41 protein-coding genes and 1 riboswitch are annotated in these 57,041 nt (G+C 73.3%); of the genes, 33 read left to right on the forward strand and 8 right to left on the reverse strand.

Annotated elements, in window-relative coordinates; all coding sequences use genetic code 11:
• Positions 1-306: 306 nt before the first annotated feature.
• Positions 307-1,203 carry a DMT family transporter gene (locus tag ACIQI7_RS18575; protein WP_401110951.1) on the forward strand — a complete coding sequence of 299 codons (897 nt, stop codon included), beginning with the start codon at positions 307-309 and terminating at the stop codon, positions 1,201-1,203.
• Positions 1,204-2,791: 1,588 nt separating this feature from the next.
• Here the strand turns inward: ACIQI7_RS18575 and ACIQI7_RS18580 are convergent.
• Positions 2,792-3,532: a TetR/AcrR family transcriptional regulator gene (locus ACIQI7_RS18580; protein WP_401110953.1), complete on the reverse strand. Its 741-nt coding sequence runs from the start codon at positions 3,530-3,532 to the stop codon at positions 2,792-2,794.
• A gap of 142 nt (positions 3,533-3,674) precedes the next feature.
• On the opposite strand from ACIQI7_RS18580, the gene ACIQI7_RS18585 reads away from it, so the two are divergent.
• Complete coding sequence (locus ACIQI7_RS18585) at positions 3,675-4,268, forward strand: NADPH-dependent FMN reductase (RefSeq protein WP_401110956.1); 594 nt, start codon at positions 3,675-3,677, stop codon at positions 4,266-4,268.
• Positions 4,269-4,379: 111 nt separating this feature from the next.
• Here the strand turns inward: ACIQI7_RS18585 and ACIQI7_RS18590 are convergent, their stop codons facing one another.
• The 4 genes from ACIQI7_RS18590 to gcvT all read right to left on the reverse strand — a co-directional run bounded on the left by ACIQI7_RS18590 (position 4,380) and on the right by gcvT (position 8,860).
• Complete coding sequence (locus ACIQI7_RS18590; protein ID WP_401110959.1) at positions 4,380-5,747, reverse strand: L-serine ammonia-lyase; 1,368 nt, start codon at positions 5,745-5,747, stop codon at positions 4,380-4,382.
• A gap of 162 nt (positions 5,748-5,909) precedes the next feature.
• Positions 5,910-7,178: a serine hydroxymethyltransferase gene (gene glyA, locus ACIQI7_RS18595; protein WP_401110961.1), complete on the reverse strand. Its 1,269-nt coding sequence runs from the start codon at positions 7,176-7,178 to the stop codon at positions 5,910-5,912.
• A 77-nt stretch (positions 7,179-7,255) separates the two neighbouring features.
• A complete protein-coding gene (gcvH, locus tag ACIQI7_RS18600) occupies positions 7,256-7,639 on the reverse strand; it encodes a glycine cleavage system protein GcvH (RefSeq protein WP_401110962.1) in 384 nt (127 codons plus the stop codon).
• Positions 7,640-7,738: 99 nt separating this feature from the next.
• Entirely contained in the window at positions 7,739-8,860 is a 1,122-nt protein-coding gene (gene gcvT, locus ACIQI7_RS18605; RefSeq protein WP_401110964.1) for a glycine cleavage system aminomethyltransferase GcvT, read from the reverse strand.
• Positions 8,861-9,090: 230 nt separating this feature from the next.
• Positions 9,091-9,192, reverse strand: a riboswitch (glycine riboswitch).
• Between the two features lie 209 nt (positions 9,193-9,401).
• Here gcvT and ACIQI7_RS18610 point away from each other — a divergent pair.
• The 8 genes from ACIQI7_RS18610 to ACIQI7_RS18645 all read left to right on the forward strand — a co-directional run bounded on the left by ACIQI7_RS18610 (position 9,402) and on the right by ACIQI7_RS18645 (position 18,652).
• Positions 9,402-10,202, forward strand: coding sequence for an enhanced serine sensitivity protein SseB C-terminal domain-containing protein (locus ACIQI7_RS18610; protein ID WP_401110967.1), 801 nt, complete (start codon positions 9,402-9,404; stop codon positions 10,200-10,202).
• Positions 10,203-10,318: 116 nt separating this feature from the next.
• Positions 10,319-11,248 carry an enhanced serine sensitivity protein SseB C-terminal domain-containing protein gene (locus tag ACIQI7_RS18615; RefSeq protein WP_401110970.1) on the forward strand — a complete coding sequence of 310 codons (930 nt, stop codon included), beginning with the start codon at positions 10,319-10,321 and terminating at the stop codon, positions 11,246-11,248.
• Between the two features lie 446 nt (positions 11,249-11,694).
• Positions 11,695-12,684 (forward strand): ABC transporter permease, encoded by a 990-nt coding sequence (locus tag ACIQI7_RS18620; protein ID WP_401110971.1) that lies wholly within the window; start codon positions 11,695-11,697, stop codon positions 12,682-12,684.
• Between the two features lie 91 nt (positions 12,685-12,775).
• The gene (locus ACIQI7_RS18625; protein WP_401110974.1) at positions 12,776-14,539 is read left to right on the forward strand and encodes an ABC transporter substrate-binding protein; all 1,764 of its coding nucleotides are present in this window, start codon (positions 12,776-12,778) and stop codon (positions 14,537-14,539) included.
• 97 nt (positions 14,540-14,636) lie between these two features.
• Positions 14,637-15,647 (forward strand): ABC transporter permease, encoded by a 1,011-nt coding sequence (locus ACIQI7_RS18630; RefSeq protein ID WP_387750497.1) that lies wholly within the window; start codon positions 14,637-14,639, stop codon positions 15,645-15,647.
• Positions 15,644-16,714: an ABC transporter ATP-binding protein gene (locus tag ACIQI7_RS18635; RefSeq protein ID WP_401110978.1), complete on the forward strand. Its 1,071-nt coding sequence runs from the start codon at positions 15,644-15,646 to the stop codon at positions 16,712-16,714. The genes ACIQI7_RS18630 and ACIQI7_RS18635 overlap by 4 nt, the downstream gene beginning before the upstream one ends.
• Positions 16,715-16,748: 34 nt before the next feature.
• Positions 16,749-17,813 (forward strand): ABC transporter ATP-binding protein, encoded by a 1,065-nt coding sequence (locus ACIQI7_RS18640; RefSeq protein WP_401110981.1) that lies wholly within the window; start codon positions 16,749-16,751, stop codon positions 17,811-17,813.
• A gap of 179 nt (positions 17,814-17,992) precedes the next feature.
• Positions 17,993-18,652 (forward strand): trimeric intracellular cation channel family protein, encoded by a 660-nt coding sequence (locus ACIQI7_RS18645; RefSeq protein WP_387750506.1) that lies wholly within the window; start codon positions 17,993-17,995, stop codon positions 18,650-18,652.
• On the opposite strand, the gene ACIQI7_RS18650 is transcribed toward ACIQI7_RS18645, so the two are convergent.
• Positions 18,558-19,334: an IclR family transcriptional regulator gene (locus ACIQI7_RS18650; RefSeq protein ID WP_401110985.1), complete on the reverse strand. Its 777-nt coding sequence runs from the start codon at positions 19,332-19,334 to the stop codon at positions 18,558-18,560. The two genes, ACIQI7_RS18645 and ACIQI7_RS18650, sit on opposite strands and share 95 nt — an antisense overlap.
• A gap of 183 nt (positions 19,335-19,517) precedes the next feature.
• Here ACIQI7_RS18650 and ACIQI7_RS18655 point away from each other — a divergent pair, with 183 nt between their 5' ends.
• From ACIQI7_RS18655 to ACIQI7_RS18750, 20 genes are all read left to right on the forward strand, one after another.
• Positions 19,518-20,699 carry a cysteine desulfurase family protein gene (locus tag ACIQI7_RS18655; protein ID WP_401110987.1) on the forward strand — a complete coding sequence of 394 codons (1,182 nt, stop codon included), beginning with the start codon at positions 19,518-19,520 and terminating at the stop codon, positions 20,697-20,699.
• A 49-nt stretch (positions 20,700-20,748) separates the two neighbouring features.
• Positions 20,749-21,885, forward strand: coding sequence for a tRNA 2-thiouridine(34) synthase MnmA (gene mnmA / locus ACIQI7_RS18660; RefSeq protein ID WP_401110991.1), 1,137 nt, complete (start codon positions 20,749-20,751; stop codon positions 21,883-21,885).
• Between the two features lie 107 nt (positions 21,886-21,992).
• The gene (locus ACIQI7_RS18665) at positions 21,993-22,517 is read left to right on the forward strand and encodes a TIGR00730 family Rossman fold protein (RefSeq protein ID WP_401110992.1); all 525 of its coding nucleotides are present in this window, start codon (positions 21,993-21,995) and stop codon (positions 22,515-22,517) included.
• A 13-nt stretch (positions 22,518-22,530) separates the two neighbouring features.
• A complete protein-coding gene (locus ACIQI7_RS18670; RefSeq protein ID WP_387750521.1) occupies positions 22,531-23,220 on the forward strand; it encodes an SDR family oxidoreductase in 690 nt (229 codons plus the stop codon).
• Between the two features lie 96 nt (positions 23,221-23,316).
• Positions 23,317-24,327, forward strand: a complete 1,011-nt coding sequence (locus tag ACIQI7_RS18675; protein ID WP_401110996.1) for a methionine synthase — start codon at positions 23,317-23,319, stop codon at positions 24,325-24,327.
• 19 nt (positions 24,328-24,346) lie between these two features.
• On the forward strand, positions 24,347-26,635 hold the full coding sequence (gene ligA, locus ACIQI7_RS18680; RefSeq protein WP_401110998.1) for an NAD-dependent DNA ligase LigA: 2,289 nt from the start codon (positions 24,347-24,349) through the stop codon (positions 26,633-26,635).
• A gap of 322 nt (positions 26,636-26,957) precedes the next feature.
• The gene (locus ACIQI7_RS18685; RefSeq protein ID WP_401111000.1) at positions 26,958-28,763 is read left to right on the forward strand and encodes a putative bifunctional diguanylate cyclase/phosphodiesterase; all 1,806 of its coding nucleotides are present in this window, start codon (positions 26,958-26,960) and stop codon (positions 28,761-28,763) included.
• A 255-nt stretch (positions 28,764-29,018) separates the two neighbouring features.
• The gene (gene gatC / locus ACIQI7_RS18690; RefSeq protein ID WP_030057414.1) at positions 29,019-29,315 is read left to right on the forward strand and encodes an Asp-tRNA(Asn)/Glu-tRNA(Gln) amidotransferase subunit GatC; all 297 of its coding nucleotides are present in this window, start codon (positions 29,019-29,021) and stop codon (positions 29,313-29,315) included.
• A gap of 5 nt (positions 29,316-29,320) precedes the next feature.
• The gene (gene gatA / locus ACIQI7_RS18695; RefSeq protein ID WP_401111003.1) at positions 29,321-30,814 is read left to right on the forward strand and encodes an Asp-tRNA(Asn)/Glu-tRNA(Gln) amidotransferase subunit GatA; all 1,494 of its coding nucleotides are present in this window, start codon (positions 29,321-29,323) and stop codon (positions 30,812-30,814) included.
• Positions 30,811-31,071: a hypothetical protein gene (locus tag ACIQI7_RS18700; RefSeq protein ID WP_387750533.1), complete on the forward strand. Its 261-nt coding sequence runs from the start codon at positions 30,811-30,813 to the stop codon at positions 31,069-31,071. Before gatA ends, ACIQI7_RS18700 begins: the two co-directional genes overlap by 4 nt.
• A gap of 82 nt (positions 31,072-31,153) precedes the next feature.
• Complete coding sequence (gene gatB, locus ACIQI7_RS18705) at positions 31,154-32,647, forward strand: Asp-tRNA(Asn)/Glu-tRNA(Gln) amidotransferase subunit GatB (protein ID WP_401111076.1); 1,494 nt, start codon at positions 31,154-31,156, stop codon at positions 32,645-32,647.
• Positions 32,648-32,863: 216 nt separating this feature from the next.
• Positions 32,864-33,022, forward strand: coding sequence for a hypothetical protein (locus ACIQI7_RS18710; RefSeq protein ID WP_387750535.1), 159 nt, complete (start codon positions 32,864-32,866; stop codon positions 33,020-33,022).
• A gap of 152 nt (positions 33,023-33,174) precedes the next feature.
• Complete coding sequence (locus tag ACIQI7_RS18715; protein WP_401111006.1) at positions 33,175-36,216, forward strand: AAA family ATPase; 3,042 nt, start codon at positions 33,175-33,177, stop codon at positions 36,214-36,216.
• 540 nt (positions 36,217-36,756) lie between these two features.
• Positions 36,757-39,693 (forward strand): putative bifunctional diguanylate cyclase/phosphodiesterase, encoded by a 2,937-nt coding sequence (locus tag ACIQI7_RS18720; RefSeq protein ID WP_401111079.1) that lies wholly within the window; start codon positions 36,757-36,759, stop codon positions 39,691-39,693.
• A gap of 331 nt (positions 39,694-40,024) precedes the next feature.
• Positions 40,025-41,878: an acetolactate synthase large subunit gene (locus ACIQI7_RS18725; protein ID WP_387750540.1), complete on the forward strand. Its 1,854-nt coding sequence runs from the start codon at positions 40,025-40,027 to the stop codon at positions 41,876-41,878.
• A gap of 38 nt (positions 41,879-41,916) precedes the next feature.
• Entirely contained in the window at positions 41,917-42,441 is a 525-nt protein-coding gene (gene ilvN / locus ACIQI7_RS18730; protein WP_049657946.1) for an acetolactate synthase small subunit, read from the forward strand.
• Positions 42,442-42,550: 109 nt separating this feature from the next.
• The gene (gene ilvC / locus ACIQI7_RS18735) at positions 42,551-43,549 is read left to right on the forward strand and encodes a ketol-acid reductoisomerase (RefSeq protein ID WP_387750543.1); all 999 of its coding nucleotides are present in this window, start codon (positions 42,551-42,553) and stop codon (positions 43,547-43,549) included.
• A 250-nt stretch (positions 43,550-43,799) separates the two neighbouring features.
• On the forward strand, positions 43,800-45,380 hold the full coding sequence (gene serA, locus ACIQI7_RS18740) for a phosphoglycerate dehydrogenase (protein ID WP_401111082.1): 1,581 nt from the start codon (positions 43,800-43,802) through the stop codon (positions 45,378-45,380).
• A gap of 291 nt (positions 45,381-45,671) precedes the next feature.
• On the forward strand, positions 45,672-45,833 hold the full coding sequence (locus ACIQI7_RS18745; RefSeq protein ID WP_401111009.1) for a hypothetical protein: 162 nt from the start codon (positions 45,672-45,674) through the stop codon (positions 45,831-45,833).
• Between the two features lie 298 nt (positions 45,834-46,131).
• Positions 46,132-49,500 (forward strand): S8 family serine peptidase, encoded by a 3,369-nt coding sequence (locus ACIQI7_RS18750; protein ID WP_401111012.1) that lies wholly within the window; start codon positions 46,132-46,134, stop codon positions 49,498-49,500.
• Between the two features lie 72 nt (positions 49,501-49,572).
• Here the strand turns inward: ACIQI7_RS18750 and ACIQI7_RS18755 are convergent, their stop codons facing one another.
• Positions 49,573-52,086 (reverse strand): YfhO family protein, encoded by a 2,514-nt coding sequence (locus tag ACIQI7_RS18755; RefSeq protein WP_401111014.1) that lies wholly within the window; start codon positions 52,084-52,086, stop codon positions 49,573-49,575.
• Positions 52,087-52,313: 227 nt separating this feature from the next.
• Between ACIQI7_RS18755 and ACIQI7_RS18760 the strand changes: the two genes are divergently transcribed.
• From ACIQI7_RS18760 to cimA, 3 genes are all read left to right on the forward strand, one after another.
• Entirely contained in the window at positions 52,314-53,351 is a 1,038-nt protein-coding gene (locus ACIQI7_RS18760) for a 3-isopropylmalate dehydrogenase (RefSeq protein ID WP_401111017.1), read from the forward strand.
• Between the two features lie 217 nt (positions 53,352-53,568).
• Complete coding sequence (locus ACIQI7_RS18765; protein WP_401111020.1) at positions 53,569-54,681, forward strand: branched-chain amino acid aminotransferase; 1,113 nt, start codon at positions 53,569-53,571, stop codon at positions 54,679-54,681.
• A gap of 377 nt (positions 54,682-55,058) precedes the next feature.
• Positions 55,059-56,663 carry a citramalate synthase gene (cimA, locus tag ACIQI7_RS18770; RefSeq protein WP_401111023.1) on the forward strand — a complete coding sequence of 535 codons (1,605 nt, stop codon included), beginning with the start codon at positions 55,059-55,061 and terminating at the stop codon, positions 56,661-56,663.
• A gap of 114 nt (positions 56,664-56,777) precedes the next feature.
• Here cimA and ACIQI7_RS18775 read toward each other — a convergent pair.
• Positions 56,778-57,041 (reverse strand): ATP/GTP-binding protein (locus ACIQI7_RS18775; protein ID WP_401111026.1); only part of this gene is annotated, 264 nt, incomplete at its 5' end.

A 57,041-nucleotide genomic window follows, 5' to 3' on the forward strand; every position in this document is an offset into this window, starting at 1 on the left:
CACCCCCGCGGCGTGGGCGGGGGGGCGGGGCTTTACGGGGCGGCCGCCCCCCCCCCCCCCCCGGGGCCGGTCGGTACCATCGAGGCGTGAACCTGTACTGGCACGTCGTGCTGCCACCGCTCAACGCCTGATCGGGCGCGCGCTTCGGTGGCTTGATCCCTGCGACCCCGGCTCGGCCTGATGGTGGCCGCCGTGGGCCGACGGCGTGCGCCCGTTCTCGAAACCAGTTGCCTTGACGGTCTTCGACGACGGAAGTTCACCACTGTGCCGAATCGTTTGTCCTCGCCTGCCCGTTCCACCGTCCCCGTGGCGCCGCGCCGCGCCCGTCCGCGCGGCGGCGCGGTGCCGATCCTTATCGCCTCCGTGCTCTGGGGCACCACCGGGACGACCAGCTCGCTCGCGCCCGCCGGCGCCCCGGCGGCCGGGATCGGGGCCGCCGGGCTGGTGCTCGGCGGGCTGCTGCTGTTCCTCACCGACCGCTCGGCCCGGGCGCTGCCCCGGGCCTGCGGGCCGCGCGAGCGGTGGCTGCTCGCGGCCGGCGCGGTCGCGGTGGCCGGGTACCCGCTGACCTTCTACCCGGCGGTGGGCCGCACCGGGGTGGCGGTCACGACGGTGATCGCACTCGGCAGCGCGCCGGTGTTCACCGGGCTGCTCGGATGGCTGTCCCGGCAGGGGCGGCCGGGCGGGCGGTGGACCGGGGCCACGGCGCTGGCCGTGCTCGGCTGCGCGCTCCTGGTGCTGGGCCCCGAACTCGCCGGTGGCGGCGGGTCGGTGGACCCGCTGGGCGTGCTGCTGGCGGCGCTCTCCGGGCTCTCGTACGCCGTGTACTCGCTGATCGGCGGGCGGCTGATCGCGCACGGGCGCCCCTCGGGCGGGGTGATGGGGGCGATGTTCGGCGGCGGGGCGTTGATCGTGCTGCCGGTGCTGCTCGCCGGGGACGTGGCGTGGCTCGGCTCGGTGCGCGGCGCGGCCGTCGTGCTGCACCTCGCGGTGGTCACCACCTTCCTCGCGTACTGGCTGTTCGGCCGGGGCCTGCGCCACACCACCGCCCAGACCGCCACCACCCTGACCCTCGCCGAGCCGGCCGTCGCGGCGGTGCTCGGCGTGGCGGCCCTGGGGGAGCGCCTGCCCGCCGTCTCCTGGTGCGGCCTCGCCGTCCTGGCCGGCGGCCTGGCCGTCCTGGCCCTTCCAGTGCGCAGGTAGCGCCGACCACCACTGCACGAGAAGTCGGCCAGCCCGACTTTTCGTGCGGTGTGGCCGGACCCGTGTGATTGGGAGGGCTGGCTACTCGTACCCGGTAGTGCATGCACGTGGTGAGCCGCCGGGCAGCCGGGACACGGGCGCCTGCACAGGAAGTCGGCCGGGCCGACTTCTCGTGCGGGGACCCGTGGTGGGCCGCACCGAGGACCTGTGCCCGGCAGTGCATGCGCGCGCCGAGTGGTGGGCTGCCCGGCAGCTGGGGCGGGGGCGCTTGCATAGGAAGTCGGCTGGGCCGACTTTTCGTGCGGTGTGGCTGGACCCGTGGTGGGCCGCACCGAGGGCCTGTGCCTGGTGATTGTGCCTGGCGGTGCGTGCGCGCGCCGAGTGGTGGGCTTCCGGGTGGCGGGGGCAGGGGCGCCTGCATAGGAAGTCGGCCGGGCCGACTTTTCGTGCGGTGTGGCTGGACCTGTGGTGGGCCGCACTGAGGACCTGTGCCTGGTGATTGTGCCTGGCGGTGCGTGCGCGCGCCGAGTGGTGGGCTGCCCGGCAGCTGGGGCGGGGGCGCTTGCATAGGAAGTCGGCTGGGCCGACTTTTCGTGCGGTGTGGCTGGACCTGTGGTGGGCCGCACCGAGGACCTGTGCCTGGTGATTGTGCCTGGCGGTGCGTGCGCGCGCCGAGTGGTGAGCTGCCCGGCAGCTGGGACAGGGGCGCCTGCATAGGAAGTCGGCCGGGTCGACTTCTCGTGCCGCTGGACTGGTCGTTGGCGGTGGCCTGTCGGGCTGTGCCGGGGAGACAGCGATGCCGTCCCGTGCCCGGCTCTTGCGAGAGCCTTTCGCTCGGGCCTAGCGCTGCGCGCGTGGGGCGAGCGGTGAGCGGCTGCTGCAGTCGGGGTCGCGGTGCCCGCACAGGAAGTCGGCCGGCCCGACTTCCTGTGCGGTGCGGTGGCCTGGGGTGCGGTTGTGGGGCGTGCGGTCGGGGCGGCAAAGGTACGGGGGTCTGCGCAGAAAGTCGGCCGGGCCGACTTTCTGCGCGGTGTGGTGCGCGCCCGCGTGGCCCGGGGTGCGGTTACGAGGGGTGTGGTTGGGGGCAGAGGCTGGGGCCTGTACAGGAAGTCGTTCTGGTCGACTTTTCGCGCGCCAGGGGTGGGCGGCTATGTCTGGTTGCGGGGCGGCGTCATCGGGAGGGTTTCCTCGCCCGTTTCCGGTGTCGCGCGGGCCGAGTGGGCTGCTGCGATGCGGCTGGGTCGTAGGTGCGTGCGCAGGAAGTCGGCCGGGCCGACTTTCTGTGCGGTGGGGGCGGCGGTGGTGGCCTGGGGTTGCGGCTGGGGGTGTGCGGTCGGGTCGACAGGGGGGCAGGGGTCTGCGTAGGAAGTCGGCCTGGTCGACTTTTCGCGCGCCGGGGTCGATCGGTGCCGGTGGCCTCGGCGGGAGTTGGGGGGCTACGCCTGGTTGTGGGGTGGTGCCATCGGGAGGGTTTCCTCGCCCGTTTCCGGTGTCGCGCGGGGCGAGCGAGCTGCTGCGAGGCGGCTGGGGCGCAGGTGCGTGCGCAGGAAGTCGGCCCGGCCGACTTCCCGCGCAGCGGGGCCAGGCCTCAGAGGGCGAAGTGGGTGGCGATGCCGTCGAGGACGCAGTCGAGGCCGGTCTCGAACTGCCAGTCGGGGTCGTCCTTGCGGGTGGCCTCGTGGAGGTAGCGCTCGTAGCCGGGGTAGCGGCCGGTGGCCATCAGCCAGCTCATCCGGGGGGCGAGGCCGGCCCGGATCTGGTCGCCGTCGGACCAGCCGCGCTCGCGGCGCAGGGCCTCCAGGGCGATCTCGGTGGAGACCGAGCCGTGGACGTAGCCGGTGACGGTGCGGAACACCGCCATGGTGGTGTCGGCGTCCAGGCCGTGGTCGGCCAGGGCGGTGAACGCGTGCTCGGGGACGGCGAGCTGGTGGGGGCTGAGGGCGAACGGGGTGGCCGCCCGGACGGTCCACGGGTGGGCCAGGTGCATGGCCCGCAGATGGACGGCCAGCGCGCGCATGGTCTCCCGCCAGCCCTCCGCGGGGGCGTCCAGCGGGAGCCGGCCGTAGACGGAGTCGACCATCAGCTCGATGAGCTCGTCCTTGCCGGAGACGTACCGGTAGGCGGCCATCGGGGCGACGCCGAGCTCGGCGGCCAGCCGGCGCATGGTGACGGCGTCCAGGCCCTCGGCGTCGGCGACGGCGACCGCGGCCTCGGCGATCCGGTGCGGGGTCAGGGTGGTGCGCGGCGCGGGGGCCGGGCGCGCCAGGCGCTCCCAGAGCGAGGCCGGGGGCTTGTCGTCGCCTGCGGCGGGGGCCTGCTGGGCCGGCATGGGGCGGGCTCCTTCCGACGGGGGGCGGGCCTACCGTAGCACCCTCGTGCGTACGGCGTATCGGCAGTGGACGCCGTACACGTGGCTGTGTACGTTGTATCCGGCGGATACGCCGTACACCAGATCCAGGAGGGGGATCCCCATGTCCACGGAGCAGGCCCTGAAGGTCGCGGTCCTCGTCGGCAGCACCCGCGAGGGGCGCTTCGGCCCGGTGGTCGCCGACTGGCTGCTCGGCCACCTCGACGCCCGCGGCGACCTGACCGCCGACCGGATCGACCTGGTGGAGACCCCGCTGCCGGTCACCTTCCCGTCCTTCGGGGGTGAAGTCCCCTCGGCCGACGCCGAGTTGCTGGCCGCCGTGTCGCCCCGGCTGGAGGCGGCCGACGCGTTCGTGATCGTCACCCCCGAGTACAACCACAGCTTCCCGGCCCCGCTGAAGAACGCCATCGACTGGCACAACCGCGAGTGGCACGGCAAGCCGGTCGCCTTCGTCTCGTACGGCGGCCTGTCCGGGGGCCTGCGGGCCGTCGAGCAGCTCCGGGTGGTGCTGGCCGAGCTGAACGCCGCGACGATCCGCAACACGGTCAGCTTCCACGGCGCCGCGCGGTGCTTCGACGCCGACGGCGGGGCGCTCGACCCGGCCTCCGACGCCGCCGCCAAGGCCATGCTCGACCAGCTCACCTGGTGGGCGCGGGCGCTGCGGGACGCCCGGCGGGCCCGCCCGTTCGCGGCCTGAGCGGGGGCGAAGCCAGGGCGCGGGGAGGGGGAGACGCGAAAGCCCCCGGGTGGGACGGGGGTCCGCCCGGGGGCCTTCAGCGCGCCGCGATCAGCGCTGGTCAGCGCGCGATCAGCACTCGATGACGTTCACGGCGAGGCCGCCGCGCGAGGTCTCCTTGTACTTGATCTTCATGTCGGCGCCGGTCTCCTTCATCGTCTTGATCGCCTTGTCCAGCGAGACGTGGTGCCGGCCGTCGCCGCGCAGCGCCATCCGGGCCGCCGTGACGGCCTTGACCGAGGCCATGCCGTTGCGCTCGATGCAGGGGATCTGGACCAGGCCGCCGACCGGGTCGCAGGTGAGGCCGAGGTTGTGCTCGATGCCGATCTCGGCGGCGTTCTCGACCTGCTCGGGGGTGCCGCCGAGCACCTCGGCGAGGCCGCCCGCGGCCATCGAGCAGGCGGAGCCGACCTCGCCCTGGCATCCGACCTCGGCGCCGGAGATGGAGGCGTTCTCCTTGAACAGCATGCCGATGGCGCCGGCCGCGAGCAGGAAGCGGACGATGCCGTCGTCGTCGGCGCCCGGGATGAAGTTCAGGTAGTAGTGCAGGACGGCCGGGATGATGCCCGCCGCGCCGTTGGTCGGCGCGGTGACCACCCGCCGCCCGGAGGCGTTCTCCTCGTTGACCGCCATCGCGTAGAGGGTCACCCACTCCATCGCGTTGGCCGGCCCGATGCCCTCGGCGCGCAGCGCCCGGGCGCCCGCGGCCGCCCGGCGGCGGACCTTGAGGCCGCCCGGCAGGATGCCCTCGCGGGACATGCCGGCCCGCACGCACTCCTGCATCACGGACCAGATCTCCAGCAGCCCGGTCCGGATCTCCTCCTCGCTGCGCCAGGCCTTCTCGTTCTCCAGCATCAGGGCGGAGATCGACAGCCCGGTCTCCCGGCTGAGCCGCAGCAGCTCGTCGCCGGTGCGGAAGGGGTACTTCAGCACGGTGTCGTCGGGCTTGACCCGGTCCGCGCCGATCGCGTCCTCGTCCACCACGAAGCCGCCGCCGACCGAGTAGTAGGTCTTCTCCAGCAGGGTCGAGCCGTCCGCCGCGTACGCCCACAGGGTCATCCCGTTGGCGTGGTACGGCAGCGAGCGGCGGCGGTGCAGGACCAGCTGGGTGTCCGGGTCGAAGTCGACGGGGTGCTCGCCGAGCAGGCTGAGCCGCTTCTCGGCGATGATCCGCTCGACGTCCTTGTCGGCCTGGTCGACGTCGACGGTGCGGGGCGAGTTGTTCTCCAGGCCCAGCAGGACGGCCTTCGGGGTGCCGTGGCCGTGGCCGGTGGCACCGAGCGAGCCGTACAGCTCGGCGCGCACGCCCGTCACGCGGTCCAGCAGGCCTTCGGAGCGCAGTCGGCGGGCGAACATCCGGGCGGCGCGCATCGGGCCCACGGTGTGGGAGCTCGACGGGCCGATGCCGATGGAGAAGAGGTCGAAGACGCTGATGGCCACGGGGGACGTCCTTGTCTGGTCTCGTGGAAGGACTTGCGGGCAGGGAGGGGCCGACACGGGACGGGGCACCGCGCGCACAGTCCAGTGTGCGCGGTGCCCCGGGGTGCCAGGTACGCCGGAGGGGTGAGGCCCGTCACCCCGCCCGAAGGATCACCGGAGTGATCAGAGGTTCGGGTACAGCGGGTACTTCTCGGCCAGGGCGGCGACCCGGGCCTTCAGGGCGTCCGCGACGGTCTCGTCGAAGGCGGGCTTGAGCGCCTCGGCGATGATGTCGGCGACCTCGCGGAAGTCCTCGGCCTGGAAGCCGCGGGTGGCCAGGGCCGGGGTGCCGATGCGCAGGCCCGAGGTGACCATCGGCGGGCGCGGGTCGTTCGGGATCGCGTTGCGGTTGACGGTGATGCCGACCTCGTGCAGCCGGTCCTCGGCCTGCTGGCCGTCGAGCTGGCTGTTGCGCAGGTCGACCAGGACCAGGTGGACGTCGGTGCCGCCGGAGAGCACGGACGCGCCGGCCTCGGCCACGTCGGCCTGGAGCAGGCGCTCGGCGAGGATGCGGGCGCCGTCCAGGGTGCGCTGCTGGCGCTCCTTGAACTCCTCCGAGGCCGCGACCTTGAAGGCGACCGCCTTGCCGGCGATCACGTGCTCCAGCGGGCCGCCCTGCTGGCCGGGGAAGACCGCGGAGTTGATCTTCTTGGCGTACTCGGCCTTGGACAGGATGACGCCGCCGCGCGGGCCGCCCAGGGTCTTGTGGGTGGTGGTGGTGACCACGTCCGCGTACGGGACCGGGTTCGGGTGCAGCCCGGCGGCCACCAGACCGGCGAAGTGCGCCATGTCCACCATGAGCAGCGCGCCGACCTCGTCGGCGATCCGGCGGAACGCGGCGAAGTCGAGCTGGCGCGGGTAGGCCGACCAGCCGGCGATGATCAGCTTCGGCTGGTGCTCCTTGGCGAGGCGCTCGACCTCGGCCATGTCGACCTGACCGGTCTTCTCGTCCACGTGGTACGCGGCCACGTTGTAGAGCTTGCCGGAGAAGTTGATCTTCATGCCGTGGGTCAGGTGACCGCCGTGGGCCAGGGACAGGCCCAGGATGGTGTCGCCCGGCTGGATCAGCGCGAACATCGCGGCGGCGTTGGCCTGCGCGCCGGAGTGCGGCTGGACGTTGGCGTGCTCGGCGCCGAACAGCGCCTTGATGCGGTCGATCGCGATCTGCTCGACCACGTCGACGTGCTCGCAGCCGCCGTAGTAGCGGCGGCCGGGATAGCCCTCCGCGTACTTGTTGGTGAGCACCGAGCCCTGGGCCTCCATGACCGCCACCGGGGCGAAGTTCTCGGAGGCGATCATCTCCAGGGTGGTCTGCTGGCGGTGCAGCTCGGCGTCGACCGCGGCGGCGATCTCCGGGTCGAGGGCGTGCAGGGACTGGTTGAGAACCGTCATGGTGTGGTCTTCCCGGGAGGAGGAGGGAAAGGGGCCGGGGCGGGGCGGCCGCCGCGCGACCGCCCCTGGCAGGCGGATCAGCCCTGGGGGTTGGTGAGCGCGTCGTACTCGGCGGCGCTGAGCAGCTCGTCGGTGGCCTCGACGCGCACCTTGAACAGCCAGCCGCCCTCGAACGGGGCGCTGTTGACCAGGGCGTTGTCGTCCAGGACGTCCTGGTTGACCTCGGTGACCTCGCCGGTCACCGGGGAGTACAGGTCGCTGACCGACTTGGTGGACTCCAGCTCGCCGCAGGTCTCGCCGGCGGTCACGGTGTCACCGACCTCGGGGAGCTGCACGTAGACGATGTCACCGAGCGCGTCGGCGGCGTGCGCGGTGATGCCGACCGTGGAGACACCCTCCGCGTCCGCGGCGGTCAGCCACTCGTGCTCCTTGGTGTACTGCAGGTGCTGGGGGTTGCTCATGGCGTCATTCTCCAGGATGGGAAGCGGGTACGACGAAGCGGGCCGCCGCGCGGACGGCCGCGACGTGCGTGTATGGGGAAAACCGGGGCCCGCGGGGGCTCAGCGGGCGCGCTTGTAGAACGGCAGCGCGACGACCTGGACGGGCTCGTGCTTGCCGCGCACGTCCACCGCGACGGTGGTGCCGGGGGCGGCGTGGGCGGCGTCGACGTAGGCCATCGCGATCGGCTGCCCCAGCGTCGGGGACGGCGCGCCGGAGGTGATCCGGCCGATCGGCTCGCCGTCGGCGGAGACCACGGTGTACTCGGCGCGCGGCACCCGCTTGCCGTCGGAGACCAGGCCGACCAGCACCTTCGGCGGGTTGGTCTCGGCCGCGGCGGCGGCCTGCTCCAGCGCCTTGCGGCCGACGAACGCGCCCTCGTTGGTGGTCTTGTCGAAGCGGACGACCCGGCCCAGGCCGGCGTCGAACGGGGTGAGGTCGGTGGACAGCTCGTGCCCGTACAGCGGCATGCCGGCCTCCAGGCGCAGCGTGTCGCGGCAGGACAGGCCGCACGGGACCAGGCCGTGGCCCTCGCCCGCGGCGGTCAGCGCCTGCCAGACCGGCTCGGCGTCGACCGGGTGGCAGAAGATCTCGAAGCCGTCCTCGCCGGTGTAGCCGGTGCGGGCGAGCAGCACGTCGCGGCCGTCCACCTGGGCCGGGAGGATCGCGTAGTACTTCAGGCCGGGCAGGTCGGCGTCGGTGGTCTTCGCCAGGACGGCGGTGGCCTCCGGGCCCTGGACGGCGATCAGCGCGTAGGTGTCGCGGTCGTCGGTGACGACGGCGTCGAAGCCCTTGGCGCGGGCGATCAGCTCGTCGAGGACCAGCTGGGCGTTGGAGGCGTTGGCGACGACCAGGAAGGCGTCCTCGCGCAGGCGGTAGACGATCAGGTCGTCCAGGATGCCGCCGTCCTCGGCGCAGATCATGGTGTAGCGGGCGCGCAGCACGCCCAGCGCGGAGACGAAGCCGACCAGCGCGTGGTCCAGCATCTCGCCGGCCTGCGGGCCGGTGACGGTGATCTCGCCCATGTGCGAGAGGTCGAACAGGCCGGCCTTGGTGCGGACCGCGAGGTGCTCCTCGCGCTCGCTGCCGTAGCGCAGCGGCATGTCCCAGCCGGCGAAGTCGGTCATGGTCGCGCCGAGGGCGCGGTGCAGCGCGTCGAGCGCGGTCAGGCGGAGGGACGACATGGCCAGGAACTCCTCGGTCGGGGCACTCAGGGGTGCGCGCACCGGACCGGACCCGCTCGGGGGCCGACCCTGCGCGCGGGCATGCGGCGGCGTGGGTCTCCCCATCTGTCGTCGAACCTGAGAGCTTCACCGCCCACCTGCCCGCAGCTGTTTCCAGCTTGGGGGACAGCATGGCGGCTTGCACCGTGGGTGGGCGCACGACAGGGCCGGGCGCCGCTTTCCAGATGTGCCTAACCCGTGCGGTAGGGGTGCCTGAGAGATTCCGGGGAGGACTTGCTCCTTCGGCGCCGGCTGTGCCTGAACGGCACTCCGGGCTCTCCCGCGCGGGTTCGAGCGGCCGGTATGGAGTTGTGGGGGCCCGCGGCGCATGCCGTCGGACGCGCACATCATGGCACGTCCGGGACGACGAGGGGAGGGGGGACCCGGTCACACCGCGCGGGACCCGAACACGAGTCCTGACCGCGCCCCCGCGCGCCTCTAGACTGCTGCGCGTCGGCGCAGCAGAGGGCGGCCGAACGGCAGAGGGCGGAATCGGCGGCGCATGGGGTACCCGGTGGAGCAGCAGCAGGGGTGGGGCGGACCGGAGGAGGCGCCGGCGGGCGGCTCCTGGCCGGCCAACGAGCTGGAGCAGGTGCTGACCGCGGCCCTGGGCGACCCGGGCGCGACGCCGCGGGTGATCGAGGTGCTGGCGCGCAGCCAGGTGTGGGTGCCGCTGCCGGCCGGGGGCGACCCGCAGGGGCAGTCGCTGGACCTGCCGACGATCGAGCTGGGCGGCGACCCGTACGTACCGGTGTTCTCCTCGCAGGAGGTGTTCCTCCAGCAGGCGCCCGGGATGGCCTTCGCGATCGCGCCGGTGTGGGAGTTCGCCCGCGGGCTGCCGCTGGGCGTGGGCATCGCGGTGAACCCGGAAGCGGTGGTGGGCCTCCCGGTCCCGCCGCAGGGCGTCGCCGAACTGCGCCGCGGCCCCCGCGAGGACCGCTGGGACGGCGCCGGCGACCTGGCGCCGACCGGCGGGCGGGTGGCGCTGCGCGAGCCGGTGCCGGGCGAGGACCCGGAGCACTTCCTGGCCGCCTGCCGGGCCGAACTCTCGGCGCTGCCGGGTGTGCTGACCGCCCGCAGGGCGCTGGCCAGCATCGAGGGCGAGCCGACCGTGATGTTCGTGGGCGTCCAGTTGGACCCGGCGGCGCCGGCCGATCCGGCCGCGGTGAACGACGCGCTCGGCCGAGCGCTGGGAACCGCGCCGCTGCCCGGCGGCGTCCACCTCGTACTGCTCGACCTCGCCGACGACCCGGTGGTCGAGTGGCTGCTCACCCGGGTACTGCCCTTCTATACGCGGGCGTGAGCGGGTTCGTATCAGAGGCACGTCGCCGTGGCGGTGGCCGGTGCCGCGCCATAGGGTGCGTGCAGACGGCCGACGGGCCGGCGGGTTGAGGGAAAGAGGCGCGGCGAGGTGGGCGCATGAGTGCGGGAACGGGAGCGGGCGGTGTGCCGGGGGCCTGGGGCCAGGCACCGGTCGCCGGGCGCCCGGGAGCTGATCCCGGCGCGTTGGAGCGCGCCCTGGGCGATGTCGCGCCGGAGCGCTACGACGCGTACGAGCGGCTGCTGCACGCGCTGGCGGACGGCCGGGTCTGGATGCTGCTGTGGCACGGCACGCCGGGCAGCCCGGACGCGCAGTACGGGAACATGGAGATCAGCGGCCACGGCTACGCGCCGGCCGTCACCTCGCCCGAACAACTGACCTCCTCCGGCTGGGCGCGGGCCCACGAGGTCATCTCCGGCCGGGAGATCGCGGCCTCGCTGTACCGCACCCGCTGGGGCCTGTGGCTCAACCCGCACGCGCCCGGCGGGGGCGTCGGGGTGCCGTGGGCGGACCTGCGGCGGGTCGCCGCGGGCCTGGACCGGCTGCCGGCCGGGCCGTTGAAGCTGAGCGAGCCGCAGCTGAACGCCCAGCCGTTCTTCGCGCTGCTGGAGCGGCAGGCCGGCGAGGTGCGCGCGGTACGGGCGCTGCGCCGGGCCTGGGTGCAGCCCGCGGTGGGGGAGCCGTACCTGGCGATCGGCCTCGACCTGTACGAGAGCTCGCCGCCGGCGGTGGAGGCGGTGCGGGCGCTGATGCGGCGCGCGATCGCGGTGGCCCCGGAGGGGCTCGCGGTGTCCACGGTGGCGATGTCGGACGAGTACGACCCGGTGGCGCTGTGGATGCGCGCCAACGCCCGGCCGTTCTTCGACCGGGAGTCGGGCCGCCCGCCGACCGGTCCGTACCCGCCGGTGCCCCCGCCGCCGTACCCCGGGCACTCGATGCCGGGCTACGCGTACGGCACCCAGCCGCCGGCGCCGGGCTGGCAGCAGCCGTCGCCGCAGCGGCCTTGGCCCGGCTACCCCGGGCGCTGATTCCCGAAACCCATTCCCGCGAAGCCGACTTGATTGTCCGTCAAGTCGGCTTCGATGCTTTCCGGACGAATTTCCGGATGTGCGGCCCGGTCATCTTGACATGGCAGTTACAGCCATGTGAAGAGGTGTATGCCGAAGATCGGGAAGGTGCATGCGCGCAGATCACAGTTGGGCATCTGTCGGTTGTCAGGGCTGGCGCAAGCCAGTTCGGATGGCAGAGAGTTCTGCGCAACGCACCGCGCGTGCTGGAACCCCACAAAGGTGAGCGCGCACGCCGACAGCCCGGCCACGCGACGCCCATCCCGCGTGGTGGCAGTGCCTGTGCACGAAGCACTGCCGTCAAGACCCGCTCCTCCTAAGCACTTCCGCACGTCCGCAGCCGCACCGCCGAAGCCGGCGACCGGCACCCGTGGGCCGGCCACCGTCGGCGAGGGGACCTACTGACCATGACCGCATCCGTGACCACCGCCGGGAACGATCCGGAGGCACCCGCCGCCGCAAGCCCGGCCAAGACGATCGAGGGCCGCTCCCTCGGTCAGATCGCCTGGACCCGCTTCAAGCGGGACAAGGCCGCCGTCGTCGGCGGCGTCGTGGTGATCCTGTTGATCCTGCTCGCCGTGCTGGCCAAGCCGATCGAGTCGCTGTTCGGGCTGGATCCGGACGCCCTCCACCAGGACCTGCTGGACGCCGACCTCGGTGGCCTGCCGTTCGGCGACTGGGGCGGCATGAGCTGGGAGCACCCGCTCGGCGTCGACCCGCTGCAGGGCCGTGACCTGCTGACCCGCGTCATCGAGGGCTCCTGGGTCTCCCTGCTGGTCGCCTTCGGCGCGACCGTGCTGTCCAACACCATCGGCACCGTGCTCGGCATCATGGCCGGCTACTACGGCGGCTGGGTGGACACCCTGATCAGCCGGGTGATGGACGTCTTCCTGGCCTTCCCGCTGCTGCTCTTCGCCATCGCGATCTCGACCTCGCTGCAGGGCGGCGCGTTCGGCCTGCACGGCCTGCCGCTGCACATCCTGGTGCTGATCTTCGTGATCGGCTTCTTCAACTGGCCCTACATGGGCCGGATCGTGCGCGGCCAGACGCTCTCGCTGCGCGAACGGGAGTTCGTCCACGCGGCCCGCAGCCTCGGCGCGCGCGGCCCGTTCATCCTGTTCAAGGAACTGCTGCCCAACCTGGTCGGTCCGATCCTGGTCTACTCGACCCTGCTGATCCCGACCAACATCCTCTTCGAGGCCGGGCTGAGCTTCCTCGGCGTCGGCATCCAGCCCCCGCAGGCCTCCTGGGGCGGGATGCTCCAGGACGCCATCCGGTACTACCAGGTGGACCCCCAGTACATGGTGGTCCCCGGGCTGGCGATCTTCGTCACCGTGCTCGCCTTCAACCTGCTCGGCGACGGCCTGCGCGACGCCCTCGATCCCAAGAGCAACTGACCCAGCGTCATCCACTGGCCCCGAGTCATCACATGACCCTGCGTCAGGACCCTCCACCGCCTCCACATCCCTCAAGGGGTTGATCTCACCCATGCGTAGGTCCCGTACCGTCGCCCTGACCGCTGCGGCCGCCGCCGCGGTCCTGGTCGTGACCGGTTGCACCAGCTCGTCGAAGAGCGGCGGCTCCTCCTCGGCCTCCGGCTCCGCCGGGGGCGGCGCCAACGCGGCCACCAAGAGCATCGTCAACGCCTCGGACAAGAAGGGCGGGACGGTGACCTACGAGATGAAGGGCACCCCGGACTCGCTCGACCCGGGCAACACGTACTACGCGTACATCTACAACTTCTCGCGGCTGTACTCCCGCGCGCTGACCACCTTCAACCCGGCGCCGGGCGAGGAGGGCAACAAGCTCGTCCCGGACCTCGCCGAGTCGATGGGTCAGCCGAGCGCGGACGGCCTGACCTGGACGTACAAGCTGCGGGCCGGCCTGAAGTACGACGACGGCACCCCGATCACCTCGAAGGACGTCAAGTACGCCGTCGAGCGCTCCAACTACACGGACGTGCTCACCAACGGCCCGACGTACTTCCGCAACCTGCTGGTCGACAACCCGACGCCGTACGAGGGTCCGTACAAGGACAAGGCCGGCGGCCTGAACTCGATCGAGACGCCGGACGACACCACGGTGGTCTTCCACCTCCAGCACCCGTTCGCGGACTTCGACTACCTGGTCAGCGCCCCGCAGACCGCGCCGGTCCCGCAGGCGAAGGACAACGGCGCCGAGTACGTCAAGCACGTCATGTCCTCGGGCGCCTACAAGTTCGAGTCCTACGAGGACGGCAAGCAGGCCGTCCTGGTGCCGAACACCAACTGGGACAAGAGCACCGACCCGATCCGCAAGCAGCTCGCGGACAAGATCGTGCTCCGGTTCAACATCGACCAGGCCACCATCGACAAGGACCTGCTGGCCGGCAACGCCCAGGTCGACCTGGTGGGCGCCGGCGTCGACCCGCAGACCCAGGCGCAGATCCTGCAGGACCCGAAGCTGAAGGCCAACACCGACAACGCCTACGGCGGTCGCCTGGTCTACATGGCGATCAACTCCAAGCTCGCGCCGTTCGACAACGTCGAGTGCCGCAAGGCCGTCCAGTACGCGATCGACAAGGTCTCGGTGCAGACCGCCCAGGGCGGCCCGATCCGCGGCCAGATCGCCAACACGGTGCTCCCGCCGGACGTCCCGGGCCACCAGGACTTCAACCTGTACGAGACCAAGGACAACAAGGGCGACGAGGCCAAGGCCAAGGAGCACCTGAAGGCCTGCGGCAAGGAGGGCGGCTTCAACACCGTCATCTCGGCCCGCACCGAGCGCGCCACCGAGATCGCCGCCGCGACCTCGATCCAGGCCGCGCTGAAGAAGATCGGCATCACCGCCGAGATCCAGCAGTACCCGCAGTCCAAGTACCTGACGGACAACGCCGGTTCGCCGAAGTTCACCGCCGACCACAACATCGGCCTGATGATGATGCAGTGGGGCGCCGACTGGCCGACCGGCTACGGCTTCCTCCAGCAGATCGTCGACGGCCGCGCGGTCAAGGAGACCGGCAACAACAACCTGGCCCAGCTGGACGACCCGGCGGTCAACAAGCTGATCGACGACGCGGCGGTCAACCCGGACCAGAAGGCCCGCGAGAAGATCTACGCCGACATCGACAAGAAGACCATGGAGCAGGCGGTCTACGTCCCGCTCACCTACTTCAAGGTCTTCCTGTACCGCCCGTCCAACGCCACCAACCTGGTCTCCACCTCGGCGTTCTCGGGTGAGTACGACTACCTGAACATCGGCACCACCAAGTAAGAGCCTGGCTCGCATCCCTGAAGGCAGGTGAAGGCAGCGGCGCCCGCCGCCGTCCGGAGGATCCCGGACGGCGGCGGGCCGCCGGAGCCGCCCTACTGTGTTTGCCTACATCATCCGCAGGACCTTCGCGGCCGTGATTCTGCTGCTGGTCGTCAGCGCGGTCACCTTCGCGATCTTCTTCCTGCTGCCGCGCCTCGCCGGCGAGACGGCCGACCAACTGGCCGCCCAGTTCATCGGGAAGAGCCCGTCCCCCGAGACGATCGCGGCGGTCAAGCAGAACCTCGGCCTCGACCAGCCGCTGTACGCCCAGTACTGGAAGTTCCTCAAGGGCCTGGTCGCCGGCGCCGAGTACAACTTCGGGCCGGAACCGGCCACCTGCCACGTGCCCTGCTTCGGCTACTCCTTCAAGAACCACCTCGAGGTCTGGCCCGAGCTCTCCAAGCGGATCCCGACGACCATCTCGCTCGCCGCCGGCGCGGCCGTGCTCTGGCTGGTCTCCGGCGTCGCCACCGGCGTCGTCTCCGCCCTGAAGCCGCGCTCGATCTTCGACCGGCTCTCCATGGGCGTCGCGCTCGCCGGCGTCTCGCTGCCGGTCTTCTTCACCGGCGCGCTGCTGCTCACGCTGTTCAGCTACGAGTGGCCGATCCTGGACAACCTGCAGTACGTGGACTTCACGGAGAACCCCCTGATGTGGGCCCGCAACCTGATCCTGCCGTGGATCTCGCTGGCCTTCCTCTACTCCGCGCTCTACGCCCGGCTCACCCGCGCCGGGATGCTGGAGACCATGAGCGAGGACTACATCCGCACCGCCCGGGCCAAGGGCCTGGTCGAGCGCAAGGTCGTCGCCCGGCACGGGCTGCGCGCCGCGCTCACCCCGATCGTCACGATCTTCGGCATGGACCTCGGCCTGCTGCTCGGCGGCGCGCTGATCACCGAGCAGGTCTTCTCGCTCCAGGGCGTCGGCCAGTTCGCCGTCCAGGCGATCTCCGACAACGACCTGCCCAAGATCCTCGGCGTCACCCTGCTCGCCGCCTTCTTCATCGTCGTCTGCAACCTCGTGGTCGACCTCCTGTACGCGCTCGTCGACCCCCGGGTGAGGCTCTCGTGACCGACCTCCAGAAGAACCCGGCGGACGCCGCGCGGACCCCGTCCGGCGAGCCCTTCCTCTCCGTGCGCGACCTGCGGATCCACTTCGACACCGACGACGGCCTGGTCCGCTCGGTGGACGGGGTCAGCTTCGACCTGCACAAGGGCCGCACCCTCGGCATCGTCGGCGAGTCCGGCTCCGGCAAGTCCGTCACCTCGCTGGGCATCATGGGCCTGCACCGCTCCAAGCGGGCCCGGATCAGCGGCGAGATCCGGCTGAACGGCGAGGACCTGATCGCGGCCGGCCCGGACCGGGTGCGCCAACTGCGCGGCCGCGAGCTGGCGATGATCTTCCAGGACCCGCTGACCGCGATGCACCCGTACTACACGGTGGGGCAGCAGATCGTCGAGGCGTACCGGGTGCACCACCCGGAGGCCACCAAGAAGCAGGCCCGGGCCCGCGCGATCGAGATGCTCGACCGGGTCGGCATCCCGCAGCCCGACCGCCGGGTGGACGACTACCCGCACCAGTTCTCCGGCGGCATGCGACAGCGCGCGATGATCGCCATGGCCCTGGTCAACGACCCCTCGCTGCTGATCGCCGACGAGCCCACCACCGCCCTGGACGTCACCGTCCAGGCGCAGATCCTGGACCTCATCCGCGACCTGCAGGAGGAGTTCGGCTCCGCCGTCATCATCATCACCCACGACCTCGGAGTGGTCGCCGAACTGGCCGACGACATCCTGGTCATGTACGGCGGCAAGTGCGTCGAGCGCGGCCCGGCCGAGACCCTCTTCGACTCGCCCGAGCACCCGTACACCTGGGGCCTGCTGGGCTCGATGCCGCGACTGGACCGGGAGCTCCAGGACCGGCTGGTGCCGGTCAAGGGCACCCCGCCCAGCCTGATCAACGTGCCGTCCGGCTGCGCCTTCCACCCGCGCTGCCCGTACGCCGCCCTGACCGACGGGCGTTCCGCGAGCGAGGTCCCGGTGCTGACCGAGGCCGCCTCCGGACACTTCGCGGCCTGCCACCTGGCAGCCGGAGAGCGGCACCGCATCTTCGCCGAAGAGATCGCGCCCCGGCTGTGAGCCCGGCCTCGTACCACCTTTCTGGAGAGAACCGATGACGGACACTCAGGCGGCGGCGACCCCGTCGCCGGCAGCCGCCCCCGGCCGCGAACCGCTGCTGAAGGTGGCCGGCCTGACCCGGCACTTCCCGATCCGCAGCGGGCTGCTGATGCGCCAGACCGGCGCGGTGCGGGCCGTCGACGGCATCGACTTCACGGTCAACGCCGGTGAGACGCTGGGCGTCGTGGGCGAGTCCGGCTGCGGCAAGTCGACCATGGGCCGACTGGTCACCCGGCTCGACGAACCGACCGGCGGGACCATCGAGTTCGAGGGCACCGACATCACCCACCTGGGCGTCGGGGCGATGCGGCCGCTGCGCCGCGACATCCAGATGATCTTCCAGGACCCGTACTCCTCGCTGAACCCCCGGCACACCGTCGGCACCATCGTCGGCGCGCCGTTCAAGCTCCAGGACGCGGTGCCGGCCGGCGGGCTCAAGAAGGCCGTCCAGGAACTGCTGGAGCTGTGCGGGCTCAGCCCCGAGCACTACAACCGCTACCCGCACGAGTTCTCCGGTGGCCAGCGCCAGCGCATCGGCATCGCCCGGGCGCTCGCGCTCAAGCCGAAGATGATCGTCGCGGACGAGCCGGTCTCCGCGCTGGACGTCTCGATCCAGGCGCAGGTCGTCAACCTGCTGGACGACCTCCAGCAGGAGCTCGGGCTGACCTACCTGATCATCGCGCACGACCTCTCGGTGGTCCGGCACGTCTCGGACCGGGTCGCGGTGATGTACCTCGGCAAGATCGTGGAGATCGCCGACCGGAACTCGCTCTACCGCAGCCCGATGCACCCGTACACCAACGCGCTGATGTCCGCCGTGCCCGTCCCGGACCCGCGCCGCCGCCAGCGCGCGGGCCGCGAGCGGATCCTGCTCAAGGGCGACGTCCCCTCGCCGATCAACCCGCCCAGCGGCTGCCGCTTCCGCACCCGGTGCTGGAAGGCGCAGGACGTGTGCGCGAGCCAGGAACCGCCGCTGACGGCGCTGAAGACCGGGCACCAGGTGGCTTGCCACTTCCCCGAGAACGCTCCGGAGAACGCTGCGGAGAGCGCCACGGTCTGAGGTCCAGCCGGTACGCACCGAGGCCGCCCACCCCGCTCACGGGGTGGGCGGCCTCGGTGCGTCGGTCCGCGGGTCAGGCGCCGCCGGCCGGCTCCGGCTCGCGCGTGCCCGGGGCGGCGGGCGGCACCGGCGAACCCGACGCGTCCGGAGCACCCGTGCGGATCGGGTACACATGGACGGTGACATCCCAGCTCTTCCCGACCGACGTGCAGCAGTCGCTGGACCTCGTCGGCATCTTCGTCTTCGCCCTGTCCGGGGGCCTGCTCGCCGTCCGCAAGAACATGGACATCTTCGGGATCTGCGTGTTGGCGGAAGCCACCGCCCTGGGCGGCGGGGTGATGCGCGACCTGGTGATCGGTGCCACCCCGGTCGCCGCGTTCACCAACCTCGGCTACTTCGTGACGCCGCTGGCCGCCGCGCTGGTGGTGTTCTTCCTGCACCCGGAGGTCGAGCGGATCAACCGGGCGGTGCAGACCCTGGACGCGCTCGGGCTCGGGCTGTTCTGCGTGACCGGCACCGCCAAGGCGCACGACTTCGGGCTCGGCGCGGTCGCGGCGATCGCGCTCGGCATGGTGACCGCGGCCGGCGGCGGGGTGATCCGCGACGTGCTGGCCGGGGAGATCCCCTCGCTGCTGCGCTGGGACCGGGAGATCTACGCCGTCCCGGCCCTGGTCGGCGCCACCGTGGTCGCGCTGCTGATCGGCGCGGACCGCCTCACCGGGGTGACCGGCACCGCGGCCGCGCTCACCGCCTTCGGGCTGCGGATGCTCGCCCTGAAGTACGGCTGGCGTGCCCCGCGGGCCTGGCACCGCAACGGTTCTCGCACCAGCGAGGAGTAGGCGAGCCGCCGTACGCGAGCGAGATCGCCTCGGCGGTGCAGAGCAGTTCCGGCACCATCCGGGCCAGTTCGGCCGGCGGCACCTCGCTCGCCGGGGCGCTCAGCGCGCAGGCCGCGACCGTCCGCCCGCCGCTGCCCGCGACCGGCGCGGCCACGCAGGTCACCGGCTCGTGGTGCTCGCGGGACTCGGCCGCCCAGCCCCGGTGGCGCACCGCCGCCAGCTCGTTCGGCAGGTCCTCCTCGCGGGCGCCGTCCGCGGACAGCCCGGCGAGCAGCACCCGGCCGACGGCCGTCCCGTCCACCGGCGCCCGGCGCCCGATCCGGGACGGCTCCGCACCCGGCAGCCCGGCCACCTCGTCCAGGTAGAGCACCTCGCCGTCGTGCAGCACGGCGAGCCGGACGGTGTAGCCGCAGCGGGCGTTGAGCGCGGCCAGGTACGGCGCGGCGACCTGCCGGACGTCGAAGTCCTCCAGGGCGCGGTGGGCCAGCGAGAGCACCCGGCCGCCGATCCGGTAGCGCAGGTCCGGCTGGCGGCGGGCGAAGCCGTGCTCCTCCAGGGTGCGCAACAGCCGCAGGGCGGTGGACTTGTGCACCCCGAGGCTGCTGGCGGCCTGCTCCAGCGAGAGCGGCGCGTCGCCGAGTGCGTCGAGCAGGGTCAGCGCGCGGTCGACCGACTGCGACATGGCGTCTTCCCGTGGATCCGGCTGACTGGTGGCGTCAGGCTAACCGCTGGGTGGCGCAGTGGTGCAAACCAGTGCCGGACGCGGCCGTCCGGCGGCGGTGCGCCGGCGGTGCCCCGCCCGGTGGCCGGATCGGGGCACGGGCCTGGAGGGCCGGGCGGCTCCGCGCTCTACAATCGGAGGGTTATGCCATACCTGGACCATGCGGCGACCACGCCGATGCTGCCCGAGGCGATCGCCGCGATGACGGCGCACCTGGGGGTGGTCGGCAACGCCTCGGCCCTGCACGCGGCCGGCCGCCGGGCCCGCCGGGTGGTCGAGGAGTCCCGGGAGTCGCTGGCCGAGTCACTGGACGCCCGCCCCAGCGAGATCGTGCTCACCGGCGGCGGCACCGAGTCCGACAACCTGGCGGTCAAGGGCCTGTACTGGGCCCGCCGGGACGCCGACCCGGCCCGCACCCGGGTGCTGTGCAGCCCGGTCGAGCACCACGCGGTGCTGGACGCGGTGCACTGGCTCTCCGAGCACGAGGGCGCCCGGGTCGACTACCTGCCGGTGGACGGCTACGGCCGGGTGCACCCCGAGGCGCTGCGCGAGGCGATCGAACGGGACCCTGCCGCGGTCGCGCTGATCACCGTGATGTGGGCCAACAACGAGGTCGGCACCGTCCAGCCGGTGCGCGAACTGACCGCCGTGGCGGCCGAGTACGGCATCCCGGTGCACGCCGACGCGGTGCAGGCGCTCGGTCAGGTCCCGGTCTCCTTCGCCGAGTCGGGGCTCACCGCGCTCACCGTCACCGGGCACAAGATCGGCGGCCCGTTCGGCATCGGCGCGCTGCTGCTCTCCCGGGGCGCCGCGCCCGTACCGCTGCTGCACGGCGGCGGGCAGGAGCGCGACGTGCGCTCCGGCACCCTGGACGCCCCCGGCTCGGCCGGCTTCGCGGCCGCCGCGGCGCTCGCCGTGGAGCGGCGGGCCGGGCACGCGGCCGCGGTGGGCGCGCTGCGGGACGAGCTGGTGGCCGCCGTGCTGGCCGCCGTTCCGGACGCGGTCCTCAACGGCGACCCGTCGGCCGGGGGCCGGCTGCCCGCCAACGCCCACTTCTCCTTCCCCGGCTGCGAGGGCGACGCGCTGCTGATGCTGCTGGACGCGGCCGGCATCGAGTGCTCGACGGGCTCCGCCTGCTCCGCCGGGGTGCCGCAGCCCAGCCACGTGCTGCTGGCGATGGGCGTCGACCCGCTGCTGGCGCGCGCGTCGCTGCGGTTCTCGCTCGGGCACACCTCGGTGCGGGAGGACGTGGCGGCGCTCGGCGAGGCCATCGGGCCGGTGGTGCAGCGGGCGCGCAACGCGGGGCTGGCCTCCGTACGGCGGTAGCTCCCGCGCGGCGGGGCATGTCCGGCGGCCCCGTAGGCTTGTACTCACCATGACTGACTTCCCGGGTGCCCCGACCACTCCCTCCACCGGCCGTCTGCGCGTGCTCGCGGCGATGTCCGGCGGAGTCGACTCCGCCGTCGCCGCCGCCCGCGCCGTCGAAGCGGGGCACGAGGTGACCGGCGTCCACCTGGCGCTCTCCGCCAACCCGCAGTCCTTCCGGACCGGCGCGCGCGGCTGCTGCACCATCGAGGACTCCCGGGACGCGTGGCGCGCGGCCGACGTGATCGGCATCCCGTTCTACGTCTGGGACCTCGCCGAGCGCTTCCGCGAGGACGTGATCGACGACTTCGTCGCCGAGTACGCGGCCGGGCGCACGCCCAACCCGTGCCTGCGCTGCAACGAGAAGATCAAGTTCGCCGCGCTGCTGGACAAGGCCGTCGCGCTGGGCTTCGACGCCGTCTGCACCGGCCACTACGCCCGGATCGTCGACCTGCCGGACGGCTCGCGCGAGCTACATCGGGCCGTCGACGCCGCCAAGGACCAGTCCTACGTCCTCGGCGTGCTCGACGCCGACCAGCTCGCCCACTCGCTCTTCCCGCTCGGCGACACCACCAAGGACGCCATCCGCGAGGAGGCCGAGCGCCGCGGCCTGGCCGTCGCCAAGAAGCCGGACAGCCACGACATCTGCTTCATCGCCGACGGCGACACCCAGGGCTTCCTGGCCAAGCACCTCGGCACCGCGACCGGCGACATCCTCGACGTCGACGGCACCAAGCTGGGCGAGCACGACGGCGCGTACGGCTTCACCATCGGCCAGCGCAAGGGCCTGCGGATCGGCCGCCCGGCGGCCGACGGCAAGCCCCGCTACGTGCTGGACATCTCCCCGGTGAACAACACCGTGACGGTCGGCCCGGTCGAGGGCCTCGACGTCACCGGGCTGACCGCCATCCGCCCCCGCTGGTGCGGCACCGAGCCGCTCGCCGACGGCCGCTACACCGCCCAGCTCCGCGCCCACGGCGAGGAGGTGCCGGTGAGCGCCTCGGTCGTCGACGGCGAGCTGCGGGTCCAGCTGGACACCCCGGTGCGGGGCATCGCCCCCGGCCAGGCCGTGGTCCTCTACGACGGCACCCGCGTCGTCGGCTCGGCCACCATCGCGACGACGGAACGCCCGGCCGTCACCGCCTGAGCCCGTCCTGTCCGGCCGGGAACTCCACCCGCCGGAGCGGGCACGGGGCGGACCACGGGTAATGCCGGTGAAGCGCTGCCGCAGCGCGTGATAGACCAGACGGCACTATGAACATCTCTGTCTTCTGCTCCGCGTACTCGCTCGACGACCGCTACTCCGCCCCCGCCGCGGAGTTCGCCCGGCTGCTGGGGGAGGGTGGGCACACCCTGGTGTGGGGCGGCTCGAACGCCGGGCTGATGGGGCTGCTCGCGGACGAGGTGAAGGCCGCCGGGGGCCGGCTGGTCGGGGTGATGGTGGAGATGCTGCGGCACAAGGCGTACGTCGGTGCCGACGAGCTGGTGTGGACGGCCGACCTCGGCGAACGGAAGGCGGCGCTGGCCTCGCGGGCGGACGCCATCGTCGTGCTGGTCGGCGGGTTGGGCACGCTGGACGAGGTCGCCGAGGTGCTCGAACTCAAGAAGCACGGGATGTTCGAGAAGCCGGTGGTCGTCCTGGACAGCGAGGGCTTCTACTCCGGCCTGCGCACCCAGATGGAGCGGATGGACGCCGAGGGGTTCCTGCCGCGCCCCCTCGCCGAGCTGATCACCTTCGCGGACACGCCCGCCGAGGTCTTCGCCCAGCTCAAGGCCTGATTGGATCAGGGCCATGGCTACCCATCTGATCACCGGCGCCGGCTCCGGCATCGGCGCCGTCCTCGCCGAGAAGCTCGCCGCGCGCGGGGACGAACTCTGGCTGCTGGCCCGCGACGCCCGCCGGGCCGCCGAACTGCGCGAGCGCTTCCCCGGCGCCCGCACCCTCGTCGGGGACCTCGGCGACCCGGGCAAGCTCTCCTGGGCCTTCGGCCACCAGCAGCTGCCCGTCGAGCTGGACTCCCTCCTGCACGTCGCGGGCGTGGTCGAGCTGGGCACGGTCGGTGACCTCACCCCCAAGGCCTGGCAGGAGACGCTCAACGTCAACCTCGTCGCCCCCGCCGAGCTGACCCGCCTGCTGCTGCCGTCCGTCCGGCTGGTCAAGGGCCACGTGGTCTTCGTCAACTCCGGCGCCGGCCTCAACGCCCACGCCGAGTGGTCGGCGTACGCGGCCAGCAAGCACGGCCTCAAGGCGCTCGCCGACGCGCTGCGCCAGGAGGAGCACGCGGGCGGCGTCCGGGTTACCTCCGTCTACCCCGGCCGCACCGCCACCGCGATGCAGGTCAAGGTGCACCAGCAGGAGGGCAAGGAGTACGACGCGGACCGCTGGATCGAGCCGGAGTCCGTCGCCCGGGCGGTCCTCGCCGCCCTCGACGCCTCCCGCGACGCGGAGATCACCGACATCACCGTCCGCCCCGGGCGGTAGCGCGCCGCGTGGGGAGTCGGCCGGGCCGACTTCCCACGCGCGCACCGGGGCCCGTCCGGGTGAGCGGGCGCCGTCCGGCTGAGTAGGCTCGGGCAGGTGAGCACCGGACACCCCTTCCCTGACCTGCGCGGCGCCGCCACCGGCGTCGGCTCGCTGCCCGGCACCGACGCGCGCGAGGCCGCCAAGACCTCCACCGGCGCCCTGGAGCACCTGCCGTTCCTGCCCGAGCTGCCCGCCCGCGGCCCCGGCGCCGACATGATCGGGCGCGGCGCCGGCCTGCTGGTGGAGCTGTTCGCGCAGACCGAGCCGAGCGGCTGGCGGTTCACCGACCGTCCCGGCCGGGACACCCGGCGGGCCCACTCCTGGCTCGGCGAGGACCTGGACGCGCTGGAGGAGTTCACCCAGGGCTACCAGGGCGCGCTCAAGGTCCAGGCCGTCGGCCCGTGGACGCTGGCGGCGGGCATCGAGCTCAAGCACGGCGAGAAGGCGCTCTCCGACCCCGGAGCCTGCCGCGACATCGCCGGCTCGCTCACCGAGGGCCTGCGCCGCCACCTCGCCGACGTCCGCAAGCGGGTGCCCGGCGCCGAGGTCGTGCTGCAGCTGGACGAGCCCTCGCTGCCCGCCGTCCTGGCCGGATCGGTGAAGACCGCCAGCGGCTTCCAGCGGCTGCGCTCCGTCGACCGGCAGGTCGCCGAGGAGGTGCTGCGCGAGGTGGTCCGGAGCCTGGACGCGCCCGTCGTCGTGCACAGCTGCGCGCCGGACGTCCCGGTCCCGCTGCTGCGCCGCGCCGGGGTGGCCGGGATCTCGCTGGACTTCTCGCTCCTCACCGAGCGCCAGGACGACGACCTGGGCGAGGCGGTGGAGGGCGGCACGACGATCCTCGCCGGTGTCGTCCCCGCCACTGACCAGGCGGTGTCCGACCCTGCCGGTAGTGTCCAGGGTGTCAGGACCTTGTGGCGCAGGCTGGGGTTCGCCCCGGAGCTGCTGGGCCGCCGCGTGCTGGTGACGCCGACCTGCGGACTGGCCGGGGCCTCCCCGGCGTACGCGCGCAGGGCGCTGTCGCTCGCGGCGCGGGCGGCGCAGAGCCTGGTGGACAACCCGGAATGAGAATGCAGGAGGGCTTGCGGTGACGGCTGTCGAGGGCTGGGAGGACGTCCCGGCGGAGGTGCGCAGGCGGCACGCCGAGCTGGCGCAGGAGATCACCGACCACCGCGCCCGGTACTACGAGCAGGACGCGCCGACCGTCAGCGACGCCGAGTTCGACGCGCTGATGCGGGAGCTGGAGGGGATCGAGGCCGAGCATCCGGCCCTGGTCACCCCGGACTCCCCGACGCAGCGGGTCGGCGGCGCGCCCACCGCGCTGTTCGCCGAGGTCGAGCACCGCGAGCGGCTGCTCAGCCTGGACAACGCGATGGACGACGAGGAGCTGGCCGCCTGGGCCGAGCGGGTCGCCACCGAGCTGCACGGCATCGACTACCACTACCTGTGCGAGCTCAAGGTGGACGGCCTGGCCGTCAACCTCACCTACGAGAACGGCCAGTTGACGCAGGCGGCGACGCGCGGCGACGGCCGGGTCGGCGAGGACATCACCGCCAACGTCCGCACCATCAAGGAGATCCCGCACCGGCTCAAGGGCGACGACATCCCGGAGCTGGTCGAGATCCGCGGCGAGGTCTACTTCCCGACCGAGGCCTTCGACGCGCTCAACGCCTCCTTCGCGGAGGAGAACGAGCGCCGCCGGCAGGAGAACGAGGAGCGCGCCAAGGAGGGCAAGCGGCCCCGGGCGATGATCCGGCTGTTCATGAACCCCCGCAACGCCGCCGCCGGTTCGCTGCGCCAGAAGGACCCGCACGTCACCGCCTCCCGCCCGCTGCACATGGTGGTGCACGGCATCGGCGCCCGGGTCGGCTTCGACATCGACAACCAGTCGCACGCCTACCGACTGCTGCAGGACTGGGGCCTGCCCACCGCCCGGCACAACAAGGTGGTGAAGACGCTCGCCGAGGTGCGGGCCTTCATCGAGCACTTCGGCGAGCAGCGGCACTCGGTCGAGCACGAGATCGACGGCGTGGTCGTCAAGGTGGACGAGATCGCCCTGCAGGGCCGGCTCGGCGCCACTTCCAAGTCGCCGCGCTGGGCGATCGCCTGGAAGTACCCGCCGGAGGAGGTCACCGGCAAGCTGGCCGAGATCAAGGTCGGCATCGGCCGCACCGGCCGGGCCACCCCGTACGCGGTGCTGGCCGAGCCGGTGAAGGTGGCCGGCTCGATGGTGCAGTACGCGACGCTGCACAACCAGGAGGTCGTCAAGGCCAAGGACGTGCTGCTCGGCGACACCGTCGTGCTGCGCAAGGCCGGCGACGTCATCCCGGAGATCCTCGGCCCGGTCTACGACCTGCGGGACGGCACCGAGCAGGCCTTCGTGATGCCCTCGCACTGCCCGGAGTGCGACAGCGAGCTGCGGCCGATGTCCGAGGGGGACATCGATCTGCGCTGCCCCAACGCGCAGTTCTGCCCGGCCCAGATCCGGGAGCGGATCGCCTTCCTGGGCGGGCGCTCCTGCCTGGACGTCGAGGGCCTCGGTTACGTCGCGGCCACCGCGCTGACCCAGCCGCTGGAGCCGGCCGAGGCGCCGGTCCGGAACGAGGCCGACATCTTCCGGTTGACGCCGGAGAAGCTGCTGCCGATCAAGGTGCTGGTCCGGGACCCGAAGACCGGCATGCCGAAGCTGGACGACCGGACCGGCAGGGAGAAGGAGGTCTTCTTCTTCGCCACCACCAAGGGCGAGCCGAAGAAGTCGCTCCAGGTGCTGATCGACAACCTGGAGGCGGCGAAGGAGCGGCCGCTCTGGCGGTTCGTCAACGGCCTGTCCATCCGGCACGTCGGCCCGGTCGCCGCCCAGGCGCTGGCCAGGGAGTTCCGCGACCTGGACAAGATCTTCGAGGCGAGCGAGGAGCGGCTGGCGGCCGTCGAGGGGGTCGGCCCGATCATCGCCCGCTCGATCCGGGAGTGGTACGCGGAGGAGTGGCACCGGCGGATCCTGGAGAACTGGAAGGCCGACGGCGCCCGCTTCACCGAGGAGTTCGCGGACGAGGACGGGGCGGAGCGCCCGCTGGAGGGCCTGACCGTCGTGGTGACCGGCACCCTGGCCGGCCACACCCGGGACGGCGCCAAGGAGGCGCTGACCTCCCGTGGAGCGAAGGTGACCGGCTCGGTTTCGAAGAAGACCGATTTTGTGGTCGCCGGTGACAACCCCGGGTCCAAATACGACAAGGCTGTTCAGCTCGGCCTGCCGGTCCTGGACGACGCCGGGTTCGCCGTCCTGCTCGCCGACGGGCCCTCCGCCGCCCGGGCCCACCTGGGGCTTCCGGAGCCGGAGGGCGCCGAGGCGCCGACGGAGGAGCCCGTCGGGGACTGACCCGGGGCCGACCCGAGCGGCCGGTGGCCGGACCGGTGTTGTTATCGTCCTGATGCGGCGTCACCGGGTGCCGTGCGGTGAAAGCGGGCATTGTGTCACTGTGCGACACCCGGGCGCGGTGGCGCGTTTCCGGTTGTCCGAAAGTCTGCCCACCGGGTGGACCCCGGCTTACCCTGGAGCGCAACAGAGTGTCAGCAGGGGTGGGGGCACCGGCTGGGCCGGTGCTCCTCGGGGTCGCTCCATGCCCGGCAGCTGTCGGTACCGGCACGGTGCCTCACCGTAAGGCGGCCTGACGGGGCGGGCCCGACGGAGGACAGGGCTTATGGATCGTACGACCGGCGGTGCGCCCACACGCCCGCCGCAGGGGGTGGCGGGTGCGGTCCTGCTGCTCGGCGTGCTGCTGGCCGGAGCCGCGCCGCTCATCCCGCTGGCCGTCCTGGTCTACCGGTACGAACCCGAGTTGCTGCCGCTGTTCGCCGTGCCCCTGGCGGTGCTGGTGGCGGCCTGGCGGATCGCCCGGGACCGCGCCCGCGACCAGCTGACCGACCCGCTGACGGACCTGCCCAACCGTCAGGCCCTGCTGCTGGCCGCCCAGGAGGCGATCGCGGAGTGTGAACAGGGCTACAGCGTCGGTCTCATCCTGCTCGATCTCGATCGCTTCCGGTCACTCAACGACACACTCGGTCATACGGCCGGTGACCGGTTACTGGTTCACATCGCCCGCCGGCTGCACCGGGCACTGCGCTCCGGAGGCCCGGCCGGCAGCGCCACCCGGGAGTCCATCGACGACGTCTTCGCCGGGCTCCCCCGGCACTACCGCCGCGGCCGCCCGATGGTGGCCAGGATGGGCGGCGACGAGTTCGCCGTCCTGCTGCCCGGCATCAACTGCCCGGACAGCCTGGAGCGGGTCGCCAAGGCGCTGATCGCCGAACTGGCCGCCCCGATCCGGCTGGACGGGCTGTTGCTCGTCCTGGAGGCCAGCGGCGGCGTCTGCGTCTACCCGCAGCACGCCCAGGACGCCGAGTCGCTGCTGCGCCGCGCCGACGTCGCGATGGGCCACGCCCAGCGCGGATGCAGCGGGGTCGCCCAGTACGACGAGACCCAGGACGCCGACACCCCGTACCGGATCGGGCTGCTGGGGGACCTGCGCCGGGCGCTGGAGACCGGCGAGGTGCAGCTGCACTACCAGCCGAAGGTGGCCTTCGACGGCCGGGTGGTCGGCCTGGAGGCGCTGCTGCGCTGGGAGCGGCCCGGCCAGGGGAAGGTCTCGCCGGACGAGTTCGTCGGGCTCGCCGAGTCCAGCGGCCTGATGCCCCGGCTCACCGACTACGTGCTGGAGGCGGCCGTCGGCCAGCTCGCGTACTGGCGCGAGCAGGGCCTCCAGGTGCAGGTCGCGGTCAACGTCTCGCCGCGCGACGTGCTCAACCCCGGCTTCGCCCAGCGGGTGGCCGGCCACCTCGTGCGCCACCAGGTGCCGGCCCACGCGCTCCAGCTGGAGATCACCGAGCGGCTGCTGCTGGACGACTCCCGGCGGGCCGCCGACACCCTGGCCGAGCTGCGCGGCTACGGCGTCGGGATGTCCCTGGACGACTTCGGCACCGGGCACTCTTCGCTGGTGCGGCTGCGCAGCCTGCCGGTCGGCGAGCTGAAGATCGACCGCTCCTTCGTCTCCCGGATGGTCGCCGACGACCACGACGCGGCGGTGGTCCGCTGCTCGGTGGAGCTCGCCCACTCGCTGGGCCTGACCGTGGTCGCCGAGGGCGTCGAGGACGACGAGACCTGGGAACGGCTGCACTGCATGGGCGTGGACGCCGTCCAGGGCTGGCTGGTGTCGGCCGCGCTGCCGGCCGAGCAGGCCACCGCCTGGCTGCGGGTGCACCGCACCGGCGCCCCGCCGGTGGAGCGGCTGGGCGTGCCGCCCCAGCTGCACGCCGGCTTCCAGCCGGTCCAGGCCGCCAAACCGATCGCCCAGCCGGTCCGGCCGCCGGTGCTGCCGCCGACGCTCCCGACGCTCCCGCAGGTCCGGCCGCCGGTCATCCCGCCGACGCTGCCGCCGGTGGCCCAGGTGGTGCAGGCCGCGCACATGGAGATCAAGCCGCAGGGCTGGGCCCGCACCCGGCCCCAGTAGCGCCCCGCCGGACGCCGGGGTCGACGCCTGCCGGGCGCCCACCGGACGCCGGGGCCGACGCCCGCCGGACGCCCGCGGCCGGGCCGGTGACGGGCGCCGCGGCTCACTCGTTGGCCGGGGTGGGGGACGGGCCCCATAGGATGGGGTCCAAAGACCATGAGGACGGAGCGCCGAACAGGCTGCTCCTGCCCGGGCCCGGCACCGCCCCGCAAGGCACCGCCGGGTCTCACCAGAACTCACCCTGAGGATCGCTGCATGCCTGGCATCACGCGCGAGGAGGTCGCCCACCTCGCCCGGCTGTCGCGTCTTGAGCTGAAGCCCGAAGAGCTGGACCACTTCGCCGAGCAGCTCGACGTGATCATCGGCGCGGTCGCCCGCGTTTCCGAGGTCGCCGGACAGGACGTCCCGCCGACCTCCCACCCGCTGCCGCTGACCAACGTCATGCGCGCGGACGAGGTGCGGCCGTCGCTCACCCCGGAGCAGGCGCTGTCCGGCGCCCCCGCCGCCGAGGAGCAGCGTTTCCGTGTTCCGCAGATCCTCGGGGAGGACTGACCGAGATGTCCGAGCTCATCCGTTTCACCGCCGCCGAGACGGCGGGCGCCATCGCCAAGGGCGAGGTGTCCGCCGTCGAGGTCGCGCAGGCCCACCTGGACCGCATCGACGCCGTCGACAAGAAGGTCAACGCCTTCCTGCACGTCGACACCGAGGGCGCGCTGGCCGCGGCCAGGGCCGTCGACGAGAAGCGCGCCAAGGGCGAGGAGCTGGGCCCGCTGGCCGGCGTCCCGCTCGCGCTCAAGGACGTCTTCACCACCAAGGGCATCCCGACCACCTGCGGCTCGAAGATGCTCGAGGGCTGGATCCCGCCGTACGACGCCACGCTGACCAGCCGTCTCAAGAGCGCCGACGTCGTCATCCTTGGCAAGACCAACATGGACGAGTTCGCGATGGGCTCCTCCACCGAGAACTCCGCGTACGGCGTGACCGGGAACCCGTGGGACCTCTCCCGCATCCCCGGCGGCTCCGGCGGCGGTTCGGCCGCCGCGCTGGCCGCCTTCGAGGCCCCGCTGGCGATCGGCACCGACACCGGCGGCTCGATCCGCCAGCCCGGCGCCGTCACCGGCACCGTCGGCGTCAAGCCGACCTACGGCTCGGTGTCCCGCTACGGCCTGGTGGCGTTCTCCAGCAGCCTGGACCAGGGCGGCCCGTGCGCCCGCACCGTGCTGGACGCGGCGCTGCTGCACGAGGCCATCGCCGGGCACGACCCGCTGGACTCCACCTCGATCGACGCGCCGGTCCCGGCCGTGGTCGAGGCCGCGAGGATGCGCGACGTCCGCGGCATGCGGATCGGCGTGGTCAAGGAGTTCGCCGGCGAGGGCTACCAGGCCGGCGTGATGCAGCGCTTCGACGAGTCGGTGGAGCTGCTGCGCGAGCTGGGCGCCGAGGTCGTCGAGGTCTCCTGCCCGTCCTTCACCCTGGCGCTGCCGGCGTACTACCTGATCGCGCCCAGCGAGTGCTCCTCCAACCTGGCCCGCTTCGACGCGATGCGCTACGGCCTGCGGGTCGGCGACGACGGCAGCCGCTCGGCCGAGGAGGTCACCGCCCTGACCCGCGAGGCCGGCTTCGGCCCCGAGGTCAAGCGCCGCATCATCCTGGGCACCTACGCGCTGTCCTCGGGCTACTACGACGCCTACTACGGCTCGGCCCAGAAGGTCCGCACGCTCATCTCGCGCGACTTCGACGCCGCCTTCGCGGGCGTGGACGTGCTGGTCTCGCCGACCACGCCGACCACCGCCTTCCCGATCGGCGAGCGCGCCGACGACCCGATGGCGATGTACCTGGCCGACCTGTGCACGATCCCGTCCAACCTGGCGGGCAACGCGGCCATGTCGCTGCCGGTCGGCCTGGCTCCGGAGGACAATCTCCCGGTCGGCCTGCAGATCATCGCACCCGCGATGGCGGACGACCGCCTGTACCGCGTGGGCGGCGCCGTCGAGGCCGCACTCAACGACAAGTGGGGGCACACCCTGCTGGAGGAGGCACCGGCACTGTGAGCAAGATCGAGAAGGCGAAGGCCCAGTCCGCTTCGCTCAAGGGCTTCAAGCACAGCAAGCCCGGTCTGTGGCTGTCCATCGGCACCAGCGCGTTCGGCGCGATCTCCATCGCCAAGGACGTCCGCAAGGCCCGCGAGGAGAGCGACACCCTCAAGCTGGTCAACGCCCTGGTCGGCGCGGCCGCGCTGATCACCGGCACCGCGCTGCTGGTGCGCGAGCTGCGCCAGCTGGGCTCCGACGACGTGCTGCTGGGCTGAGCGCCCCGGCCCGGCCGCGCGCGAGCGGCGGCCGGGCCCGTACCTCCCAAAGTCTTTTGAACGAAGGGACGCTGTGAGCGTCATGAACCTGGTCTCCTACGAGGACGCTCTCGCGTCGTACGACCCGGTGATGGGCCTTGAGGTCCACGTCGAGCTGGGCACCAAGACCAAGATGTTCTGCGGTTGCTCGACCGAGCTGGGTGCCGAGCCGAACAGCCAGACCTGCCCGACCTGCCTGGGCCTGCCGGGTTCGCTGCCGGTGGTCAACGCGGTCGGCGTGGAGTCGGCGGTCAAGATCGGCCTGGCGCTGAACTGCGAGATCGCCGAGTGGTGCCGGTTCGCGCGGAAGAACTACTTCTACCCGGACATGCCCAAGAACTTCCAGACCTCGCAGTACGACGAGCCGATCGCCTTCAACGGCTACCTCGACGTGCAGCTGGAGGACGGCTCGACCTTCCGGGTGGAGATCGAGCGCGCCCACATGGAGGAGGACACCGGCAAGTCCAGCCACGTCGGTGGCGCGACCGGCCGCATCCACGGCGCCACCCACTCGCTGCTCGACTACAACCGGGCCGGCATCCCGCTGATCGAGATCGTCACCAAGCCGATCGAGGGCGCCGGCGAGCGGGCCCCCGAGGTCGCCAAGGCGTACGTCGCCGAGCTGCGCGAGCTCATCCGTTCGCTCGGCGTCTCCGAGGCCCGGATGGACAAGGGCCAGATGCGCTGCGACGTCAACCTGTCGCTGCGCCCGAACGGCACCGAGACCTTCGGCACCCGCTCGGAGACCAAGAACGTCAACTCGCTGCGCAGCGTGGAGCGGGCCGCCCGGTTCGAGATCCAGCGGCACGCCACGGTGCTGACCGACGGCGGCACCATCGTCCAGGAGACCCGCCACTTCCACGAGGACAACGGCACCACCACCTCGGGCCGGATCAAGGACAACGCCGAGGACTACCGCTACTTCCCCGAGCCGGACCTGGTGCCGGTGGCCCCCTCCCGCGAGTGGGTCGAGGAGCTGCGCGCCGCGCTGCCCGAGCTGCCGCGGGTGCGCCGCGCCCGGCTGCAGGCCGAGTGGGGCCTGTCCGACAAGGACATGCAGTCCGTCCTCAACGCCGGTGCGGTGGGGCCGATCCAGGAGACCATCGCGGCCGGTGCCCCGGCCGACCAGGCCCGCAAGTGGTGGATGGGCGAGCTGGCCCGCCGGGCCAACGAGACCGGCACCGAGCTGAGCGAGCAGCCGATCACCCCGGTGCAGGTCGCCCGGGTCGCCGCACTGGTCGCCGAGGGCAAGCTGAACGACAAGCTGGCCCGCCAGGTCATCGAGGGCGTGCTGGCCGGTGAGGGCGAGCCGGACGCGATCGTCGAGAAGCGCGGCCTGGCCGTGGTCTCGGACGACTCCGCGCTGGGTGCCGCCGTCGACCAGGCCATCGCCGAGAACGAGGGGATCGCCGCCAAGATCCGCGACGGCAAGGTCCAGGCCGTGGGCGCGCTGGTCGGCGCGGTCATGAAGGCCACCCGCGGCCAGGCCGACGCGGCCCGGGTGAAGGACCTGATCCTGGAGAAGCTTGCTTCCTAAGGCTTCTAAGGCATCTAAGGCCCTCTAAGTAAGGCCTAAGGCCCCATCTCTCCTATGTATCTAGGAGGGATGGGGCCTTAAACCTTTTCTGGGGCCCGATCTAAGGCATCCCGGCCCCGGAAGATGCGGCACGCTCCCGATGTGGCACCCCCCGCTGGGGGAGGAAGCTCTTACCTGTCAGCAAGACGGAGTGGAAGACCCGAGGGGGAACCGGAAATGATCGAGTACCAGACCTTCCAGCAACAGGCCCACGAGCTCGTGGCCCGCGCCGAGCACGAGCGACTGGTGCGCGAGGCCAAGGACGCCCGCCGGCTGCGCCGGCGTCCGGTGGCCGCCCGCTTCCAGCGGCGCCCCGTGCGTCGGCCCGAATGCTGACGGCACGGCACCACGACGGTGCCGAGGGGGCTTCGGAGGGGGAGACGCTGCGAGTGAGCGTCTCCCCCTCCGGGCGTTCGCGGCCGGAACCCCGTTCGCCTGGGGAGATAACCCCTCGGCCGGGCCCCACCGGCTATGGCATGCTCGCATCCATGCAGCAGACATCGGTCAGCCCCGTCTTCGTCGGCCGCGGCAGCGAGATCACCGAGCTGACCGACGCGCTGCGCCGCGCGGGCACCGGCAGCCCCCAGGCCGTCCTGATCGGCGGCGAGGCGGGGGTCGGCAAGACCCGGCTGCTGGAGGAGTTCCTGGAGCGCGCCGCCGCCCAGGGGGCGGTCACCACGCTCGGCAGCTGCCTGGAGGTCGGCGCCGAGGGCCTGCCGTACGCGCCGCTGGCCGCCGCGCTGCGCCGGCTGCACCGCTCGCTGGGCCCCGAACTGGGGGCCGCCGCGGCCGGCAGCGAGGGCCATCTCGCCCTGCTGCTCTCCGAGTTCGGCGAGGTGGACGGCGAACCCAACGACGAGTACAGCCGGGCCCGGCTGTTCGAGCACACCGCGAGGCTGTTCGAGCGGCTCGGCGCGGAGCGTACCCTCGTCCTCGCCGTCGAGGACCTGCACTGGTCCGACCGCTCCACCCGCGAGCTGCTGGCCTTCCTGGTGCGCACCCTGCACCGGTCCCGGGTGCTGCTGGTCGCCACCTACCGCACCGACGACCTGCACCGCCGGCACCCGCTGCGCCCCTTCCTGGCCGAACTCGAACGGCTGCGCACCGTCCAGCGGCTGGAACTGGCCCGGTTCGACCGCCGCGAGGTGGCCGCCCAGCTGGCCGGCATCCTCGGCACCACCGCCCCCGACCGCCAGCTGGTGGACCGCATCCACCGCCGCTCGGAGGGCAACCCGTTCTTCGTCGAGGAGCTGGCCACCGCGTTCGAGGACGGCTGCGGCGCCGGGCTGACCGACTCGCTGCGGGACATCCTGCTGGTGCGGGTCGAGGGCCTGGACGAGGAGGCCCAGCGGGTCGTGCGGATCGCCGCCGAGGGCGGCTCGCACGTCGAACACGCCCTGCTGGCCGCCGTCCTGGACGACGACGAGGAGGCGCTGATCGAGGCGCTGCGGGCAGCCGTCGGCGCCAACATCCTGCGCCCGGACAGCGAGGGCGAGGGCTACCGGTTCCGCCACGCGCTGGTCCGCGAGGCGGTCTCGGACGACCTGCTGCCCGGCGAACGGCACCGGATCAACCGCAGGTTCGCGCTCGCCGTGGAGGCCCAGCCGCAACTGGTCCCCGGCGACGCGCTGCCCGCCCGGCTGGCCAACTACTGGTACCACGCGCACGATCCGGCGCGCGCCCTGCCGACCGCCCTGGACGCCGCCCGCGCTGCCCGCCGCCGCAACGCCTTCGCCGAGCAGCTCGGCATGCTGGAACGGGCCCTGGAACTGTGGGACCTGGTCTCCGAGGAGGTGCTGGCGCACACCCTGCGCCCGTACGACTGGGCCGAGACCTACCCGCCCGGCTCCTGCGACCACAACGCCGCGGACGAGGACTGCGACCGGATCCAGCTGGTCGACGTGCTGGCCGAGGCGGTGGTCGCGGCCCGGCGCTGCGGCGACCGCGAGCGCGGCCTGAGCCTGGCCAAGCGCGGGCTGCGGCTGGTCGACGAGGCGGAGCACCCGGTGCGCGCGGCCTGGTTCCGGATCAACCGGGCCCGGATGCTGGGCAGCCTGCGCCGCTCCGGCGACGAGGAGGAGATCGCGAACGCGCTGAGGCTGGTGGAGCACCTGCCGCCGACCGCCGTCCAGGCCGAGGTGCTCGCGCTCGGTGCCGGGACGGCGATGCTCAAGCGGCCCACCCCCGAGGCGATCGAGCTGGCCGAGCGGGCGATCCGGATCGCCCGGGAGGTGGGCGCCCACTCGGTCGAGGTGCACGCCCGGATGACCCTCGGCGGGCTGCGCTACGACGTGCACGGCGACGCCGAGGGCGGGCTGGCCGAGCTGGCCGGGGCGGTCGAGCGGGCCCGCCGGCTGGGCGTGCCCGACCTGCTGCTGCGCGGCATCAACAACCTGGCCAGCATGCAGCGCGGGCTGGGGCGGCCCGAGGAGGCGGTCCGACTGGCCCGGGAGGGCCTGGAGTTCGCGGACGGCAACGGCCTGCTGCGCAACATCGGCACCATCCTGACCGGCAACCTGGTCGAGGCGCTGACCGACCTCGGGCGGGTCCGGGAGGCGGCCGAGGTGCTGGCCGGCTTCGAACTGACCAGCCTGAGCGGCACCCACGCCGAGTTCCTGGACCGGATGCGCGGCGAACTCGCCCTGCTCAAGGGGGACCTGGCCACCGCGGCGACCATGCTGGCGCAGGCCCGGTCGGCCAACCGGGTCGGCCAGGTCCAGCACAGCCTGCCGATCAGCCGGCTGGCGGTGCGGCTCGCGGCACTCGGCGGCCGGCCGCTGGAGGCCCGGGCCGAACTGTTCGCCGCGCTGGAGGACGGCGGCCGGCTCGGCCACGAGTCCGACGTCTACCCGCTGCTGGCCGAGGCCGCCGCGGTGGAGGCGGACAGCCGGGGCCTGCCGCAGGCCGGGGCGGGCCGGGCCGAGGCGCTGGCCGCGATCTCCGCGGCCGCCGCCGGCCTGCGGCCCCGGGCGCCGCTGCACCACGGCTGGGCCCGGCTGCTGGAGGCCGAACTGGCCCGCGCCGAGGGCGCGGACACCCCGCAGCGGTGGGCCGCCGCCGTCGAGGCGCTGCGCCCGACCGGTCTGCCGTACCCGCTGGCGCTCGCCCTGCTGCGGGCCGGTGAGGCCGAGGTGCAGGCCGGCCGGCGCGAGGCCGGTGCCGAACTGCTGCGCGAGGCGGCCGAACTGGCGGCCGTCCGGGACGACCGGCTGCTCGGCGGGCAGATCGCCGCGCTGGCCGAACGGGCCGGGCTGAGCCTCGCTCCGGCCGAGCGGACGGCCACCGTGCCGGCCCCGGCCGCCGGGGACTCCTTCAACCTCACCCCCCGTGAGCGGGACGTGCTCCGACTGCTCGCCCGCGGCTGGACCAACCGGCAGATCGCCGAGGAGCTGTACATCTCTCCGAAGACCGCCAGCGTGCACGTCTCCAACATCCTGGGGAAGCTCGCGGTCGGCGGCCGCGGTGAGGCGGCCGCACTGGCCCACCGGCTGCGGCTGTTCCCGGACGATCTGGCCGCCTCCGGGCGCTGAGCAGGGCTCCACCGCGGCCCCGGACCGGCTTCGGCCGGTCCGGGGCCGCTGTTCGTCCGCTGTTCGCAGGCCGCTCGTCCGCGGTTCGTACGCCGTTCGTCCGTCCTGGCACCGGTGTTCGGGCGCCGCCGCGTGCTCCCGTGCGCGCCGCGTGAGCCCCCGCCCGCGCGCCGCCGCCAACCGGGCCGATCCGTAGGAATCGGGGGCATTTCCCCACCCTTTCGCCATTACTCTAAGTTGAGTGTGCGTGTCATTGAGTGACGGAATTGGTGTAGGGTCCATTTTGGGAGCATCGGTACGGTGCGGCGACCGGCAGGCCGCCCACCCCCTGGGCCGCCGCCCTGACGGGGCGCCGGTCCACCGCGCACGTCCGAGAGGTGCGCGGCCGGTGGCCCGTGGCCGGGGCGCGAGGCCCCGGGCCGGAGGGGGAGAGGCCGAGTGAGCTCCACCGAAACGGTGCTGCCCGGAACCGGACGCCCGGAAGCACCGCACACCGACACGTCCGCCGCCGACGTGCCCGCACCCGTCCGCCGCGGCCCGCTGCGCCGGCTCCGGGAGAGCCGCGCACTGCCCGGGTTCGTCCTGGGCGGGCTCTGCCTGGCCTACGCCACGGGCGCCGCCACCGGCTGGGGTTCACGCCAACTGTCGGTCTTCATGGGCGACTTCGGGCTGGCCGCGGCGGCGCTGGCGGCCGCGCTGTCCTGCCTGGTGTACGGCTGCACGGTCGGCGGGCACGCCCGTCCGGCCTGGCTGCTGTTCGGCCTCTCCTCGCTCATGGTGGCCTTCGGCAACGGCACCTGGGGCTGGTACGAGCTGGTCGTGCGCACCCCGCTGCCCCAGGACTCGCTCGCCGAGTACGCCTTCCTGCTGTTCGCCCCGCTCGCCATCACCGGCGTCCTGGTGCTCGCCCAGCACCCGCGCACCGCGGCCGGCTGGCTCTGCCTGATGCTCGACGGCTGGCTGATCGCCGGCTCGCTGTTCACCCTCAGCTGGAGCCTGGCGCTCGGCCGGATCGCGGCCGGCGAGGACGGCTCGCCCCTGCGCCTGGCGCTCAACCTGGCCTACCCGGTGCTGGACATCCTGCTGGTCAGCCTGGTGGTCGGGCTGCGCTTCGGCGGTCGCGACGGCAACCGGGCGGCGGTGCACACCGCCATGGTGGCGCTCGCCGTCACCGTCACCTGCGACGCCCTGTTCACCTCCCCGGAGCTGCGCAGCAACTACCACTCGGGCGAACTGCTGGACGCCGGCTGGTTCTCCGGCAGCCTGCTGCTGGCCTGGGCGCCGTGGTCGCCGCGCTGGCGCCGTCCGCTGCGCGAGCACCCCTCGGCCGGCGGCCTGCCGCACCGCCGGGTGGCCACCACCTTCAGCGCGCTGACCCCGTACGCGGCCGCCGCGGTCTGTACCGCCGGCATCCTCTACAACGCCCTCGGCGGCCGGGAGTTGGACCGGGTGGTGGCCGCGGCGGCCTGCACCGTCGGGCTGGCGCTGATCCTCAGGCAGGGCGTGATGCTGCTCGACAACCTCTCGCTCGCCCAGGAACTCGCCCACAAGGAGGCGCACTTCCGCTCCCTGGTGCAGGGCTCCAGCGACGTCATCATGATCGCCGGCGCCAACGGCGTGCTCTCCTACGTCTCCCCGGCCGCGCTCGGCGTCTACGGGCGGGACCCGGAGGAGCTGGTCGGCGGCAACCTGCTGGACCTGGTCCACCCCGAGGACGTCGGCCGGGTGCTCTCCGAGGTCCGCCGCTACCTCGCGAGGGTCCGGCTCACCGCCCACCGCAGCCCCGGCGCCGCCGAGCCCTCCGCCCGGGTCGAGTGCCGGATCAGCTCCGGCGCCGGCGAGTGGCTGCACGTCGAGTCCACCGTCAGCAGACATCGCGACGGCCTGCTGCTCAACAGCCGGGACGTCACCGAACGCGTCATGCTGCAGGCCCAGTTGCAGCACAACGCCTTCCACGACCCGCTCACCGACCTGCCCAACCGGGCGCTGTTCACCCAGCGGCTGCGGGCCGCCCTCGGCACCCGCGGCCAGCAGGACGGGACGGGCTCCGGGATCGCGGTGCTCTTCCTCGACCTGGACGGCTTCAAGGCGGTCAACGACACCGCCGGGCACCAGGTCGGCGACGAACTGCTGGTGCAGGCCGCCCGCCGGCTCCAGAGCGCCGTCCGCTGCGGGGACACCGTCGCCCGGTTCGGCGGCGACGAGTTCGCCGCGCTGGTCTGCGGCCCGCTCGGCCGCCTCCAGGTCCAGGAGCTGGCCGAGCGGCTGCGCCTGGCGCTCTCCGAGTCGTACTGGATCGGCGGCGCCGAGCTCAGCGTCGCCGCCAGCATCGGCATCGCCTTCGGCACCCCCGAACGCGGCCCGGCGGCCGACCCCAGGGCCGCCGCCGACGAGCTGATGCGCAACGCCGACCTCGCGATGTACCGGGCCAAGTCCGAGGGCAAGGGCCGGGTGGTGCTCTACACCCCGGCGATGCGGGCGGACCTGGAGCGCCGCACCGAGCTGGAGGAACGGCTGCGGCTGGCCGTCCGGGAGGGCGGTTTCACACTGCTCCACCAGCCCGTGGTGGACCTCGGCAGCGGCGCGGTGACCGGCGTCGAGGCGCAGGCCCGCTGGCGCTCGGTGGGCGGCCTGCTGCTCACCCCGGCCGAGTTCCTGCGCTCGACCGAGCACGGCGACGCGGCTACTCGGTTCTCCCGCTGGCTGGTCCTGGAGGCGGTCAGCGCGGCCGTCGAGCGGCGCGGCCTGCCCGGCCGGGGCCGCGGCGCGCCGGACCCCGTCCCGGTGGCCGTCCGGCTCTCGGTGGAGCGGCTCTGCTCGCCCGGCCTGTACGAGACGGTGGCCGCCGCGCTGCGCGACAGCGGGCTGCCGGCCGACGAGCTGGTGATCGAGGTGGCCCGGATGGGCCCGGACTCGCTCGCCGACGAACTCGGCCGCCGGCTCTCCGCCCTGCGCGGCCTCGGCGTCTCCACCTGGCTGGCCGGGTACGGCGCCGGCGGCGGCTCGCTCGGCGCCCTCGCCCGGCTGCCGCTGGACGGGCTCAAGCTGGACCGCACGCTCGTCCAGGACCTCGGCGAGTCCCCGCTCAGCCGCACCCTGGCCGGGCACGCGCTGCGGCTGGGCCGCGACCTCGGGATGGCCACCGCCGCCGAGGGCGTGGACCTGCCCCGCCAGGTCTCCGTGCTGCGGGAGCTGGGTTGCGGGCAGGGCCAGGGCTCGGCCTTCGCCCCGCCGCTGGACGAGCCCCGGCTGCGCCGGGCACTGGCCCGCCGCGACTACCCGCTGCCCGCCCCGGCGGGCCCGCTCCCGGCCCGCCGGCCGTACCCCGCCGCCGACGACACCCGGACGGGTGGCCGGACGGACGCCGCGCCGGGACGTGGCGCACATCACCACGGAGCCCCTGACCTGCCCGGACACCGTGCCGTCGCAGGCCCGCCGGGTGGTCCGCATGGCGAGACGGTCGTCCCACCTGCTTGACACGCCGCCCCGCACGGGAGGAAGGTCGTTGCCATGCGCACCCGAATTCTCGTACTTGGCGGGCGCGTCGGCTGAGTGGGCTCGTACGCCCTGCTCGTGACAGACCGACGCGCCACCCCTCGCATGCCCTTGGGCACGAGGGGTTTTTTGTTGCACTGACGCTGTTCCACCTCCGCAAGACCCCTGGCCTCGGCCGCCCGATCACGTCCGATCCGTCGGACCGAGCGGGACGATTGAGGCAGAGCCGGCGATCGGCCCGGACCGGGACCCCACCCTCGCAGCACCGGGGCCCGCAGCACCGGGTCGGCAAAATCCGAGAAGAGACAGGCAGATGACTGAGCACGCCGCATCCCCCCGCCGCGGGGACAACCCGGCCGCCAACGCTCCCGCTCCCCAGCACGTCGTCGAGACCATGACCGGCGCCCAGTCGCTCATCCGCTCCCTGGAGGCCGTGGGCGCGGACACCGTCTTCGGCATCCCGGGCGGGGCCATCCTTCCCGCGTACGACCCCCTGATGGACTCCGTCAAGGTGCGCCACATCCTCGTCCGGCACGAGCAGGGCGCCGGTCACGCCGCCACCGGCTACGCCCAGGCCACCGGCCGGGTCGGGGTCTGCATGGCGACCTCCGGCCCGGGTGCGACCAACCTGGTCACCCCGATCGCCGACGCGTACATGGACTCGGTGCCGGTCGTCGCCATCACCGGCCAGGTCTCCTCCAAGGCGATCGGCACCGACGCCTTCCAGGAGGCGGACATCTGCGGCATCACGATGCCGATCACCAAGCACAACTACCTGGTCACCGACCCGGCCGAGATCCCCCGGGTGATCGCCGAGGCGTTCCACATCGCCGCCACCGGCCGCCCCGGCCCGGTCCTGGTCGACATCGCCAAGGACGCGCTCCAGGCGACCACCACCTTCCGCTGGCCGGTCGAGACCGCGCTGCCCGGCTACCGGCCGGTGACCAAGCCGCACGCCAAGCAGATCCGCGAGGCCGCGAAGATGCTGGTCGGCGCCAAGCGCCCGGTGCTGTACGTCGGCGGCGGCGTGCTCAAGGCGCGGGCCACCGCCGAGCTGCGGATCCTCGCCGAGCTGACCGGCGCCCCGGTGGTCACCACCCTGATGGCGCTCGGCGCCTTCCCGGACAGCCACCCGCAGCACCTGGGCATGCCCGGCATGCACGGCTCCGTCCCGGCCGTCACCGCGCTCCAGAAGTCCGACCTGCTGTTCACCCTCGGCGCCCGCTTCGACGACCGCGTCACCGGCAAGCTGGACGGCTTCGCCCCCAACGCCAAGGTCGTCCACGCCGACATCGACCCGGCCGAGATCGGCAAGAACCGCCCGGCGGACGTGCCGATCGTCGGCGACGCCCGCGAGGTGCTCGCCGACCTGATCGTCGCCGTCCAGGCCGAGTTCGACGCCGGCCACAAGGGCGACTACACCGAGTGGTGGGAGCGGCTCGACGAGTGGAAGCGGACCTACCCGCTCGGCTACGAGCCCGCCCCGAACGGACAGCTCTCGCCGCAGCAGGTCATCGAGCGGATCGGCCGGCTGGTCGGCCCCGACGCGATCTACGCCGCGGGCGTGGGCCAGCACCAGATGTGGAGCTCGCAGTTCATCCAGTTCGAGAAGCCGGGCACCTGGCTCAACTCGGGCGGCGCCGGCACGATGGGCTACGCCGTCCCCGCGGCGATGGGCGCCAAGGCCGGCCGCCCGGAGAGCGCGGTCTGGGCCATCGACGGCGACGGCTGCTTCCAGATGACCAACCAGGAGCTGGTCACCTGCGCCCTGAACGGCATCCCGATCAAGGTCGCGGTCATCAACAACGGCTCGCTGGGCATGGTCCGGCAGTGGCAGACGCTGTTCTACAACCAGCGCTACTCCAACACGGTGCTGCACTCCGGCCCCGGCCACGACGGCATCGAGCCGCCGGCCCAGGGCACCCGGATCCCCGACTTCGTCCTGCTGTCCGAGGCGATGGGCTGCGTGGGCCTGCGCTGCGAGCGCCCCGAGGACCTCGACGCGGTCATCAGGCAGGCGATGGAGATCAACGACCGCCCGGTGGTCATCGACTTCATCGTCCACCAGGACGCCATGGTCTGGCCGATGGTCGCGGCCGGCACCAGCAACGACGAGATCCAGTTCGCCAAGGGCGTGCGCCCCGACTTCGGCGACGACCTCGACTGATGTCCCTGCCAGCCCACCCGGAACGCCTGAGGAATCCCATGTCCAAGCACACCCTCTCCGTCCTGGTCGAGAACAAGCCCGGCGTGCTCGCCCGCATCGCCGCGCTGTTCTCCCGGCGGGGCTTCAACATCGACTCCCTCGCCGTCGGCTCGACCGAGCATCCGGACGTGTCCCGGATGACGATCGTGGTCAACGTCGAGGACCTCCCGCTGGAACAGGTCACCAAGCAGCTCAACAAGCTCGTGAACGTGATAAAGATCGTCGAACTCGACCAGTCCGCTGCGATCCAGCGGGAACTGGTCCTGGTGAAGGTCCGCGCCGACAACGAGACCCGGTCGCAGATCGTCGAGATCGTCCAGCTGTTCCGTGCCAAGACCGTCGACGTGTCGCCCGAAGCGGTGACCATCGAGGCCACCGGCAGTTCGGACAAGCTGGAGGCCATGCTCCGGATGCTGGAGCCTTACGGCATCAAGGAGTTGGTCCAGTCCGGCCTGGTCGCCATCGGCCGCGGCGCGCGCTCCATCACGGACCGCTCGCTGCGCGCCCTGGACCGCAGCGCGTAAACAGCGCGAGACCGTCTCAAGTCCCGAAGCGAAGACCCAAACCCCCCGCCGGTGCGCATACGGTGAGTACCGCGTACCCGGCAACCATCACGCAAGGAGATGTGCCCCCGTGGCCGAGCTGTTCTACGAAGACGACGCCGACCTGTCCATCATCCAGGGCCGCAAGGTCGCGGTCATCGGCTACGGCAGCCAGGGCCACGCCCACGCGCTGTCGCTGCGCGACTCCGGCGCCGACGTCCGGGTCGGCCTGAAGCCGGAGTCCAAGTCCCGCGCCAAGGCGGAGGAGGCCGGCCTGCGCGTCGTCACCCCGGCCGAGGCGGCGGCCGAGGCCGACGTCATCATGATCCTGGTGCCGGACCCGATCCAGGCCGACGTCTACGAGGCCGACATCGCCCCGCACCTGAAGGCCGGCGACGCCCTGTTCTTCGGCCACGGTCTGAACATCCGCTTCGGCTTCATCAAGCCCCCGGCGGACGTCGACGTCTGCATGGTCGCCCCGAAGGGCCCGGGCCACCTGGTCCGCCGCCAGTACGAGGAGGGCCGCGGCGTCCCCGCGATCGTCGCCGTCGAGCAGGACGCCTCGGGCCAGGCCTTCGCGCTGGCGCTGTCGTACGCCAAGGGCCTGGGCGCCACCAAGGCCGGCGTCATCAAGACCACCTTCACCGAGGAGACCGAGACCGACCTGTTCGGCGAGCAGGCCGTCCTCTGCGGTGGCACCGCCGCCCTGGTGAAGGCCGGTTTCGAGACCCTGGTCGAGGCCGGCTACCAGCCGGAGATCGCCTACTTCGAGTGCCTGCACGAGCTGAAGCTCATCGTCGACCTGATGTACGAGGGCGGCCTGGAGAAGATGCGCTGGTCGGTCTCCGAGACCGCCGAGTGGGGCGACTACGTCACCGGCCCGCGGATCATCACCGACGCCACCAAGGCCGAGATGAAGAAGGTCCTCGCCGAGATCCAGGACGGCACCTTCGCCAACACCTGGATCGCCGAGTACAAGGCGGGTCTGCCCAAGTACAACGAGTACAAGAAGGCCGACGAGGACCACCTGCTGGAGACCACCGGCAAGAAGCTGCGCTCGCTGATGAGCTGGGTCAACGAGAAGGCCTGACCCGGTCAGGGCCGTTCCGGCCCCGATTTTGTAACTTCCTTGTACAAGTAGGCTGCTCTCGTCCGAGTGATTTCGCCGGACGGGAGCAGCCCGCTGTCCAGCCCGTCGATACACTCCGAGTGCGCGTCAGGCCCACAGCGTCGTGCGTCTACTCACGCGGCATGCCACCTTCCCCCGCCCTCCACGGCCACCTACGTGCCCGGGGGAACCGGACAGTTAAGGACCCACTGTCGTGAGCACTGTGAACACTGTGAAGACCGGCGTAGTTCTGATCGCCGAGGAGCTCTCGCCCGCCACCGTCGACGCCCTCGGCCCCGACTTCGAGATCCGGCACTGCAACGGCGCCGACCGCACCGAGCTGCTCACCGCGATCGCCGACGTCGACGCGATCCTGATCCGCTCCGCCACCAAGGTCGACGCGGAGGCGCTGGCCGCCGCCCGCAAGCTCAAGGTGGTCGCCCGGGCCGGCGTCGGCCTGGACAACGTCGACGTCGCCGCCGCCACCAAGGCCGGCGTGATGGTCGTCAACGCGCCGACCTCCAACATCGTCACCGCCGCCGAGCTCGCCTGCGGCCTGCTGATCTCCGTCGCCCGCAACATCGCGCCGGCCAACGCCGCGCTCAAGCAGGGCGAGTGGAAGCGCAACAAGTACACCGGCGTCGAGCTGAGCGAGAAGACCCTCGGCGTCGTCGGCCTCGGCCGGATCGGTGTCCTGGTCGCCCAGCGGATGTCCGCGTTCGGGATGAAGATCGTCGCGTACGACCCCTACATCCAGGCCGCCCGCGCCGCGCAGATGGGCGTCAAGCTGGTCTCGCTGGAGGAGCTGCTGGAGGTCTCGGACTTCATCACCGTCCACCTCCCCAAGACCCCGGAGACGATCGGCCTGATCGGCGACGAGGCGCTGCACAAGGTCAAGCCGACCGTCCGCATCGTGAACGCCGCCCGCGGCGGCATCGTGGACGAGGAGGCGCTGGCCGGCGCGCTGCGCGAGGGCCGGGTGGCCGGCGCGGGCCTGGACGTGTACGCCAAGGAGCCGTGCACCGACTCCCCGCTGTTCGCCTTCGACAACGTGGTCGCCACCCCGCACCTGGGCGCCTCCACCGACGAGGCGCAGGAGAAGGCCGGCATCGCGGTCGCCCGGTCGGTGCGCCTCGCGCTGGCCGGCGAGCTGGTGCCGGACGCGGTGAACGTCCAGGGCGGCGTGATCGCCGAGGACGTCCGCCCGGGCCTGCCGCTGGCCGAGAAGCTCGGCCGGATCTTCACCGCGCTGGCCGGCGAGGTGGCCGTCCGCCTCGACGTCGAGGTCCGCGGCGAGATCACCCAGCACGACGTGAAGGTGCTCGAACTGTCCGCGCTGAAGGGCGTCTTCGAGGACGTCGTGGCGGAGACGGTGTCCTACGTCAACGCCCCGCTGTTCGCCCAGGAGCGCGGTGTCGAGGTCCGCCTGACCACCTCCAGCGAGAGCCCCGAGCACCGCAACGTGATCACCGTCCGCGGCACGCTCGGGAACGGCGAGGAGATCGCCATCTCCGGCACGCTGGCGGGCCCCAAGCAGACCCAGAAGATCGTCGGCGTGGACGCCTTCGACGTGGACGTGGCGCTCACCGACCACATGGCCTTCTTCAAGTACGAGGACCGCCCCGGCGTGGTCGGCGTGCTCGGCCGCCACCTCGGCGACGCGGGCATCAACATCGCCGGCATGCAGGTCGCCCGCGACGGCGGCAGCGCGCTGGCCTCCATCACCGTGGACACCGAGATCCCGCAGGAGGTGCTGTCGGCCATCGCGGCCGAGATCGGCGCCCGCTTCGCGCGCTCGGTCGACCTGGGCTGATCCTCCGGTTCGCACAGGGCTCCGGGGCCCGGTCCGCCGTTCGAACGGCGGACCGGGCCCTGCTGCGTTCTCCCGGGTGACACCCGTCTCAGATACTAGGAAATCCAAGTATTCGTGCAGACACGGCCCGGGCGCGGCCGTACCGTGGAAGGGCCATACGGTGTGCCGCCCCTGTAGCCAGGGTCTGCGGCCCGTGTGCGCGTGCGCCCTCACGAGCGGGTGACCCCTGCTCCCGCGCTCCCTCCCCCTCTTCGCGCCGCCCGTCGCGGCGCCGTTCCCAAGGAGCCCGGTATGTCGCCGACCGCCGACCGTCACGCCACTTCCGCCCCCGCCGCCACCCCCGTCCGTGCCCCGCGCCGCCGCCGGGCCGCCGAGCGGAACCCCTTCGCGGCCGCCGCGCTGCAGCGCTCGCTGGACCGCCGGGACAACGGCGGCATGACCGGCCACCTCTGAGCGGCTCCGTTGTCGGGCCGGGACGGGCCGATGATGGCGTCCGGCCGGTGGTCCGGTCGGCCGGTGACGTCCGGTCGGTGAAGTCCGGCTGGTGGCGTTCATCCGCCGAATGGGCCGTACGGGGCGTCAGGACGTCACCCAGTAGAGTGCAACCTCGTTCCGTCCGAGGGAAGTTGCTCGTCCCCGTCGGCGCGATCATCCTAAATTCGGGGCCCTCGGAGGGGTGATCGACGTTCGCGTGGGCGAGCGTCAGCGACACGGAGTGCGGATCAGTCCCCCTGCCGGGGGAGAGGGCCCAGTGCGTCTGCCATCCGTCCGCCGACCCGTCGCCCGGATCGGCCTCACCCTGGTCCTGCTGGCCGGAGGCGCCGTCCTCGCCGCCACCCCGGCGGCCGGCGGCCCACCGACCGCGGGACCACCGTCCGCCGGGCCGCCGTCCGCCGGACCACCGGGGCCGGGCCGAACGGCTTCCGTCCTGCTCGAACTCGGCACCGAGACGGCCGGCTCCGCCTGGCAGCGGGCCGCCGACGGGGCCCGGCGGGCCCGGCGTTCCCCGGAAGCCGTCCGGCAGGAGGCCGCGCGGGCCGGGGCGGCCCAGCGGGCCCGGGCCGGGGACGCGCTCGACCGGCTCGCCGGCGCCGTCCACCGGGCCGCACCCACCGCCCGCGAGCTCTACCGGACCCGGACCGTGCTCGCCGGCCTCGCGGTCAGCGCGCCCGCCGACCGGCTGCCCGCGCTGCGGGCGCTGCCGGGCGTCCGGGCCGTCCACCCGATCGTCGCCAAGCGGCGCGCCAACGCCCACTCCGTCCCGCTGACCGGCGCCCCGCAGGTCTGGGCCAGCGACCAGGCGGCCGGCACCGGCCGGGGCACCCGGATCGGGATCATCGACAGCGGCATCGACTACACCCACGCCGACTTCGGCGGCCCCGGCACCGAGGAGGCCTTCCGCTCGGTCGAGCGCGGCCGGCCCGCACCGCCCGCGCTGTTCCCCAACGCCAAGGTGGTCGGCGGCAGGGACCTGGTCGGCGACGACTACGACCCCGACCCGGCCTCCCCGCACCACCAGCCGGTGCCGCACCCCAGCGACAACCCGATCGACTGCGTGCGCAACGGGCACGGCACCCACGTGGCCGGCACCGCGGCCGGGTACGGCGTCACCGCCGACGGCCGCCCGTACACCGGCCCGTACGGGCCCGGGCTGGACCCGGCCGGCTTCCGGATCGGCCCCGGCACCGCCCCGGGCGCGCAGCTCTACGCGATCCGGGTGTTCGGCTGCGACGGCTCCACCGACCGGGTCACCGAGGCGCTCGACCTGGCCGCCGACCCGAACGGGGACGGCGACCTGAGCGACCGGCTGGACGTCGTCAACCTCTCGCTCGGCAGCCACTTCGGCAGCACCGACGACACCGACGCCCTGGCCGTCGACCGGCTCGTGGAGCTGGGCACCGCCGTGGTCGCGGCGGCGGGCAACGACGGCGACGTGTACGGCATCGGCGGCAGCCCCGGCACCGCCGCCCGGGCGATCACCGTCGCCGCCTCGGTGCACGGGCACGCCGACGTGGACGGCATCACCGTGCTCGCCCCCGCCGACCAGGCCGGGGTCGTCCCGGCGCACTGGAGCGAGCGCTACCAGGGCTGGTCCACCGCCGACGTCAGCGGCGAACTGGCCCTGCCCGCCGACCAGGCGGACGGCTGCACCGCGTTCAGCGGGGCCGACCGGCAGCGGCTGGCCGGGCGGATCGCCCTGCTCACCTGGCGCACCCGGGAGGCCGACCGGGCCTGCAACTCCGGCCCGCGCGCCGACCACGCCGCCGACGCGGGCGCGATCGGCGCGCTGTACGCCGCCGACTCCGACCACCTCGCCGAGATCTCCGGCGACGACCGGATCCCGGCCGCGCTGCTGGCGCACGCCGACGGCGAACGGCTGCGGCGGGCCGCGGCCGCCGGGCCCGTCGTGGTCCGGCTCGCCGCGCCCGGCAACCCCCTGCACGGCTCCGTCGCCCAGGACCAGCCGGCCCGGGTCGACACCCTGACCGACTTCACCTCGCGCGGCATCGGGGTGCCGGGCGTGGTCAAGCCCGACCTGGCCGCCCCCGGCGAGAGCATCTGGTCCACCCTGGTCGGCAGCGGCGCCGGCGGCCAGCGCGAGAGCGGCACCTCGATGGCCGCCCCGCACGTGGCCGGGCTCGCCGCGCTGGTCCGCGCCGCGCACCCGGACTGGCCGGTCGAGCAGGTCAAGGCCGCGCTGATGAACACCACCGTGGACACCTTCCTCGGCGACGACCGCGGCGGGCCGGTCTACGGGCCCGAGCGCACCGGAGCCGGGCGGGTCCGCGTCGACCAGGCGGTCCGCACGCCCGCCGTCGCCTACGCGGCGGGGGAGGGCGCGGTGGAGGGCGGCGTCGGGGTCTCCTTCGGCCCGGTCGAGGTCGACGGGCCGACGGAGGCCACCCGGGAGATCGAGGTGCGCAACACCTCGGACGCGCCGCTGGCCTACCGCACCTCGTACGCGGCGGCCACCGAACTGCCCGGCGCCTCCTACCGGGTGGCGCCGGCCCGGGTCGACGTCCCGGCGGGCGGCACCGCGCGGGTGCTGGTGACGCTGTCCGTCCCGGGGGAGCTGGGGCGCGCGCCCGACCCGACCATCGACACCGTGCAGGGCGGCCGGGCCCGCACCTACCGGGGCGAGCTCTCCGGCCGGGTGCTGCTCACCCCGGTCGGCGACGGCGGGCTGCCGCAGCTGCGGGTCCCGGTGCTGGCCGCCCCGCACCCGACCGGCGAGCTCGCGGTGGCGGCCGCCGTCCGCACCGCCCGGGACGGCACCCTGGTCGCCCTCGGCGGCAGGGCCGCGCCCGGCGGGCGGCCCGGGCTGGTCGGTGCCTTCGCCCTCGGCGGCGAAGGGGTCCGCTGGCCCGACTGCCCGCCCGGCGGCAGCGGCTCGGAGGTCGCGCCGGGCGCGGGCGTCCGGCCCGGGGCCGCGGCGCAGGAGCCGGACCCGGCGGACGAGCTCTGCGTCGAGCACCCCGGCGAGCGGTCCGCCGACCTGCGCGCGGCCGGTGCCGCCGTCGACTCCGAACTACTGTACGTGGCAGCCCAGTTGTGGGCTCCCGCAGTCACCCCGGTGGGGCTGTACGCAGTGCGGGTGGCGCTGGACACCGACGGGGACGGCAGCACCGACGTCGTCCTCAAGGCCGACCGGCAGCGCGGCAGCGACGTCCTGGTCTCCCGCGCCCTGGACGCCCGCACCGGCGCCGAACTGGACGTCCAGCCGCTCAACGCCCACTGGGGCGACACCGACACCGCCCTGCTGGACAGCGACGTCCTGGTGCTGCCCGTCCGGCTGGGCGCCCTGCCCGGCGTCGGGCCCGGGCACAGCACCGTCCGCTACGGCGTCTGGACCGGCTACGCCGGGGGCGGGACCCCGGACGCGGCCGAGGCGCTCTCCGCCATCGGGCTGGACGGCACCACCCCGTCCGTCCCGCTGGACGTGCTGCACCCCGCGCTCACCGCGAGCGTCGGCCTCGACGGCCCGGCGGCGGTGGTGGTCCCGGCCGGGCCGGGCAGCGTCCTCGCCGTGCGCCGGGCGCCGGGCGACACCTCGCGGCTCCTGCTGCTGTACCACCTCAACCCGGTCGAGCGGCGGGCCCAGGTGTTCGACCTGCCCTGACCGCGGGGCCTCCGGCCCGAGGGCGGCCCACCGGACTCCCGGTGGGCCGCCCTCTGCCACAAGGCCCGTCGGTCAGGTTCCGGCGGTCAGGGGCCGGTCTCCGCCCGCCCGGCGGCGGTCGCGGCGCGGGAGACGGGCCGCGCGGCGGAGCGGGCGGTGGGAGAGCCGGGCGAAGACGGCCACCAGGGCGAGCACCGCCGCGGTGGCCGAGGCGACGGTGAGGCCCCCGGTGAGGCCGGGCGGGCGGAAGGCGCAGTCGATCCGGGAGGCCCCGCCGCCCAGCGGGACGCCGATCATGCCGAGCACCGGGGTGGGGGCGGCGCGGCGCCCGCCGTCCACCGCGCAGGTCCAGCCCTCGGTGGCCGGGACGGAGAGCAGCGCGGTGCCGGTGGACCCCGCCGGGAGAGCCGCGGTGACGGTGTGCCCGCCGGCCTCCACCCGGGTGGCGCCGGTCGCGGTGAGCCGGGCGACGGCGGCCTCCAGCGCGCCGGCCCGCAGGCAGCCGATCGGGCGGGCCGGGACCTGGCTCACCACGTCCGACCGCAGGGTCACCCGGACGACGCCGTCCGCCGGGACGGTCCCCAGCCGGTGGATCGGCACGGCCGTGGTGGGCTGCTCGCCGTCGCTGCGGAAGCCGGTGCCGAGAGCGCTGACCGTGCCCCGGTACCAGAGCCCGTGGAAGAAGGCCGTCCCGCCCGGCGTGCAGGTGGCGGTGAACACCGTGCCCTCCTCGCCGCTCGGCACCGACCAGCCGCTGGTGCCGTGCAGGAAGGGCGCCGGGCCGCCCGCCGGGACGGGCAGGGGCGCGTCGTACACCTGGCTGCCGAGCAGCGACTCCTGCCGGGCCCAGACCGAGGAGGTCTCCGTCCGGGCACCCGGGGGCAGCACGGTGACCAGCGGCGGTGCGGCGGCCGCCCGGACCGGGGTGAAGGCGCGCGCCGAGGCGTCCGGCCCGGCGCCGTCGAGGTGGGTGCGGACGCCGAACAGCGCCTGCCCGACCGGCTCGGTGACGCTCGCGGTCTGCCGTCCGCCGGCCGTCCAGCCCGCGCCGAGGTCGTGCAGCAGCAGGGCGGTGACGGTCGGCAGGTAGCTGCTGAAGTAGCCGCCGCCCTGGCCGTTCAGCAGCAGCGGGTCGTTGGGGGTGAAGGCGTGCGGCCCGGGGTCGTCGCGGCCGCGCGGCCAGTCGGCGGCCGCGCGCAGCGCCGCGTGCCCGGCCCGGACGGCCGCCGGGGAGACCCCGTCCCCGGGGGCCGCGCCGAGCACCGCGGACCCGGACCAGACGGCGTTGCCCAGCACCGCGCCGCCGATCGCCCAGGTGGCGAGCGCGTGCGCCCGCCGGTCCGCGGGCCGGCGGTCCAGCAGCCACAGCGCGGCCGACAGCACGGCGCCGCCGACGGCCAGCAGCACCCAGGTGGCCGGGCGCACCGGCTGCCGGCCCGCCGCCAGGCCGGCGAGCACCGCCACCACGGCGGCGCCGCCCAGCACGGTGAGCGGGTCCGGGCGGTGCGCCAGCGACACCCACCCCGCCAGCACCAGCAGCCCGCTGAGCACGAAGGCCACCCGGTACGGCCCGCCGACCGGGATCACCGGGCCGTGCCAGACCAGCAGGGTCGGGGTCCAGACGAAGCCGGCCGCCACCAGCGCCAGCGCCGCGCACCACAGGGCGCGCTCCCGCGGCCGCACCCGCCGGTTGAACGGCAGCCCGCAGACCACCAGCAGTCCGAAGACGCCGATCGCCACGTCCGGCAGCCGCGGCCCGCCGTGGGTGGCGGGCAGCAGCCGGGCGAGGTGGGCGCCGACGCCGGACGGGCCGAGCGGATCCACCGGGGACTCCGGCTGGGCCCGGCGGGCGGCCAGGACGGCGACGAACAGCGCCGGCGAGGCGAGCAGCACCCCGGCGGCGGCCATGGTGACGGCCCGGCCGGTGGCCCGGACCCGCCGCCGGAACGGGCGCGGGTCGGCGAACAGCCGGACGGCGAACAGCAGCCCGGCGGCCAGGGTGGCCAGTGCGGCGGTGTACAGGTTGCCCGCCCAGGCCAGCGCGACGCACAGCGCGCCGGCCACCCAGTGCCGCTCGCGCAGGCACCAGTCGGCGGCCAGGCCGAGCAGCGGCAGCGAGACCAGGCCCCAGAGCCACATCGGGGCGGCCCCGCCGACGTCCAGCACCCAGGCGCACAGCCCGTACCCGACGGCGGCGAGCGCCCGCAGCGGGCGCGGGCCGGGGTGGAGGCGGCCCAGCAGGTGGGTCATCAGGGCGGTGCCGAGGCCGATGGTCGCCAGGGTGACCAGCAGGACGGCGAGCCGGCCCTGGTCGCGGGGGAGGAGCGCGGTGGGCCAGGAGAAGGGGTTCATCAGGTAGGCGAAGAAGTCCGCCAGGAAGGGGGCGCCGTAGCCGCTGTTCCAGTTGACCAGAAGGTCCCCGGCGGCCTGTCCGTGCAGCAGGTCCCACAGGTGCGCGTGGTACGGCACGGCGACCGCCTCCGCCCCGGCCGGCCACTGCCCGCCCACCGCCGCCGCCACCCCGTACCCGCCCGCCGCCAGCCCCGCCGCACCCCCGCAGACCAGCACCTCCCGCCGCCTGCCCATCCGCACCCCCGCCGCACCGTCCAGCTCCCGACCCCGCCACCCTAAGCACGCCCCACCCGCCGCCCGGGCAACCCGCGGTCCCCCGGAGGAGTGATGAGGGGGCACGGGCACGGTACGTCCCGCGCGGGCGTCCCCGGGGCTGCGGGCACGGCAGCGGCGCGGCCTCGGTGCGTCCGCATGGTGGACGGCAGGTGTCAGTGGCTGGGACGGCGGAGTAGGGTCCGAGCATGTCTCGCACCATTCGTCTCGCAGTTGTCCCCGGTGACGGAATCGGCCAGGAAGTGGTGGCCGAAGGCCTCAAGGTCCTGGGTGCCGTGCTTCCCGCCGACGTGAAGCTGGAGACCACCGAGTACGACCTCGGGGCCCGGCGCTACCACCGGACCGGGGAGACGCTGCCGGACGACGTCCTGGCGGAGCTGAAGTCCCACGACGCGATCCTGCTGGGCGCCATCGGCGACCCGAGCGTGCCGTCGGGCGTGCTGGAGCGGGGGCTGCTGCTCAAGCTGCGGTTCGCCTTCGACCACCACATCAACCTGCGCCCGGGCCGGCTCTTCCCCGGGGTGGCGTCCCCGCTGGCCGGTCAGCCGGAGATCGACTTCGTGGTCGTCCGCGAGGGCACCGAGGGCCCGTACGTCGGCAACGGCGGCACGCTGCGCACCGGGACGCCCCAGGAGGTGGCCACCGAGGTCAGCCTGAACACGGCGTACGGCATCGAGCGCGTGGTGCGCGACGCCTACCGCCGGGCGCAGGCGCGGCCGCGCAGGAAGCTCACCCTGGTGCACAAGAACAACGTGCTGGTGCACGCCGGGCACCTGTGGACGCGGATCTTCGCCGAGGTCGGCCGGGAGTTCCCCGAGGTCACCACCGACTACCTGCACGTCGACGCGGCGACCATCTTCTTCGTCACCCAGCCCGAGCGGTTCGACGTCATCGTCACCGACAACCTGTTCGGCGACATCCTGACCGACCTGGCCGCCGCCGTCACCGGCGGGATCGGCCTGGCCGCGAGCGGCAACATCAACCCGAGCGGCGAGTTCCCGTCCATGTTCGAGCCGGTGCACGGCTCGGCGCCGGACATCGCGGGCCAGGGCAAGGCCGACCCGACCGCCACCGTGCTGTCGGTCGCGATGCTGCTGGAGCACCTCGGCTTCGCCGCCGAGGCCGCCGCGGTCGAGGCCGCCGTCGCGGCGGACCTGGCCGAGCGCTCCGGCCCCCGCAGCACCTCCCAGGTCGGCGACGCGCTCGCCGGCCGAGTATCCGGCTAGCGGGCCGGATCCAAGAGCGGGGTTCCGGCTGACGGGCCGGACCGCACAACCGCGGCCTGCCGCCCTCGATGAGGGCGGACGGCTGTTCGGCACGGCCCTCTGGATGCGAGTATCGACAGTGGGCCGTGCCGTTGTGCGTTCATTCCGGTGATTTTTTCGCCGAAACGTTTCTGCAGCGGTGGCGGCCCGGACCAACCCCACGGTGAAGGAAACAGCCATGAGCACGGCCACCCAGGCGCCCATCACGTTCGACCTCAAGCCCTCCGCCCACCCGCTGCCCGCAGCGGAGCGCGAGGCCCGGCTGGCCAACCCGGGCTTCGGCCGGGTCTTCACCGACCACATGGTCACCATCCGCTGGACCGAGGGCGTGGGCTGGCACGACGCCCAGCTGGCGCCGTACGCGCCGCTGGAGATCGACCCGGCGAACATGACCCTGCACTACGGCCAGGCGATCTTCGAGGGCCTGAAGGCCTACCGCCAGGCCGACGGCTCCATCGCCACCTTCCGCCCGGAGGCCAACGCCGCCCGCTTCCAGGCCTCGGCCCGCCGCCTGGCGATGCCGGAGCTGCCGGTGGAGGCCTTCGTCGAGGCCGTCGAGCTGCTGGTCCGCCAGGAGCAGGACTGGGTGCCGAACGAGCCGGAGCAGAGCCTCTACCTGCGCCCGTTCATGTTCGCCACCGAGGTCGGCCTGGGCGTCCGCCCGGCCAACTCCTACCTCTTCATGATCATCGCCTCGCCGGCCGGCGCCTACTTCCAGGGCGGCATCAAGCCGGTCTCGGTCTGGCTGTCCAAGGAGTACGTCCGGGCCGCGCCCGGCGGCACCGGCGCCGCCAAGTGCGCCGGCAACTACGCCGCCTCGCTGGTGGCCCAGGCCCAGGCCGCCGAAAAGGGCTGCGACCAGGTGGTCTGGCTCGACGCCGCCGAGCACCGGTGGGTCGAGGAGATGGGCGGCATGAACCTGTACTTCGTCTTCGGCGAGGGCGCGGACGCGAAGATCGTCACCCCGGAGCTGTCCGGCGCCCTGCTGCCCGGCATCACCCGCGACTCGCTGCTCCAGCTGGCCGCCGACCTCGGCTACGCCGTCGAGGAGCGCCGGATCTCCACCGACGAGTGGCAGCAGGCCAACGCCGACGGCACCCTCACCGAGGTCTTCGCCTGCGGCACCGCCGCCGTGATCACCCCCGTCGGCTCGGTGAAGTCCGCCGCCGCGGACTGGACCGTCGGCACCGGCGAGCCCGGCCCGGTCACCATGGAGCTGCGCGAGGCGCTGCTGTCGATCCAGGGCGGCCGGACCCCGGACACCCACCACTGGCTGCACAAGATCGTCTGATCGCCGCACCGGCCCCCGCCGCGCCCCGGGCCGCACCCGGCCCGCCCGTTCCGCATCGCGAGACGGGCGGGCCGGGTCCCGGGCGGCTGTGCCAGACTGCGAGCGTGTCCTCGCTTTCGCTGATTATTAGCAGCAGGCGCGCCGGTCCGCAGTGACCGCTTCCCGCACGACCCGATGCGGAGCGACCACGAGCGTCCAGACCCGCGCGCAGACCTCTCGCACCCGCGAGGGGTCTTTTTGTTTCTCCCGGACCGGCCGAGGGCCCTCACAAGGGGCCCGGGGACACCGGGACCGCGCGCGGGATCCTGGACAGTGGAGCCGGGACGGAAAGTCCGGCAGAGCAGTACCTACCTCCCCGAAACGGAGAACCAGGGGTCATGACCGAGGTCACCCGTACCGACGACAGTTTCCACGTGTTCGACACCACGCTGCGCGACGGAGCACAGCGGGAGGGCATCAACCTGACGGTGGCGGACAAGCTGGCCATCGCCCGGCACCTGGACGAGTTCGGGGTCGGCTTCATCGAGGGCGGCTGGCCCGGAGCCAACCCGCGGGACACCGAGTTCTTCGCCCGCGCCGCCGCCGAGCTGGAGCTGGAGCACGCCCAGCTGGTCGCCTTCGGCGCCACCCGCCGGGCCGGCGGCAAGGCGGCGGAAGACCCGCAGCTGGCCGCGCTGGTCGCCTCCGGCGCCCCGGTGATCACCCTGGTGGCCAAGGCGCACGACCGGCACGTGGAGCTCGCGCTGCGCACCACCCTGGACGAGAACCTGGAGATGGTTCGGGACAGCGTCGAGTTCCTGCGCTCCCGGGGCCGGCGGGTGTTCATCGACTGCGAGCACTTCTTCGACGGCTACCGGGCGAACCCCGAGTACGCCGTGTCGGTGGTCCGCACCGCGCACGAGGCCGGCGCGGACGTGGTGGTGCTCTGCGACACCAACGGCGGGATGCTGCCGGCCGGCGTCCGGGAGACCGTCGCCGACGTGCTCGCCCGGACGGGCGCCCGGCTGGGCATCCACGCCCAGGACGACACCGGCTGCGCGGTGGCCAACACCCTGGCCGCGGTGGACGCCGGGGCGACCCACGTGCAGTGCACCGCCAACGGCTACGGCGAGCGGGTCGGCAACGCCAACCTGTTCCCGGTGGTCGGCGCGCTGGAGATCAAGTACGACCGCAGGGTGCTGCCCGCGGGCCGGCTGGCCGAGATGACCAGGATCTCGCACGCGATCGCCGAGCTGGTCAACCTGGCCCCGTCCACCCACCAGCCGTACGTCGGCTTCTCGGCCTTCGCCCACAAGGCGGGCCTGCACGCCTCGGCGATCAAGGTCGACCCGGACCTGTACCAGCACATCGACCCCGAGCGGGTCGGCAACACCATGCGGATGCTGGTCTCCGACATGGCCGGCCGGGCCTCCGTCGAGCTCAAGGGCAAGGAGCTCGGCTACGACCTCTCCAGCGACCGGGACCTGGCCGGCCGGGTGGTGGCCAAGGTGAAGGAGCAGGAGAACCTCGGCTACACCTACGAGTCCGCCGACGCCTCCTTCGAGCTGCTGCTGCGCGACGAGGTGCGCGGCCGCCGGGACCGCTTCTACACCCTGGAGTCCTGGCGGACCATCAGCGAGCAGGGCCCGAAGGGCTTCACGGGCAACGAGGCCACCGTCAAGCTGTGGGCCAAGGGCGAGCGCCGGATCGCCACCGGTGAGGGCAACGGCCCGGTCAACGCGCTGGACCAGGCGCTGCGCACGGCCCTGGAGGGCATCTACCCGCCGCTGGCCACCTTCGAGCTGGTGGACTACAAGGTCCGCATCCTGGAGGGCCAGCACGGCACCGGCTCCAAGACCCGGGTGCTGATCGAGTCCACCGACGGCGTCTCCACCTGGTCGACGGTGGGCGTGGCGGACAACGTGGTCGCGGCCTCCTGGCTGGCGCTGGAGGACGCGTACACCTACGGACTGATCCGGGCCGGACTGGAGCCCACCGAGTAGCCGGCGCGCGACACGCCGGTGGCCCGCGGGACCTCGGGTGAGGTGCCGCGGGCCACTGCTATCCGCACGCCCGGCTCCGGGACGCCCCCGTCCGGTGCCGCCCGGCGCCCGCGCTCAGCGGAGCCGGGCGAGGAGGGCGTGTTCGACGAGGGTGATGAGGGCGCTCTTGGCGCTGTCGCGGCGGCGGGCGTCGAGGGTGATGACGGGGGTGTCGGTGCCGAGTTGGAGTGCTTCGCGGACTTCGTCGGGGGTGTGGGGCTGGTGTCCGTCGAAGCCGTTGAGGGCGACGACGAAGGGCAGTCCGCTGTTCTCGAAGTAGTCGAGGGCGGGGAAGCAGTCGGCGAGGCGGCGGGTGTCGACGAGGACGATGGCTCCGAT

It is taken from the genome of Kitasatospora sp. NPDC092039 (assembly GCF_044756065.1).
GTDB lineage: Bacteria > Actinomycetota > Actinomycetes > Streptomycetales > Streptomycetaceae > Kitasatospora.

What these genes read in the sequence shown, in the direction of transcription:
- ilvN (WP_049657946.1), top strand. Translation starts at nt 41,917, where the DNA reads ATGTCCAAGCACACCCTCTCCGTCCTGGTCGAGAACAAGCCCGGCGTG.
- ACIQI7_RS18755 (WP_401111014.1), bottom strand. Translation starts at nt 52,086, where the DNA reads ATGGGCAGGCGGCGGGAGGTGCTGGTCTGCGGGGGTGCGGCGGGGCTG.
- mnmA (WP_401110991.1), top strand. Translation starts at nt 20,749, where the DNA reads ATGACTGACTTCCCGGGTGCCCCGACCACTCCCTCCACCGGCCGTCTG.
- glyA (WP_401110961.1), bottom strand. Translation starts at nt 7,178, where the DNA reads ATGACGGTTCTCAACCAGTCCCTGCACGCCCTCGACCCGGAGATCGCC.
- ACIQI7_RS18615 (WP_401110970.1), top strand. Translation starts at nt 10,319, where the DNA reads ATGAGTGCGGGAACGGGAGCGGGCGGTGTGCCGGGGGCCTGGGGCCAG.
- ACIQI7_RS18650 (WP_401110985.1), bottom strand. Translation starts at nt 19,334, where the DNA reads ATGTCGCAGTCGGTCGACCGCGCGCTGACCCTGCTCGACGCACTCGGC.
- ACIQI7_RS18580 (WP_401110953.1), bottom strand. Translation starts at nt 3,532, where the DNA reads ATGCCGGCCCAGCAGGCCCCCGCCGCAGGCGACGACAAGCCCCCGGCC.
- ACIQI7_RS18765 (WP_401111020.1), top strand. Translation starts at nt 53,569, where the DNA reads ATGAGCACGGCCACCCAGGCGCCCATCACGTTCGACCTCAAGCCCTCC.
- gatC (WP_030057414.1), top strand. Translation starts at nt 29,019, where the DNA reads ATGCCTGGCATCACGCGCGAGGAGGTCGCCCACCTCGCCCGGCTGTCG.
- gcvH (WP_401110962.1), bottom strand. Translation starts at nt 7,639, where the DNA reads ATGAGCAACCCCCAGCACCTGCAGTACACCAAGGAGCACGAGTGGCTG.
- cimA (WP_401111023.1), top strand. Translation starts at nt 55,059, where the DNA reads ATGACCGAGGTCACCCGTACCGACGACAGTTTCCACGTGTTCGACACC.
- ACIQI7_RS18715 (WP_401111006.1), top strand. Translation starts at nt 33,175, where the DNA reads ATGCAGCAGACATCGGTCAGCCCCGTCTTCGTCGGCCGCGGCAGCGAG.
- ACIQI7_RS18665 (WP_401110992.1), top strand. Translation starts at nt 21,993, where the DNA reads ATGAACATCTCTGTCTTCTGCTCCGCGTACTCGCTCGACGACCGCTAC.
- ACIQI7_RS18620 (WP_401110971.1), top strand. Translation starts at nt 11,695, where the DNA reads ATGACCGCATCCGTGACCACCGCCGGGAACGATCCGGAGGCACCCGCC.
- ACIQI7_RS18655 (WP_401110987.1), top strand. Translation starts at nt 19,518, where the DNA reads ATGCCATACCTGGACCATGCGGCGACCACGCCGATGCTGCCCGAGGCG.
- ACIQI7_RS18640 (WP_401110981.1), top strand. Translation starts at nt 16,749, where the DNA reads ATGACGGACACTCAGGCGGCGGCGACCCCGTCGCCGGCAGCCGCCCCC.
- ACIQI7_RS18685 (WP_401111000.1), top strand. Translation starts at nt 26,958, where the DNA reads ATGGATCGTACGACCGGCGGTGCGCCCACACGCCCGCCGCAGGGGGTG.
- ACIQI7_RS18670 (WP_387750521.1), top strand. Translation starts at nt 22,531, where the DNA reads ATGGCTACCCATCTGATCACCGGCGCCGGCTCCGGCATCGGCGCCGTC.
- ACIQI7_RS18585 (WP_401110956.1), top strand. Translation starts at nt 3,675, where the DNA reads ATGTCCACGGAGCAGGCCCTGAAGGTCGCGGTCCTCGTCGGCAGCACC.
- gcvT (WP_401110964.1), bottom strand. Translation starts at nt 8,860, where the DNA reads ATGTCGTCCCTCCGCCTGACCGCGCTCGACGCGCTGCACCGCGCCCTC.
- ACIQI7_RS18760 (WP_401111017.1), top strand. Translation starts at nt 52,314, where the DNA reads ATGTCTCGCACCATTCGTCTCGCAGTTGTCCCCGGTGACGGAATCGGC.
- ACIQI7_RS18745 (WP_401111009.1), top strand. Translation starts at nt 45,672, where the DNA reads ATGTCGCCGACCGCCGACCGTCACGCCACTTCCGCCCCCGCCGCCACC.
- ACIQI7_RS18625 (WP_401110974.1), top strand. Translation starts at nt 12,776, where the DNA reads ATGCGTAGGTCCCGTACCGTCGCCCTGACCGCTGCGGCCGCCGCCGCG.
- gatA (WP_401111003.1), top strand. Translation starts at nt 29,321, where the DNA reads ATGTCCGAGCTCATCCGTTTCACCGCCGCCGAGACGGCGGGCGCCATC.
- ACIQI7_RS18725 (WP_387750540.1), top strand. Translation starts at nt 40,025, where the DNA reads ATGACTGAGCACGCCGCATCCCCCCGCCGCGGGGACAACCCGGCCGCC.
- gatB (WP_401111076.1), top strand. Translation starts at nt 31,154, where the DNA reads ATGAACCTGGTCTCCTACGAGGACGCTCTCGCGTCGTACGACCCGGTG.
- ACIQI7_RS18610 (WP_401110967.1), top strand. Translation starts at nt 9,402, where the DNA reads ATGGGGTACCCGGTGGAGCAGCAGCAGGGGTGGGGCGGACCGGAGGAG.
- ACIQI7_RS18710 (WP_387750535.1), top strand. Translation starts at nt 32,864, where the DNA reads ATGATCGAGTACCAGACCTTCCAGCAACAGGCCCACGAGCTCGTGGCC.